Genomic DNA, 56,292 nt, shown 5'->3' with positions numbered 1-56,292 from the left:
TCCCGAGGCTGGTGGCGCCGGTGGTGATGCCCAACGGGTTGTTCCGGACTCCGGACATCAACCGGTGACCCTGCCGTCGCAGACGGCGGCGGCCTTCCAGGCCCAACCCTCCGGCAGCGCGAGAAATACGGTGCGAGATCCCGTCGACGAGGAAAAGCAACGCCGCGAGAGGGTCTCCTGGGCCGATTCATCGGAACGGCGCAGAGGCCTGAGCTGCGAAGTCGTCGCCGCGCTCTGCGGTCTCCTCCTGATCTCCTACGGAGCCTACCGAGGTGACCTCTTACCCAAGATCTCAAGCTCCTCGCCCCTGAATTTGCTCAACTCCATTACGGGGCAAGTCGTCGCGGGATTCATCGTCTACGAATGCGGTCGGCGGTATCGCAAGACGCAGCGGAAGATTCACAATGACCGGTTCTGGCTGGCGGACGCTCGACAGGAACTGGATCGGGCGGAGGCGGCCGTGGATCAAGCCAATGGCCTTCGGCTTCCTGTTCTGTGGGACGTGACGGAGAAGCGGCTCGCCTACTATCACAGGATCGTGACCAAGCAGGCGGAACAGAGCTTCCGCAACGGGCAAGTAGCCATGAGCGCCGGGTTCGTCGTCCTCATTCTGGGTGCGTCTCTCGCCCTTACCGCCGACACTACGGCCAAGACCGTCGTCGCCGGCACCCTCAGTGCGATCGGCGCCGCGATTGCCGCCTATATCGGTCGTACCTTCGTACGGTCTCAGGAAAGCGCCTCGCAACACCTCTTGATGTATTTTAGGCAACCCCTCGAACTCTCCCGATCCCTCGCGGCAGAGCGCCTTCTCTCGGAAATGGAACGGGCGACACGCAGCACTGCCGCCCAGCGACTCATGGAATCGATCCTGTCGTCCGGACCAGAGGGCGGTTCGTCCCCGCAGCGGTCCGAGTCCGCACCGACCGACACCAGCGAGCCGGGGCGGCAGCCTCAGAGCTGATCGCTCGCCATCGGCTGAGCAAGGCTCACCACGCCGGAGCCCGTGCGCTCGGCAGTCCGCGCAGTCCCCACGTACCAGGATCCGTGGCGCAAGGGTGTTCCGGCGGGCCGTTAAAATCGGCTCCCTGATGACTGCCACTCTCGTCGCCAAGAATCTCACCGCCGGACACGGCGACCGCGCGCTCTTCGCCGGACTCGACCTCGTCGTCGCGCCCGGCGATGTGATCGGGCTCGTCGGCGCCAACGGCGCGGGCAAGTCCACGCTGCTGCGGCTCCTCGCCGGCCTCCTCACCCCGGAACAGGGCGAGCTGCGGCTCTCCCCGCCCTCCGCGACCGTGGGGCACCTGCCCCAGGAGCCGGAGCGCCGGGAGGGCGAGACCGTACGGGACTTCCTCGCCCGCCGGACGGGCGTCGACGAGGCCCAGCGGGTGATGGACGCGGCGACGCAGGCCCTCGTCGACGGGGCGCCCGGCGCGGACGACGCGTACGCGAACAGCCTGGAGCGCTGGCTCGACCTCGGCGGCGCCGACCTGGACGAACGCGCCGAGGAGGTCGCCGACTCCCTGGGGCTCGGCGTCGGTCTCGACCAGCCGATGACATCCCTGTCCGGCGGCCAGGCGGCCCGGGCCGGACTCGCCTCCCTGCTGCTCTCGCGCTACGACGTCTTCCTGCTCGACGAGCCCACCAACGACCTCGACCTGGACGGTCTGGAGCGCCTCGAGCGCTTCGTCTCCGGTCTGCGCGCCGGGACCGTCGTCGTCAGCCACGACCGCGAGTTCCTCACCCGCACGGTCACCAAGGTCCTCGAACTCGACCTGGCCCAGCAGCAGATCACGTTGTACGGCGGCGGCTACGAGGCGTACCTCGAAGAGCGCGACACCGCCCGCCGGCACGCGCGCGAGGACTTCGAGGAGTACTCCGACAAGCGCTCCGCCCTCGAAGGCCGCGCCCAGATGCAGCGGGGCTGGATGGACAAGGGCGTCAAGAACGCCCGGCGCAAGGCGAACAACGACAACGACAAGATCGGCCGCAAGTTCCGCAGCGAGGCCAGCGAGAAGCAGGCCGCGAAGGCCCGGCAGACACAGCGCATGATCGAGCGGCTGGACGTCGTCGACGAGCCCCGCAAGGAGTGGGAGCTGCGCATGGAGATCGCGGCGGCCCCGCGGTCGGGCGCGGTGGTCGCCACGCTGCGGGACGCCGAGGTACGGCGTGGGGACTTCACCTTCGGCCCGGCGACCCTCCAGATCGACTGGGCGGACCGGGTGGCCGTCACCGGCGCGAACGGCGCGGGCAAGTCGACCCTGCTGGGCGCGCTGCTCGGCCGGGTGCCGCTGTCCTCCGGACACGCCACGCTCGGCTCGGGTGTGGTCGTCGGCGAGGTGGACCAGGCCCGCAAGCTCTTCCACGGCTCCGAGTCGCTGCTGGACGCGTTCGGCGCGGCCGTCCCGGATACGGAGCCCGCCGAGGTCCGCACGCTGCTGGCCAAGTTCGGCCTGAAGGCGGACCACGTCATGCGCCCGGCGGCCACGCTCTCGCCGGGCGAGCGCACCCGCTCGGCGCTGGCCCTCCTCCAGGGCCGGGGCGTCAACCTGCTGGTCCTGGACGAGCCGACGAACCACCTCGACCTGCCGGCCATCGAGCAGCTCGAATCGGCCCTGGACTCCTACGAGGGCACGCTCCTGCTGGTCACCCACGACCGCCGCATGCTGGAGGCGGTCCACACGACCCGCCGCCTGGAGGTGGCAGCCGGCAAGGTGACAGAACGCTGACCCTCGCGAACCCTGGGCCCTGCGGCCTGCCGGCCTCCGGCCACGGGCTCCCAGGCCTGCCGGCCTCCGGCCTCGCGGCCTCCGGCCTCGCGGCCTCGCGGCCTCCCGGCCTCCCGGCCTCCCGGCCTCCCGGCCTTCGGGCTCCCAGGTCTGCCGGCCTTGTGGACGCCCGGCGTCGGGCTTCCGGCCCCCGGGCCTTGCGGCCTCCGGCCACGGGCTCCCGGCCCCGGCCATCAGCCACCCGGTCGTCCGGGCGCCCATGCGGCCGCCGGCCACCCAGCCACAGCCATCGGCGGATTCCGGCCCCGGCCCCGGGTCTTCCGGCCCCCGGGGCTCCGGCCTCCCGGGTCTCCCGGCCTTCGGCTGTTCCGGTCTGCCCGGTGCGGAAGTGGAAGGGGCGGCCGCCGAATCGGCAGCCGCCCCTTCCGTGTGTCAGCCCGGTGTCACTTCCGGCCCCGCTCGGGGCCGCTCAGACCCGCGCGGCGCAGGGCGTCGGCCATGGCGCTGTTCGCCGGCGGCGGAGCCTGCCGGGAGCCGCCCCCGGCGCCACCGCCTGAGCCACCGCCCGTGCCACCGCCCGCACCGCCGCCGCGGCCCTGCCGCTGCTGGCCGCGCTGCTGGGGCGGCCGTCCGCCCCGCTGGGACCGGCCGCCGCCGCCCTCGGCCTCCGGAGCCGCCGCCTCGTCGTCCAGCCGCAGCGTCAGCGAGATCCGCTTGCGCGGGATGTCGATCTCCAGGACCTTCACCCTGACAATGTCGCCGGACTTCACGACGTCCCGCGGGTCCTTGACGAAGGTCTTGGACATCGCGGAGACGTGCACGAGCCCGTCCTGGTGGACGCCGATGTCCACGAACGCGCCGAACGCGGCCACGTTCGTGACGACGCCCTCCAGGACCATCCCGGCCACCACGTCGGAGATCTTCTCCACGCCCTCCTTGAAGGTGGCCGTCTTGAAGGCGGGACGCGGGTCGCGACCCGGCTTCTCCAGCTCCCTGAGGATGTCCGTGACGGTCGGCAGACCGAAGGTCTCGTCGACGAATTCGGCCGGCTTCAGCGAGCGCAGCACGCTCGTGTTGCCGATCAGCGACGCGACCTCGCTGCCCGCCGTCTTCACCATCCGCCGCACCACGGGGTACGCCTCGGGGTGCACGCTGGACGCGTCCAGCGGGTCGCTGCCGCCCTGGATCCGCAGGAAGCCCGCGCACTGCTCGTACGCCTTCGGACCGAGCCGGGCCACGCCCTTGAGGGCCGTACGGGAGGTGAAGGGGCCGTTGGCGTCGCGGTGCGCGACGATGTTCTCCGCGAGGCCGGAGGTGATGCCGGAGACCCGCGCCAGCAGCGGGGCGGAGGCGGTGTTCACGTCCACGCCCACGCCGTTCACACAGTCCTCGACCACCGCGTCGAGCGAGCGCGACAGCTTCACCTCGGACAGGTCGTGCTGGTACTGCCCGACACCGATCGACTTCGGGTCGATCTTCACCAGTTCGGCCAGCGGGTCCTGGAGCCGGCGCGCGATGGAGACGGCGCCGCGCAGCGACACGTCCATGTCGGGCAGCTCCTGCGAGGCGAACGCGGACGCGGAGTACACCGAGGCGCCCGCCTCCGACACCATCACCTTGGTGAGCTTCAGCTCCGGGTGCTTCGTGATCAGCTCACCGGCGAGCTTGTCGGTCTCGCGCGACGCCGTGCCGTTGCCGATCGCGACCAGGTCGACCGCGTGCTCCTTGGAGAGCCGGGCGAGCTTGGCGATGGCCTCGTCCCACCGGTTGGCCGGGACATGCGGGTGGATGACGTCCGTGGCGACGACCTTGCCGGTCGCGTCGACGACGGCGACCTTCACGCCCGTACGGAAACCGGGGTCCAGGCCCAGCGTCGCGCGCGTGCCCGCCGGGGCCGCGAGCAGCAGGTCCCGCAGGTTCGCCGCGAAGACGTCCACCGCCTCGTCCTCGGCGGCGGTGCGCAGCCGCAGGCGCATGTCGATGCCGAGGTGCACCAGGATGCGGGTGCGCCAGGCCCAGCGGGCGGTGTCCGTCAGCCACTTGTCGCCGGGGCGGCCGCGGTCGGCGATCCCGAAGCGGTGGGCGACGATCCCCTCGTACGAGGACGGTCCCTCGGTGGACTCCTCCGGCTCCAGGACGAGATCGAGGACGTCCTCCTTCTCGCCGCGCAGCATGGCGAGGATCCGGTGCGAGGGCAGCGCCTTGAACGGCTCGGCGAAGTCGAAGTAGTCGGCGAACTTGGCGCCGGCCTCCTCCTTGCCCTCACGCACCTTGGCGGCGAGCCGTCCGCGCACCCACATGCGCTCGCGCAGCTCGCCGATCAGGTCGGCGTCCTCGGAGAACCGCTCGGTGAGGATCGACCGGGCGCCGTCCAGGGCGGCCTGCGGGTCGGCGACGCCCTTGTCGGCGTCGACGAAGGCCGCCGCCGCGGCGAGCGGGTCGACCGACGGGTCGCCGAGCAGCCCTTCGGCCAGCGGCTCCAGACCCGCCTCGCGCGCGATCTGCGCCTTGGTGCGCCGCTTGGGCTTGAACGGCAGATAGATGTCCTCGAGCCGCGCCTTGGTCTCGGCGCCCCGGATCTGCGCCTCCAGCTCGGCGCTGAGCTTGCCCTGCTCGCGCACCGAGTCGAGGATCGCGGACCGCCGGTCCTCCAGCTCCCGCAGATAGCGCAGCCGCTCCTCGAGGGTGCGCAGTTGCGCATCGTCGAGCATCTCGGTCGCTTCCTTGCGGTAGCGGGCGATGAAGGGCACCGTCGAACCGCCGTCGAGCAAGTCGACGGCCGCCTTGACCTGCCGCTCCCGTACGCCGAGTTCTTCGGCGATCCTGCCTTCGATGGACCCTACGAGGGGTGTCGTCACGATCCCGTACCGCCTTCTCCACTGAGGTTGCGCGGCAATTGTGGCAGGTGACGCCGACATCGGGGGCCCAGGGCGACACTCGGAGCGACCGCGCGCCGCGCCCGGACCCGGTCCACGCCCGGCACATCCGCCCCGGCGCCGCCCGTCAGCCCTTGCCGATCATTCCCTCCGGGAACGCGCCGGCGGCGAAGGCGGTCATCAGCAGGCCCTTCGCGATCTCGGTGAGCCGTTCGACCCCGGCGGCGCCCAGGTGCTCGTAGGGAGCCCGGTCGAGGCGGTCCGTCCGGGCCTCGATGTCCCGGCGCAGCTCCGCGCCGGCCGGAGTCAGCTCGCCGTCCGCGTCGAGCAGCCCGCGCTCGCGCAGCCGCCCGGACGCGGCCTCCCAGTCCTGCCGGGACCAGCCGCGTGTGCCGAGCACCCACCGGGGCGCCATGCCCTTGCCGGTCGCGGTGTGGCTCACCAGGGCCTCCACCGGGTCGAGCTCGGCGTCGAGCAGCACCGCGAGGTGACCGTCGCCCCGGTACTCGCGCAGCAGGGTGGCCGCGTGCCAGAGCGCCAGGTGCGGCTCCGCGGGCACGGGCAGGTCCGCGTGAGCGGCGTACAGCGGGCGGGAGGCGCGGGTGCAGGCCTCGGCCGCGCGCAGGGCGAGCTTCGCCGCCTCGGCCATCTCCCCGGACGCGATGACGTCCTCGCCGAGCAGCCGCCGGAGCGTCGCGTCCACGGCGCGCAGACGAGCCGCGAGCACCGTCTCCGGGGAGGCGGCCCGCCACACCGCGGGCACGTGTCCGGCGACGAGTTCGTGCCGGAAGTTGAAGAACGTCGCCGTCACCGTGCCCGCGCCGACCGCGCCCATCGCGGCGGCCCGCACCGCGAAGTAGGCGCTGCGCTCGTTCTCGACGCCGACCGCGGCCAGCTCACGGCCCAGATCGGGCGAGAAGTAGTGCGTCGAGTGCAGCGGATTGAGGACGTTGTGGCAGCGCCGGCCGGCGCGCTCCGGCAGTGAAGGGGTCATACCCCGCACATTACCGACTGGTTGGTATGTCGTGAACTCCCCGACTCCCGATGGCAGGAAAGGTGGGGTCCTCGTCATTGCGGCCATCCGCGCACCGGCCGACAATCGGGACATGCGAACGGTCCTGATCGTCCTCTTCGACGGCGTGCAGAGCCTTGACGTCACCGGCCCCCTGGAGGTGTTCGCGGGCGCCGAGAGCTACCGCGGCGGCTCGTACGGCATCCGCACGGCCTCCCTGGACGGCACCCGGGTCCGCTCCTCCAGCGGCCTCGTCCTGGTCCCGGACCAGGCGCTGGCCGACGCGCCGGACCCGCACACCCTGCTGGTTCCCGGCGGCAGCGGTACCCGGCGTCCGGATCCCCGGCTGATCGACTGGCTGCGCGCCCACGGGCCGCGCGCCGAGCGCCTGGTCTCGGTGTGCACCGGCGCCGGACTGCTCGCGGCGGCGGGCCTGCTCGACGGCCGCCGGGCGACGACCCACTGGGCCCACTGCGACCGGCTCGCCCGCGACCATCCGGCGGTCACGGTCGATCCCGACCCCATCTACGTGCGCGACGGCAACGTCGCCACGTCGGCGGGCGTCACCTCCGGCATCGACCTGGCCCTCGCCCTCGTGGAGGACGACCTGGGCCGTGACGCCGCCCTCACCATCGCCCGCCATCTCGTCGTCTTCCTCCGCAGGCCCGGCAACCAGGCCCAGTTCAGCGCCCAGCTCGCCGCCCAGACCGCGCGACGCGAACCGCTGCGCGAGGTCCAGCACTGGATCTCCGAGCACCCGGGCGACGACCTGAGCGTCGAGTCGCTCGCGGTCCGCGCCCGTCTCTCGCCCCGGCACTTCGCGCGGGCCTTCCGGACGGAGACGGGCACGACACCCGGCCGGTACGTGGAGCGCGTACGGCTCGAACACGCCCGCCGTCTCCTGGAGGACACCGCCGACGGCATCGAGGAGGTCTCCCGGGCGTCCGGCTACGGCACGCCCGAAGCCATGCGCCGCGCCTTCCTGAAATTCCTCGGCTCGGCCCCCGCGGAGTACCGCCGCCGCTTCCACCCGGTCTCCACCGCCTGACACCCCACCGCTCCGCGCGGCCGACACTCTCGCCGCTCCGCCCGGCGCCATGCCCCCACGCGAAAGGATTCCGATGCAGATCGCCATCGTCCTCTACGACCGTTTCACCGCCCTGGACGCCGTGGGCCCCTACGAGACGCTCGGCCGGCTGCCCGACGCGGACACCGTCTTCGTCGCGGAACGCACCGGCCCGGTCCGCTCCGACACGGGCCGGCTCGCGCTGACCGCGGACAAGAGCCTCGCGGAGGTCCCGCACCCGGACATCGTGGTCGTACCGGGAGGGCCGGGCCAGAGCGGCCAGATGGACAACCCGGTCCTGCTCGACTGGCTGCGGGCGGCCGACGCCACCAGCCTCTGGACGACCTCGGTGTGCACCGGGTCCCTGCTGCTCGCCGCGGCGGGGCTCCTGAAGGGACGCCGGGCCACCTCCCACTGGCTGGCACTCGACCAGCTCGAGCGCTTCGGCGCGAAGCCCACGGGGGAGCGGGTCGTGTTCGACGGCGGGTATGTGACCTCGGCCGGTGTCTCCTCCGGCATCGACATGGGGCTGACCCTGCTCGGCCGGATCGCCGGGGACGAACACGCCCAGGCCGTTCAGCTCCTCACCGAGTACGACCCGCAGCCGCCCTACGACGCCGGGTCCCCGGAGAAGGCGCCCGCGCACCTCGTCGAGGAGTTCCGCGGCAGGAGCCGGTTCCTCCTGACGTAGAGCGGGCGGCTCCCGGTACCGCGCCCCGCGCCCCGCGCCCCGGGCGAGCCCTCAGGGAGCCCACGTGAACTGCGGCTGCCTGCGTTCGAGGAAGGCGGCGACCCCCTCCGCGGTGTCGCCGCCGGCGCGCGCCTGCCGCGTCCAGTGGGCGTCACGGTCGGTGCGCCCGTTCACGAACTCCTTCGCCGCCGCCTGCGTCAGCAGCGAGCGCGCCGCCAGGACGCGGGTGAACTCCGCTACCCGCTTCTCGAGTTCGCCCTCGGGCAGTACCTCGTCCACGAGACCGGTGCGCAGCGCGCGCTCGGTGTCGATCAACTCGCCGGAGAAGAGCAGGTACTTGGCGGCGGACGGCCCCACCAGTGCCGCGAGCCTCCGTGTGGAGGAAGCCGGGTAGACGATGCCGAGCTTCGCCGGAGTCACCCCGAACAGCGAGCCCTCCTGCGCGAATCGCAGATCGCAGGCGGCCGCGAGCTGGGACCCGCCGCCCACGCAGTAGCCGCGGATCGCGGCCAGCGTCGGCTTGGGGAACGCGGCGAGGGCCTCCTCGGCGAGCACGGCGAGGCCCTGGGCCTCGTCCGGCGATTCCCGCAGCGTGGAGATGTCCGCCCCGGCGCAGAACGTGCCGCCCTCGCCGGTGAGCACGAGCGCGTGCACGTCGGCGCGCGCGCTCAGCGCGTCCAGCAGCGGCGGCAGCGCTCGCCACATGGGCGTCGTCATGGCGTTCCGCTTGGCGGGGTGATGGATGACGACGGTGGCGACCCCGTCGCCGACGTGGTGCAACAGCTGCGGCTCCATACGCCGGATGCTATCCGGAGCGTCCGGCCGGACTCCGATCATGGTCCCGGACGGCACAGCGGGCGGTGGAGCGGCGCGGAACGAATCGGGTCAGCCGGGGGTCAAACCCGTACAACCCGAAAAGTTTCGGAAGTCGATACAGAAGTGACAATTCTTGTCATAGGACTGGCTTTATCTGGCATTGATGATCAGAAATCGGCGATAATTGCTGACTTCTGTTCAGTCAACCGGTACGGACCGGCGCATTACCAACACTCGACTGTGTGGTGACAATCGAGCGTAAGGGTGGCGACCGGACGATGGAGAACCTCGGGCGCGGGTCCGACCCGAGCCCCGAAGGCGGAGTCGCGACTCCCGACGTCAGATCGCCCGGACCGCTGCCGTACGAGGGGGTGTGGCGGTTCACCGCCGCCGCCGTCGAAGCCTCGGTGCCGCAGGCGCGGCACGCCGTCCGTGATCTGCTGGTCCGCCAGGGGGTTCCGGTCTCGGACGATGTCGTTCAGGGACTGCTGTTGATCGTCTCCGAACTGGTCACGAACGCCGTCAAGCACGCGGCACTTCTGTCGCCGATGCTCGCGGTGGAGGTCGCGGTCGGGGCCGACTGGGTGCGGGTGTCCGTCGAGGACGACCACCCCTACCGTCCGACCGCCCTGGAAGCCGACTACGGGCAGACCGGCGGCCGGGGCCTGCTGCTGGTGCGTGAGGTGACCCGGGAGTTCGGCGGAGGCTGCGACGTCGAGTACACCGCGGGCGGCGGCAAGGTGATCTGGGCCGCCCTGCCGCTAGGGTCTGTCTGACGATTCCCGTCTGCCGGGCGACGGCGGGAATCGTCAGACAGACCCTGGCGCCGGACGTCCGAACGTCCGGCGGACCGGCTACCAGTCCGCCGACGGACCCGTCAGTTCCCGCATCGCCGGACGGGCCGCGTCCAGCACCGTCATGAACCACGCCGAGAAGGGGTCCTTCGCGTGCCGCTCCGCCAGCTCGGCGGCGGTCACGAAGGCCGTCGAGCCGACCTCCTCCGGGTCGGGCCGCGGTGCCGACTGCACCATCCCGACGAACAGATGGTTGTACTCCTGCTCCACCAGGCCCGAGTCCGGGTCCGGGTGGTTGTAACGCACTGTGCCCGCCTCGGCGAGCAGCGTCGGCGACACGCCGAGCTCCTCGTACGTCCGCCGGGCCGCCGCCGCGAAGGGTGCCTCGTCCGGGTAGGGGTGGCCGCAGCAGGTGTTCGACCAGACGCCGGGGGAGTGGTACTTGCCGAGCGCGCGCTGCTGCAGCAGCAGCCGGCCCTGCTCGTCGAAGAGGAACACCGAGAACGCCCTGTGGAGCTGTCCCGGGGGCTGATGGGCCGCGAGCTTCTCCGCCGTACCGATCGTGTTGCCGTCCTCGTCGACCAGTTCCAGCAAGATCGCTTCAGCGGTGCCGTTCGACGAACTGTGCGTCGCGGTGGCAGGTGTGATCGGCATACCCATCCTTCGCATCGGTTTTTCAGGGCCAAGTCTGCCGTACGAATCCGGCACTCCCGGCACTTCGCGACTCTCCGCATGTCCCGCCCCGGGGTCCCGGGGCGGGACACGCGGCCCACGTCGGTCAGACGCCGAACGCGGCCGGATACCTGATCGTGCCCGGTGCCACCGGCACGGAATCGTCGAGGACGAGGGCCATCAGGTGTTCGGGCGGCACGTCGAAACCGGGCCGGATGCCGTGGCCGGCGGCGGGCCCGAAGCCGAACCTCGGGTAGTACCCGGGATGCCCGAGCACGAGGACGAGCCGCTCGCCCCGCGCGCGTGCCGCTTCCAGCACCGCCCGTACGACGGCCGATCCGGCGCCTCGGCGGTGCAGGTCGGGACGGACGGCGACCGGCGCCAGCGCGGCCGCCGGGACATCGTCGACATGACAGCGGGTGATCAGGGCGTACGCCGCGATCGTGCCGTCCGGGGCCTCGGCGACGTACGACAGGCCGGGCAGCCACGCTCCGGGATCGGCGCGCAGCGCGTCGACCAGATCGGCTTCCTCCGCCCGGCCGAAGGCGGCGGCGGTCACGGCGTGCACCTCGGCGACGTCCGCGGAGATCTCCCGGCGAGTACGCCAGGCGGTACCGCCGTGGGCTGTGAGGCCGGTCGTGGGATCAGGCAGGGGATCGGTCATGGGGAACCCTTGGATGAGGGGCCCGGCCGACGCGTCGGTGGACGGCGGGTCAGCCCCGGGCCCGGAAGACGGGGACGGCGAGGTCGCTGCGCGTGGCAGCGCCGGACACGGCCGTCATCAACCCACCTCCTGGGACCGTCGGCCACGCTAGCAGCGCCCGCCCCGCGCCGCCTCCGGATTTCCCGGTGCCGGATCCGCCCGTCGCGGGGGCGGGGGCGTGCCGCGCGACCGTCAGTGGCAGAGCTTCGCCTCGTGCTCCGCGTGTCCGCTCGGTTCGAGCTGGAACGTGCAGTGCTCGACGTCGAAGTGGACGCCCAGACAGCCCTGGAGCTCGTGCAGCATCTTCTCGTGGCCGATCGCGTTCAGGACGTCGGAGCTGACGACCACGTGCGCGGAGAGCACCGGCATGCCGGAGGTGATGGTCCAGGCGTGCAGGTCGTGGATGTCCTCGACCCCGTCCAGGGCCAGGATGTGAGCGCGCACCTCCGCCACGTCGACCCCCTTGGGCGCCGCCTCCAGGAGCACGTCGAGTGTCTCCTGGAGCAGCTTCCAGGTGCGCGGGACGATCATCAGCGCGATGGCGATCGAGGCGATCGGGTCCGCCGCCTGCCAGCCGGTGGTCATGATCACGACGGCGGCGACGATGACCGCCACCGAGCCCAGGGCGTCCGCGGCGACCTCCAGGAAGGCGCCGCGCACGTTCAGGCTGTCCTTCTGCCCGCGCATCAGCAGCGTCAGCGAGACCGTGTTGGCGACCAGGCCGAACACACCGAACGCGATCGTCAGCCCGCCGTGGGTGTCCGCGGGTGTGATGAAGCGCTGGATCGCCTCGACGAGCACATAGCCGCCGACGACGAGCAGCAGCAGACAGTTGGCGAGCGCGGCGAGGATCTCGGCCCGCGCGTAGCCGAAGGTGCGTTTCTCGCTCGGCGGGCGCGCGGCGAACTGGATCGCGAGAAGGGCCATGCCCAGCCCGAGCGCGTCGGTCGCCATGTGTGCCGCGTCCGCGACGAGCGCGAGCGAATCGGCGAGGAGACCGCCGACGATCTCGGCGACCATGACGGTGAGCGTGATCGCCAGCGCGACGCGCAGCCTCCCCCGGTAAGCGGCCGTCGCCGTGCCGGCCGGGGGAGCGCCGTGCGCGTGCCCGTGGTCGTGCCCAGCCCCCATGAACGCCGCCTCCTGTTTTCCGCTCGGGTGTCTTCCGCTCGGTCGTGACAGTCAACTACGGGCGGGGGGTATCGGGCAACGCGGCACTGAACACCGTTGTCATATGCTCTGACCTGCGGAAATGATCAGCAGGTCAGAGCACCGGCGCGATCAGGTCCCGGTGGTCCCGGGGTGGTGCAGCAGCCAGCCCCGCCAGGCCGACTCCACCATCTCGCGGACCCCTCGGCGCGCGCTCCAGTCCAGCTCGTCGGCGGCCAGAGCGGCCGAGGCGACCGCCCGGGGGGCGTCGCCGGGGCGGCGCGGTTCGACGAGGGGCGCCACGGGGTTCCCGGTGACCTCGGCGATGAGCGTCACGAGCTCCCGTACGGAGACCCCCTCGCCCCGGCCGATGTTCACCGTCAGATCACCGCTCGCCCCGTCCGTCAGCCGCCGGGCCGCCGCGAGATGCGCCTCGGCGAGGTCGGCGACATGGATGTAGTCGCGTACGCAGGTGCCGTCCGGCGTCGGGTAGTCGTCGCCGAAGATCCGCGGGGCCTCGCCGCGGGTGAGGCGGTCGAACACCATCGGGACGATGTTGAAGATCCCGGTGTCGGCGAGCTCCGGCGAGGCCGCGCCCGCCACGTTGAAGTAGCGAAGGCACACCGTGGCGATGCCGTGCGCCCGGCCCGCCGCCCGCACCAGCCACTCTCCCGCGAGCTTCGTCTCGCCGTAGGGGCTCATCGGCGCGCAGGGGGTGCCCTCCGTGATGAGGTCCACATCGGGGTTGCCGTAGACGGCCGCCGACGAGGAGAACACGAACCGCTCGACGCCCGCCCCGGCCACCGCCTCCAGCAGCGTCGCGAGGCCGCCCACGTTCTCCTGGTAGTAGCGCGTCGGCTGGGCCACGGACTCGCCGACCTGCTTGCGCGCGGCCAGGTGCACCACACCCGTGATCCGGTGCTCCGTCAGGACGCGCTTGAGCAGATCACCGTCCAGCGACGACCCCTGGACCAGGGGGATGCTCTCCGGAAGCCGGTTCGGGACCCCCGACGACAGGTCGTCGAGGGCGACGACGCGCTCCCCGGCCTCCGCCATCGCCCGCGCCACATGTGCCCCGATGTATCCGGCTCCGCCTGTGATCAGCCATGTCATGGACGACCACCCTATGCGGGTCCGGCGCCCTGTCCGCTCTGCCCCGCTTCGAGGGGCGCGGGGTGCCGTACGTCACGCCGGGAATGTTCCGGTCCCCCTGCCGGGAATGTTCCGGTGCGCGCCATCGCGCTTGTGACCCCGGCCCGGGATCGCCGATGATGATCTCGGCGCCGGCGGGACAAAATCGGTTGATCGGGCCGTGAACGGGTGGTGAACGCCTGCTTCCATTCATCCGATAGCCTCTGCCGACATGCCGCCGGGGCCGCCGCCGTGGACCGGGGGCCATCCCATCACGCACACGCCGGACGCCAGGTCGCGCCGGCACCCAGGGAGTGAGTTCGCTGCCGACCGCCATCCTCACCGGCCAGCCGGTCCCCGGATCGTCGCTCGAGGGCGATCTGCGGTCGCTCGGCTTCGACGTGCGTTCCGCGTCGGGCGCGGCCGAGACCGAGACCCTGCTCGCCGCCGCGCCGGCGAACGAGCGGGTCGCCGTCGTGGACGCCCGCTTCGTCGGGCATGTACACGCCCTGCGTCTCGGCCTGACCGACCCCCGCTTCGCGGCCTCCGCCATCCCCGGCGCCGTGTCCGTGCAGCCCGAGGCCCGGCGGGCCCTGACCCGCGCCGTGACCCGCGAGACCGTGGCCGCAGGCAACGCCGCCGCGGCCCCGGACAACCTCGTCGAGCGCCTCGGCGAGGCACTCGAGGCGGACGACCTCTCCGTGTACCGCCCGGAACTCGGCACGCTCGTCGCCGCGGTCCCCGCCGATCCGCAGGAGCGCAACGGCGTCCGGCAGGCAGTCCTGGCCGTCGACGACGAGGCCGTACGGCTGCGCAGTGCCGTCAAGGCCCGTGACGGGTTCTTCACCACATACTGCATCAGCCCGTACTCGCGCTACATCGCCCGCTGGTGCGCCCGCCGCGGCCTGACCCCGAACCAGGTCACCACCGCGTCGCTGATAACCGCGCTGATCGCCGCGGGCTGCGCCGCCACCGGCACCCGCGCCGGCTTCGTGGCGGCCGGTCTGCTGCTGCTGTTCTCCTTCGTCCTCGACTGCACGGACGGACAGCTCGCCCGCTACTCCCTGCAGTACTCGACCCTCGGCGCCTGGCTGGACGCGACCTTCGACCGCGCCAAGGAGTACGCCTACTACGCGGGACTCGCGCTCGGCGCGGCCCGCGGCGGCGACGACGTGTGGGCGCTCGCGCTCGGCGCGATGATCCTCCAGACCTGCCGGCACGTCGTGGACTTCTCGTTCAACGAGGCGAACCACGACGCCACCGCCAACACCAGCCCCACCGCCGCCCTCTCGGACAAGCTCGACAGCGTCGGCTGGACGGTCTGGGTGCGCCGGATGATAGTCCTGCCCATCGGCGAACGATGGGCGATGATCGCCGTCCTGACGGCGCTGACGACCCCCCGCATCACCTTCTACGCCCTGCTCGCCGGCTGCGCCTTCGCGGCCACCTACACCACGGCGGGCCGGGTCCTGCGCTCGCTCACCCGCAAGGCGAGCCGCACGGACCGCGCCGCCGGGGCCCTGGTGGACCTCACCGACTCCGGCGCGCTCGCCGAGTATCTGACCCGTCACGCGGGCCGCCTCCCGCGCATCGCCCCGGCCGTGGTCGCCCTCGTCGCCGGAGCCGTCGTCGTGACATGCGCCGCACTCGCCCCGTACGGGAACTGGCTCCCCGTCCTGGGCGCCGTCGTGTACGTCCTGCTGTCGCCCGCCGCCCTGCTCAGGCCCCTCAAGGGCGCCCTCGACTGGCTGGTCCCGCCGTTCTTCCGCGCGGCCGAGTACCTGACCGTTCTGGCACTGGCGGTCAACGCCGACGTGAACGGAGCGCTTCCGGCGGCTTTCGGCCTGGTGGCCGCGGTCGCCTACCATCACTACGACACGGTGTACCGCATTCGCGGAAACGCCGGAGCCCCCCCGCACTGGCTGGTGCGGGCGATCGGCGGGCACGAAGGCAGGACGCTGCTGGTCACCGTCCTGGCCGCGCTGCTCACCGCCGCACAGTTCAAGGTCGCGCTCACGGCGCTCGCCGTGGCCGTGGCGCTGCTGGTGCTCGTCGAGAGCATCCGCTTCTGGGTGTCCTCCGGGGCGCCCGCCGTACACGATGAAGGAGAACCCGCATGATCGGCCTCGTGCTGGCGGCCGGCGCCGGACGGCGTCTGCGCCCCTACACCGACAGCCTCCCGAAGGCTCTCGTGCCGGTGGGCCCCGCGGGCATAGAGGACTCCATCACGGTCCTGGACCTGACTCTCGGCAACTTCGCCGAGATCGGCCTGACCGAGGTCGGCATCATCGTCGGCTACCGCAAGGAAGCCGTCTACGACCGCAAGGCCGCCCTCGAGGAGAAGTACGGCCTCAAGATCACCCTCATCGACAACGACAAGGCCGAGGAGTGGAACAACGCCTACTCCCTGTGGTGCGGACGTGACGCCCTCAAGGACGGCGTGATCCTCGCCAACGGCGACACCGTGCACCCGGTCTCCGTCGAGAGGACGCTGCTCGCCGCGCGCGGCGACGGCAAGAAGATCATCCTCGCCCTCGACACGGTGAAGAAGCTCGCCGACGAGGAGATGAAGGTCGTCGTGGACCCCGACAAGGGCGTCCAGAAGATCACCAAGCTCATGGAGCCGTCCGAGGCCACCGGCGAGTACATCGGGGTGACCCTCATCGAGGGCGCCGCCGCCGCGGAGCTCGCCGACGCCCTGAAGACGGTGTGGGAGACCGACCCGCAGCAGTTCTACGAGCACGGCTACCAGGAGCTCGTCAACCGCGGCTTCCAGATCGACGTCGCGCCGATCGGCGAGGTCAAGTGGGTCGAGATCGACAACCACGACGACCTCGCCAAGGGACGGGAGATCGCGTGCCTGTACTGACGAGGCTCATCCCCTCGCCGGTCGTCGTCGACATCCGTCCCGGTGCCCTGGACGACCTGGCGAGCGTGCTGAGCGACCAGCGCATCTCGCACTCGGGCAAGCTGGCCATCGCGGTCAGCAACGGCTCGGGCGCCCGGCTGCGCGACCGCATCGCTCCGGCCCTGCCCGGAGCGAGCTGGTACGAGGTCGGCGGCGGGACGCTCGACGACGCCATCCGGCTGGCCGGCGACATAAAGGCCGGCCACTACGACGCGGTCGTGGGCCTGGGCGGCGGCAAGATCATCGACTGTGCCAAGTTCGCCGCGGCGCGGGTCGGGCTGCCGCTCGTCGCGGTGCCCACGAACCTCGCGCACGACGGACTGTGCTCGCCGGTCGCCACCCTCGACAACGACGCGGGCCGCGGCTCCTACGGTGTGCCGAACCCGATCGCCGTGGTCATCGACCTCGACGTGATCCGTGAGGCGCCGGTCCGGTTCGTCCGGGCGGGCATCGGGGACGCCGTCTCCAACATCAACGCGATCGCGGACTGGGAGCTGTCCAACCGCGTCACGGGCGAGAAGATCGACGGACTGGCCGCCGCCATGGCGCGCCAGGCGGGCGAGGCCGTGCTCCGGCATCCCGGAGGTGTCGGTGACAACGACTTCCTCCAGGTTCTCGCCGAGGCGCTCGTCCTCACCGGCATCGCGATGTCGATCTCGGGCGACTCCCGGCCGGCCTCCGGCTCCTGCCACGAGATCAACCACGCCTTCGACCTTCTCTTCCCCAGGCGGGCGGCGAGCCACGGCGAGCAGTGCGGCCTGGGCGCGGCCTTCGCGATGTACCTGCGCGGTGCCCACGAGGACGCGGCGTACATGGCCGAGGTGCTGCGGCGGCACGGACTGCCGGTGCTGCCCGAGGAGATCGGCTTCACCGTGGACGAGTTCGTGCAGGTCGTGGAGTTCGCTCCGCAGACCCGGCCCGGCCGCTACACGATCCTCGAACATCTCGACCTGAAAACCCACCAGATCAAGGACATCTACTCCGACTATGCCAAGGCCATCGGTAGCTGAACTCCGTCCCGTCGTTCATCCCCCCGGGGTGAAGGACCGGCGCAGCGGTGAGCACTGGGCGGGACGCCTGTACATGCGAGAGATCTCGCTGCGCTGCGACCGCTACCTGGTGAACACCAGGATCACGCCCAACCAGCTCACGTACCTGATGACCCTCTGCGGCGTGCTCGCGGCCCCCGCCCTGCTGGTGCCGGGGATCGCGGGCGCGGTGCTGGGCGTGGTGATGGTCCAGCTCTATCTGCTGCTCGACTGCGTCGACGGCGAGATCGCGCGCTGGAAGAAGCAGTACTCGCTCGGCGGGGTCTACCTCGACCGCGTCGGCGCCTATCTCACGGACGCGGCCGTCCTCGTGGGCCTCGGCCTGCGCGCCGCGGACCTGTGGGGGACCGGACGCGTCGACTGGCTGTGGGCCTTCCTCGGCACCCTGGCCGCCCTCGGCGCGATCCTGATCAAGGCGGAGACCGACCTCGTCGGCGTCGCCCGGCACCAGGGCGGGCTGCCGCCGGTCAAGGAGTCCGCCGCCGAGCCGCGATCCTCGGGCGTGGCGCTGGCCCGCAGGGCCGCCGCGGCGCTCAAGTTCCACCGGCTGATCCTCGGCATCGAGGCGACCCTGCTGATCCTGGTCCTCGCGATCGCGGACCAGATCAGGGGCGACCTGTTCTTCACCCGGCTCGGCACCGCCGTGCTCGCCGGCATCGCGCTGCTGCAGACCGTGCTGCACCTGGTGTCCATCCTCGCGTCGAGCAGGCTCAAGTGAGTACCGCGACCAGGGTCGGCGCGGTGATCATCACCATGGGCAACCGCCCCGACGAGCTCAGGGCCCTGCTCGACTCCGTCGCCAAGCAGGACGGCGACCGCGTCGAGGTGGTGGTGGTCGGCAACGGCTCACCCGTTCCGGACGTCCCCGCGGGGGTGCGGACGGTCGAGCTGCCCGAGAACCTCGGCATCCCCGGCGGCCGCAACGTGGGCATCGAGGCCTTCGGCCCCGGCGGCACCGACGTGGACATCCTGCTCTTCCTGGACGACGACGGCCTGCTGGCCCACCACGACACGGCCGAACTGTGCCGCCGGGCCTTCGCTGATGACCCCGAGCTCGGGATCATCAGCTTCCGCATCGCCGACCCCGAGACAGGTGTGACCCAGCGCCGCCACGTCCCGAGGCTGCGCGCCGCCGACCCGATGCGCTCCTCGCGCGTCACCACGTTCCTCGGCGGCGCCAACGCGGTCCGTACGAAGGTCCTCGCCGAGGTCGGCGGGCTCCCGGACGCCTTCTTCTACGCCCACGAGGAGACCGACCTGGCCTGGCGGGCCCTCGACGCCGGCTGGATGATCGACTACCGCTCCGACATGGTGCTGTACCACCCGACGACCGCCCCCTCGCGGCACGCGGTGTACCACCGGATGGTGGCCCGCAACCGCGTCTGGCTCGCACGCCGAAACCTTCCCGCGCCTCTCGTCCCGGTCTACCTCGGCGTCTGGATGCTCCTGACGCTGCTGCGCCGCCCCTCGCGGGCCGCTCTGCGGGCCTGGTTCGGCGGATTCCGGGAAGGCTGGAGGAGTCCGTGCGGACCGAGGCGTCCCATGAGGTGGCGCACCGTGTGGCGGCTGACCCGACTGGGCCGGCCTCCGGTCATCTGACAAGCTCGATCCTGAGAGCACCCGGGCCCTACCCGGTTCCCCGGCTGATGCCCACGTCCGAACCGGCTGTGCGCATCTTGAAGACGAAAGTTCCCCTTGTGAGTGAGACCACCCATGACGGCGGAGTCGCGGTGAGCGACCGGCCGTCGCCCGATGACGGGCTTTCCGCGGCCGAGCTGGCCGCCAAGTACGGCCTCGCGGTCAGCGGCGCCCGGCCCGGGCTGGCCCAGTACGTTCGTCAGCTCTGGGGCCGGCGGCACTTCATCCTCGCGTTCTCGCAGGCGAAGCTCACCGCCCAGTACAGCCAGGCCAAGCTGGGCCAGCTCTGGCAGGTGGCGACGCCGCTGCTCAACGCGGCCGTCTACTACTTCATCTTCGGCCTGATCCTGAAGGCCGACCGCGGGATGTCGCACGACGTGTACATCCCGTTCCTGGTGACCGGCGTCTTCGTCTTCACCTTCACCCAGAGCTCGATCATGGCGGGTGTCCGGGCGATCTCGGGCAACCTGGGACTGGTGCGCGCGCTGCACTTCCCGCGGGCCTCGCTGCCCGTGTCGTTCGCCCTCCAGCAGCTCCAGCAACTGCTCTTCTCGATGATCGTGCTGTTCGTCGTGGCGATCGGCTTCGGCAGCTACCCGGGCCTGTCCTGGCTGCTGATCGTCCCGGTGCTGTTCCTCCAGTTCCTCTTCAACACCGGCCTCGCGCTGATCGTGGCGCGGATGGGCGCCAAGACGCCCGATCTCGCCCAGCTCATGCCGTTCCTCCTGCGCACCTGGATGTACGCCTCCGGTGTCATGTTCTCCATCAGCACCATGCTCGCCGGCCGCCCCGAGTGGATCGCCCGGGTGCTCCAGGCGAACCCGGCCGCCGTCTACATGGACCTGATGCGCTTCGCGCTCATCGACGGCTACGGAGCCTCCAACCTGCCCCCGCACGTGTGGGCCATCGCCGTCTTCTGGGCCGTGGTCACGGCCGTCGGCGGTTTCGTCTACTTCTGGAAGGCTGAAGAGAGGTACGGCCGTGGCTGAGCTCGACAAGACGTCGCACATTCCGACCGTCATCGCGGACGAGCTGCACATCGTCTACCGCGTGAACGGCGCCAAGACCGGCAAGGGCAGCGCCACCGCCGCCCTCAGCCGCATATTCAAGCGCGGCGAGGAACGCGGTGTGCGTAAGGTGCACGCCGTCAGGGGTGTCTCCTTCACCGCCTACCGAGGCGAGGCCATCGGCCTGATCGGCTCGAACGGCTCCGGCAAGTCCACCCTCCTGCGGGCCATCGCCGGACTGCTGCCCGCGGAGAAGGGCAAGGTCTACACCGACGGCCAGCCCTCGCTGCTCGGCGTGAACGCGGCCCTGATGAACGACCTGACCGGTGAGCGGAACGTCATCCTGGGCGGTCTCGCCATGGGCATGTCCCGCGAGCAGGTCAAGGAGCGCTACGAGGAGATCGTCGACTTCTCCGGGATCAACGAGAAGGGCGACTTCATCACGCTGCCGATGCGGACGTATTCCTCCGGCATGGCGGCGCGGCTGCGGTTCTCCATCGCGGCGGCCAAGGACCACGACGTCCTGATGATCGACGAGGCCCTCGCGACCGGTGACCGCTCCTTCCAGAAGCGGTCCGAGGCGCGCATCCGCGAGCTGCGCAAGAGCGCGGGCACGGTGTTCCTGGTCAGCCACAACAACAAGTCGATCCGCGACACCTGCGACCGCGTGCTGTGGCTGGAGCGCGGCGAGCTGCGCATGGACGGGGCGACCGAGGACGTCCTCAAGGAGTACGAGAAGTTCACGGGCAAGTAGCCCGATTCGCCCAGGGCCCCGCCGGAACTCTCCGGCGGGGCCCTGCGTCTGCAAGGGAAACGCCAACTCCCGTCGGCACAGGGAATCTTGACGCCAATCGGTGTGTTGTTGTGATGTGCAGGACACCCCGGCGGAGTGTGCCGCGTTGTACAACGTAAGCTGTACCGGTGCTGAATCGCGTCAAGTAGGGCGATAATACGCGACACCCGGCACCGTCACGCTGAGCGGATCTCCGGGCGGCGTGTCCGAAATGGGCAGTGTTGGGTCGGCAGTGTAGAACGGGAGATGTGACGGCAATGGCTACGGTGACTCTCCAGCTCCGCGATGCGTGTGCCGTCCTCGCGCCGGGCGGCGAGCGGTGACCCAAGCCGGGACGGCCCGCACCGGCGATCCGGAGCGCGGCACCCTCGACAAAGCCGCGGACGAGAACTTCCCCGTGGCCCCGTTCTTCCTGCCCAGGGCCTGGCGCGACGACCTCATGGCCGTCTACGGCTTCGCCCGTCTCGTGGACGACATCGGTGACGGCGATCTGGCCCCCGGCGGTGCCGACGCCCGCCTCCTCGGCGTGCCGGCCGCGGACGCCGACGACCGCCTGGTCCTGCTCGACGCACTCGAAGCCGATCTTCACCGCGTGTTCGACTCGACCCCGCGCCACCCCCTGATGCGCGGACTTCAGCCCACGGTCCGCCGCGCGGGTCTGACCCCCGAGCCCTTTCTCGGCCTGATCGCGGCCAACCGCCAGGACCAGCTCGTCACGCGCTACGAGACCTACGACGATCTGCTCGCCTACTGTGAACTCTCCGCGAACCCCGTCGGCCGCCTGGTCCTCTCCGTCACCGGAACCTCCACGCCCGAGCGTGTTCGCCGCTCCGACGCGGTGTGCACGGGGCTCCAGATCGTCGAGCACCTCCAGGACGTGGCCGAGGACCTCGGCCGCGACCGCGTCTACCTGCCCGCCGAGGACATGAAGCGCTTTCACGTGGTCGAATCCGATCTCGCCGCCCCCACAGCAGGCGCATCGGTGCGAGCACTGGTTGCATACGAAGCAGAACGCGCCTTGAACCTCCTGAATGAAGGCACCCCCCTCGTGGGTAGCGTCCACGGCAGGCTGAAACTGCTGCTCGCGGGGTTCGTCGCGGGGGGGAAGGCGGCGGTCCGTGCGATCGCCGCCGCCGAATACGACGTACTTCCCGGCCCGCCCAAGCCCGGCAAGCTCCAGTTGCTGCGCGAGGTGGGAGTGACTCTGCGAGGAGAGGGGTGATCCGGACCGTGGAGTCGGAACAGCACGTGTCCGCACCGGTACTCGCCGCGTACAGCTACTGCGAGGCGGTGACCGGTCAGCAGGCCCGTAATTTCGCGTACGGCATCAGGCTTCTGCCGACGTCCAAGCGCCGTGCGATGTCGGCGCTCTACGCGTTCTCGCGGCGCGTCGACGACATCGGCGACGGCACGCTGGCGCCGGACGTGAAGGCGACGCGCCTGGAGGAGACCCGGGCGCTGCTCGCCCGCGTGCGCGCGGGTGCCGTCGAGGAGGACGACACCGACCCGGTCGCGGTCGCCCTCAGCCACACCGCCGCGTACTTCCCGGTGCCCCTCGGGGGCCTGGACGAGCTCATCGACGGCGTACTGATGGACGTACGCGGTGAGACGTACGAGACCTGGGACGACCTGAAGGTCTACTGCCGCTGCGTGGCCGGTGCGATCGGGCGGCTCTCGCTCGGGGTCTTCGGCACCGAACCCGGGGCGCGTGGCGCCGAGCGCGCGCCGGAGTACGCCGACACGCTCGGGCTCGCGCTCCAGCTCACCAACATCCTTCGGGACGTCCGCGAGGACGCCGAGGGCGGGCGCACCTATCTGCCCGCCGACGACCTGGCCAAGTTCGGCTGCTCGGCCGGGTTCGACGGGCCGACCCCACCGGAGGGCTCCGACTTCGCGGGCCTCGTGCACTTCGAGGTGCGGCGGGCGCGCGCCCTGTTCGCGGAGGGCTACCGGCTGCTGCCCATGCTGGACCGGCGCAGCGGCGCCTGCGTCGCGGCCATGGCGGGCATCTACCGGCGGCTCCTCGACCGCATCGAGCGCGAGCCGGAGGCCGTGCTGCGCGGCCGGGTGTCCCTGCCCGGACGTGAGAAGGCGTACGTCGCCGTGCGCGGCCTCTCCGGCCTCGACGCCCGGCACGTCTCCCGCCGCACGGTCCGGAGGCGCGTCTGATGGACATCACGGGTCGAGGCGGACACGTCCTGGGCGACGCGGCCGGTGAAAAGCGGCAGGCAACCCTCCGGTGCCGGGTGGCGTCCCTGACTGAGACGGCGTGCCGTGGAGCGTTCGACGGCCACGGCTCGGCCGCGGGGGAGGGTGCGTGATGAGCGAGGTCGAGTCTTCGGACGACTCCGGCCGGGCCACTGCCGTGGTGATCGGCGGCGGGCTCGCCGGTATCACCGCCGCGCTCGCGCTGGCCGACGCCGGGCTCCGGGTGACGCTGCTGGAGGGCCGGCCGCGCCTCGGTGGTCTCGCGTTCTCCTTCCAGCGCGGCGAGCTCACCGTGGACAACGGACAGCACGTCTTCCTGCGCTGCTGCACCGCCTACCGCTGGTTCCTCGACCGCGTCGACGCGACCCCGCTCGCACCTCTGCAGGATCGTCTCGACGTGCCCGTTCTCGACCTGGAGGCACCTCCGGGACGACGGCTCGGCAGGATCGGCCGCGCCGCGCTGCCCGTACCGCTGCACCTGGCGCGCAGCCTCGCGACCTATCAGCACCTCTCGCTCGCCGAACGCGCGAAGGTCGGCCGTGCCGCGCTCGCGCTCAAGGGCCTGGACCTCAGCGATCCGGCACTCGACGCGCAGAACTTCGGCGACTGGCTCGCCGGGCACGGTCAGTCGCGACGTGCCGTCGAGGCACTGTGGGACCTCGTGGGGGTCGCCACCCTCAACGCGGTGGCCCAGGACTCCTCGCTCGGGCTCGCCGCGATGGTGTTCAAGACGGGTCTGCTGTCCGACCCGGGCGCGGCCGACATCGGCTGGGCTCGCGTCCCGCTGGGCGAACTGCATGACACCCTGGCCCGCAAGGCGCTCGACTCCGCGGGCGTACGTACCGAGATCCGTACACGCGTCACCTCCGTCTCCCCTTACGAGAACGGACGTTGGAGCGTTCAGGTTCCCGGCGAGCGCATCGAGGCCGACGCCGTCGTGCTCGCCGTACCCCAGCGCGAGGCCCACGATCTGCTGCCCGAGGGGGCGCTCGACGCCCCCGAGCGGCTTCTGGAGATCGGCACCGCGCCGATCCTCAACGTCCACGTCGTCTACGACCGCACGGTCCTCACCGCGCCGTTCTTCGCGGCCCTCGGCTCCCCGGTGCAGTGGGTCTTCGACCGCACCGAGGCCTCGGGGCTCCGGGAGGGCCAGTACCTCGCGCTGTCGCAGTCGGCCGCGCAGGACGAGATCGACGAGCCCGTCGCCGTGCTCCGGGAGCGGTATCTGCCGGAGCTGGAGCGGCTGCTGCCCGGTGCGCGCGGCGCCGGGATCAAGGACTTCTTCGTGACCCGGGAGCGCACCGCGACGTTCGCCCCCGCACCGGGCGTCGGGCGGCTGCGGCCCGGTGCCCGGACCAAGGCTCCCGGCCTGTACCTGGCCGGAGCGTGGACCGCCACAGGGTGGCCCGCGACCATGGAGAGTGCGGTTCGCAGTGGAGTCGGTGCGGCGGACGCCGCGCTGGGCGCCCTGGGCCGGCCCCGCGACCATCTCCTCGGACTCTTCGAGGAGGCGGCATGACGCTCGACCGGAGCATGGCAGGTCCCCGCACCCCCGGTTCCGTAACAAGAGGAGAGATTGTGCCCACTGTGCCCCCGGCCGAAGCGGCTGCCGACGCGGTGGACGTGACCGCGCTCCTGGAGCGCGGCCGGACCCTGGCCACACCGGTGCTCAAGGCGGCCGTCGACCGTCTCGCGCCGCCCATGGACACCGTCGCCGCCTACCACTTCGGCTGGATCGACGCGGCGGGCAACCCCGCGGACGGCGACGGCGGCAAGGCGGTGCGCCCCGCGCTCGCCGTGCTCTCCGCGCAGGCCGCCGGCGCGGCCCCCGAGGTGGGTGTCCCCGGCGCGGTCGCCGTCGAGCTGGTGCACAACTTCTCGCTGCTGCACGACGACCTGATGGACGGCGACGAACAGCGCCGCCACCGCGACACCGTCTGGAAGGTGCACGGCCCCGCCCAGGCGATCCTGGTCGGCGACGCCCTGTTCGCGCTGGCCAACGAGGTCCTGCTGGAGCTCGGCACCGTCGAGGCGGGCCGGGCCACCCGGCGCCTGACCACCGCCACCCGGGCCCTGATCGACGGTCAGGCCCAGGACATCTCCTACGAGCACCGCGACCGCGTCAGCGTCGAGGAGTGCCTGGAGATGGAGGGCAACAAGACCGGCGCCCTGCTCGCCTGCGCCTGTTCCATCGGCGCGGTCCTCGGCGGCGCCGACGACCTCACCGCCGACACGCTGGAGCGCTACGGCTACCACCTCGGCCTGGCCTTCCAGGCCGTCGACGACCTCCTCGGCATCTGGGGCGACCCGGAGGCCACCGGAAAGCAGACCTGGAGCGATCTGCGCCAGCGCAAGAAGTCCCTGCCGGTCGTGGCCGCGCTCGCCGCGGGCGGACCGGCCTCCGCCCAGCTGGGCGAGCTGCTGGCCGCCGACGCCAAGAGCAACGACTTCGACAGCTTCTCCGAGGAGGAGTTCGCCGTGCGGGCCGCGCTCATCGAGGAGGCGGGCGGCCGCGAGTGGACCGCCGACGAGGCGCGCCGACAGCACGCGATCGCCATCGAGGCGCTGGACGCCGTACCGATGCCCGAGCAGGTCCGCGCCCAGCTCGTGGCGCTGGCCGACTTCGTCGTCGTGCGGAAGAGATGATCGTTATCGGTCGAATAAACCTCGCGTAGTCGCCGGCCGGTGCGTTCCCCAAGCTTCGAACCTCGTTCGAGCGGGGGGATATCCATCCGAACGAACGCACCGGCCGACGGCGGACCCACAGCAGAGACACACCACTGCACGAAGGGGAAGCCATGACAGCGACGACCGACGGAAGCACCGGGGCCCTGCCGCCCCGCGCTGCCTCGGCCAGCGAAGACCAGGACCAGACGACTCCCGAGGCGGCCGGGACAGTCGAGACCCGAGACGTCGCCACGCGCGCCGTGGAGCGCGCCACGGACTTCCTGCTCGCGCGGCAGGACGCCCAGGGCTGGTGGAAGGGCGACCTCGAGACGAACGTCACCATGGACGCCGAGGATCTCCTGCTCCGCCAGTTCCTGGGCATCCGCGACGAGCCGACCACCCGCGGCGCGGCGCTGTTCATCCGCGGCGAGCAGCGCGAGGACGGCACCTGGGCCTCGTTCTACGGCGGTCCGGGCGAGATCTCCACCACCATCGAGGCGTACGTCGCCCTGCGGATGGCCGGGGACGACCCTCAGGCCGCGCACATGGCGCAGGCCGCCGCGTGGATCCGCGAGCACGGCGGCATCGCCGCGGCCCGTGTCTTCACCCGGATCTGGCTCGCCCTCTTCGGCTGGTGGAAGTGGGACGACCTGCCCGAACTCCCGCCGGAGCTCATCTACTTCCCCAAGTGGATGCCGCTGAACATCTACGACTTCGGGTGCTGGGCGCGGCAGACCATCGTGCCGCTCACCATCGTCTCGGCGAAGCGTCCGGTGCGGCCCGCGCCGTTCCCGCTCGACGAGCTGCACGCCGACGCCGACCGCCCCAACCCGGCCAGGCCCCTTGCCCCGGTGACCAGTTGGGACGGCGTCTTCCAGCGCCTCGACAAGGCCCTGCACCAGTACCGCAAGGTCGCGCCGCGCGCGCTGCGCGGAGCGGCGATGAACACGGCCGGCCGCTGGATCATCGAGCGCCAGGAGAACGACGGCTGCTGGGGAGGCATCCAGCCGCCCGCGGTCTACTCGGTCATCGCGCTGCATCTGCTCGGCTACGACCTCGAACACCCGGTGATGCGCGAGGGGCTGGCCTCGCTGGACCGTTTCGCCGTGTGGCGCGACGACGGCGCCCGGATGATCGAGGCCTGTCAGTCGCCGGTGTGGGACACGTGCCTCGCCACCATCGCGCTGGCCGACGCGGGAGTGCCCGCCGACCACCCGCAACTCGTCAAGGCCGTGGACTGGATGCTCGGCGAGGAGATCGTCCGGCCCGGCGACTGGTCGGTGAAGCGGCCCCAACTGCCGCCGGGCGGCTGGGCGTTCGAGTTCCACAACGACAACTACCCCGACATCGACGACACCGCGGAGGTCGTCCTCGCACTGCGCCGCGTCCGGCACCACGACCCGGACCGCGTCGAGAACGCCATCGGACGCGGGGTCCGCTGGAATCTCGGCATGCAGTCCAAGGACGGCGGCTGGGGCGCGTTCGACGTCGACAACACCAGCGCCTTCCCCAACAGGCTGCCGTTCTGCGACTTCGGGGAGGTGATCGACCCGCCCTCTGCGGACGTGACGGCACACGTGGTGGAGATGCTGGCCGTCGAAGGGCTCACCCACGACCCGCGCACCCGCCGGGGTATCGAGTGGCTGCTCTCCCATCAGGAGCCGAACGGCTCCTGGTTCGGGCGCTGGGGCGTCAACTACATCTACGGAACAGGGTCGGTGGTCCCGGCGCTCGTGGCGGCGGGACTGCCCGGCTCGCACCCGGCGATCCGCCGGGCGGTGGCCTGGCTGGAGTCCGTGCAGAACGACGACGGAGGCTGGGGCGAGGACCTGCGCTCCTACGACGACAACGCCGGATGGGGCGGCCGCGGCGCCTCGACCGCCTCGCAGACCGGCTGGGCGCTGCTCGCCCTGCTCGCGGCGGGGGAGGGCGAGTCCAAGGCCACCGAACGGGGGGTGGTCTGGCTCGCCGAGACACAGCTTCCCGACGGCACCTGGGACGAGCCGTATTTCACGGGGACCGGCTTCCCGTGGGACTTCTCGATCAACTACCACCTCTACCGCCATGTCTTCCCCCTCACCGCGCTCGGCCGCTACGTCCACGGAGAGCCCTTCTCCGCTGCCGAGGGGGGCTGATGGTCATGACGTCCGCCCCGGCCCCGCTGCTGATCGCCTGCGCGCTCGGCATCGAGCACCTCGCCCTGCGCAGCGGAGACCGGAGCGGCGCCGGCGGGCCGGTCACCGTACTGCGCACCGGCATGGGGCCCAGGGCCGCCGACCGGTCGGTCACCCGGGTGCTCGCCGACCCGGCACTGTCCGGAGCGGCCGTGCTCGCGACCGGCTTCTGCGCGGGGCTCGCCCCGGGCATGCACCCCGGTGACCTGGTCGTCGCCGAGGAGACCCGGGACCCGGGCGGCACCACGCCGTGCGTGGGCACGGATCTGCTGGTCAAGGAACTCGCCCGCGCCGTGCCGGGCCGCACCGTCCACACCGGGCCGCTCACCGGCTCCGATCATGTGGTCCGGGGTCACGAGCGGGCCGATCTGCTCGCCACCGGCGCCATCGCCGTCGACATGGAGTCGGCGGCGACCCTGCTCGGCGCGGTCCGCTCGGGGATCCGTCCCGTTGCGGCCGTCCGGGTGGTCGTGGATGCTCCAGAACATGAACTCGTCCGAATCGGCACGTTTCGCGGTGGAATATCAGCCTTCCGCGTTCTTCGTACCGTGCTTCCCGCTTTTTTCGAATGGCACCGTTCTTTGTCGCTCCCTCGGAGGTGAGCCGTATGGCCATGCCGCTTCGGCAGTCCATGAAGGTCGCTGCGTACCTGTTTGAACAGAAGCTCCGGAAGCGGGACAAGTTCGCCCTGCTCGTCGAACTGGAGCCGCTCTTCGCGTGCAACCTCGCGTGCGAGGGCTGCGGCAAGATCCAGCACCCCGCCGGTGTGCTCAAGCAGCGCATGCCGGTCGCCCAGGCGGTGGGCGCGGTCCTCGAATCCGGTGCGCCGATGGTGTCCATCGCCGGCGGCGAGCCGCTGATGCACCCTCAGATCGACGAGATCGTGCGGCAGTTGGTGGCGAAGAAGAAGTTCGTCTTCCTCTGCACCAACGCCATGCTGATGCGCAAGAAGATGGACAAGTTCAAGCCCTCGCCGTACTTCGCCTGGGCCGTCCACATCGACGGGCTGCGGGAGCGGCACGACGAGTCCGTGGCGAAGGAAGGCGTCTTCGACGAGGCCGTCGAGGCCATCAAGGAGGCCAAGCGCCGCGGCTTCCGGGTCACGACGAACTCGACCTTCTTCAACACCGACACCCCGCAGACCGTCATCGAGGTGCTGAACTACCTCAACGACGACCTCAAGGTCGACGAGATGATGCTCTCGCCCGCCTACGCCTACGAGAAGGCGCCCGACCAGGAGCACTTCCTCGGTGTCCAGCAGACCCGGGAGCTGTTCAAGAAGGCCTTCGCGGGCGGCAACCGGCGCCGCTGGAGGCTCAACCAGAGCCCGCTCTTCCTGGACTTCCTGGAGGGCAAGGTCGACTTCCCGTGCACCGCGTGGGCGATCCCCAGCTACTCGCTCTTCGGCTGGCAGCGGCCCTGCTACCTGATGAGCGACGGCTACGTGCAGACGTACAAGCAGCTCCTGGAGGAGACCGACTGGGACTCCTACGGGCGCGGCAAGGACGAGAGGTGCGCCAACTGCATGGCCCACTGCGGCTACGAGCCCACCGCCGTCCTCGCCACCATGGGCTCCCTCAAGGAATCCATCCGGGCCGCCCGCGAGACCTTCACGGAAAGCCGCGGGTGACCTCATGACCGCCGTTTCCCTGGGCCTCCCCGAGGTACCGGTCCGGCCGATCGCGGAGCGCCGTGTGTCGCGGCGCATCCAGGTCGGACCGGTGGCGGTCGGCGGCGGGGCGCCCGTGTCCGTCCAGTCGATGACCACGACCCGGACGTCGGACATCGGCGCCACACTTCAGCAGATCGCGGAACTGACCGCGTCCGGCTGCCAGATCGTCCGGGTCGCCTGCCCCACGCAGGACGACGCGGACGCCCTCGCGACCATCGCCGCGAAGTCGCAGATCCCGGTGATCGCGGACATCCACTTCCAGCCGAAGTACGTGTTCGCCGCGATCGACGCCGGCTGCGCGGCCGTCCGCGTCAACCCCGGCAACATCAAGCAGTTCGACGACAAGGTGAAGGAGATCGCGCGGGCCGCGAGCGACGCCCGGATCCCGATCCGCATCGGGGTCAACGCGGGCTCCCTCGACAAGCGGCTGCTCCAGAAGTACGGCAGGGCGACGCCCGAGGCGCTCGTCGAGTCCGCGCTGTGGGAGGCGTCCCTCTTCGAGGAGCACGGCTTCCGTGACATCAAGATCTCGGTCAAGCACAACGACCCGGTCGTCATGGTCAACGCCTACCGCCGGCTCGCCGCCGCCTGCGACTACCCGCTGCACCTCGGCGTCACCGAGGCGGGGCCGGCGTTCCAGGGCACCATCAAGTCGGCCGTGGCGTTCGGCGCGCTGCTCTCCGAGGGCATCGGCGACACCATCCGGGTCTCGCTGAGCGCGCCGCCCGCCGAGGAGTGCAAGGTCGGCATCCAGATCCTGGAGTCGCTCGGACTGCGGCAGCGGCGCCTGGAGATCGTCTCCTGCCCGTCCTGCGGGCGCGCCCAGGTCGACGTGTACAAGCTGGCCGACGAGGTCACCGCCGGTCTGGAGGGCATGGAGGTCCCGCTCCGCGTCGCGGTCATGGGCTGCGTCGTCAACGGTCCCGGCGAGGCGCGGGAGGCGGATCTGGGGGTCGCCTCCGGCAACGGCAAGGGGCAGATCTTCGTCAGGGGCGAGGTCATCAAGACCGTCCCCGAGTCGAAGATCGTGGAGACCCTGATCGAAGAGGCGATGAAGCTCGCCGAGCAGATGGAGAACGACGGCGTCGCGTCCGGGGAACCGGCCGTCACCGTGAGCTGATCAGCACGGACCGAGAGGGGGCCCGACGTGACGATTCTGGAGAACATCCGGGGACCACGCGACCTGAAGGCGCTGTCCGAGGCGGAAATCGGCGAACTGGCCGAAGAGGTGAGGGAGTTCCTGGTACACGCGGTCGCCAGGACCGGAGGTCACCTCGGACCCAATCTGGGAGTGGTGGAGCTGTCCATCGCCCTCCACCGGGTCTTCGAGTCGCCCTTGGACCGCATCCTGTGGGACACCGGCCATCAGAGCTACGTACACAAACTTCTGACCGGACGTCAGGACTTCTCCAAGCTGCGCGGCAAGGGCGGCCTCTCCGGCTATCCCTCCCGCGAGGAGTCCGAGCACGACGTCATCGAGAACAGCCACGCCTCCACGGCGCTCGGCTGGGCGGACGGGCTCGCCAAGGCCCGCCAGGTGCAGGGCGAGAAGGGCCACGTCGTCGCGGTCATCGGCGACGGCGCGCTGACCGGCGGAATGGCGTGGGAGGCGCTGAACAACATCGCCGCGGCCAAGGACCGGCCCCTGATCATCGTCGTCAACGACAACGAACGCTCGTACGCGCCCACCATCGGCGGCCTCGCGAACCACCTCGCGACCCTGCGCACCACCGACAGCTACGAGCAGGTCCTCGCCTGGGGCAAGCAGGTCCTGCTGCGCACCCCCCTGGTCGGCAACACCATCTACGAGTCGCTGCACGGCGCGAAGAAGGGCTTCAAGGACGCCTTCGCGCCGCAGGGCATGTTCGAGGACCTCGGGCTCAAGTACGTCGGACCCATCGACGGTCACGACGTGGGAGCGGTGGAGTCCGCCCTGCGCCGGGCCAAACGCTTCCACGGGCCCGTGCTCATCCACTGTCTGACGGAGAAGGGGCGCGGCTACGAACCCGCGCTCGCGCACGAGGAGGACCACTTCCACACCGTCGGAGTGATGAACCCCCTCACCTGCGAGCCCCTCGCACCGTCCAACGGCCCTTCCTGGACCTCCGTGTTCGGCGACGAGATCGTCCGGATCGGCGAGGAGCGCGCGGACGTCGTGGCCATCACGGCGGCCATGCTGCATCCGGTCGGGCTCGGGAAGTTCGCCGAGAGATTCCCCGACCGGGTGTGGGACGTCGGCATCGCCGAGCAGCACGCCACGGTGTCGGCGGCCGGACTCGCGACCGGCGGCCTGCATCCCGTCGTCGCCGTGTACGCCACCTTCCTCAACCGGGCCTTCGACCAGCTCCTCATGGACGTCGCGCTGCACCGCTGCGGTGTGACGTTCGTCCTCGACCGGGCGGGGATCACCGGCGTCGACGGCGCCTCGCACAACGGCATGTGGGACATGTCGATCCTCCAGGTCGTCCCCGGTCTCAGGATCGCCGCGCCGCGCGACGCCGACCAGCTCAAGGCCCAGCTCAGGGAGGCGGTGGCGGTGGACGACGCGCCGACCCTGATCCGCTTCCCGAAGGAGTCCGTCGGTCCGGTCGTTCCCGCCGTGGACCGGGTGGGCGGGCTCGACGTCCTGCACCGGGGCGAGCGCCCCGAGGTCCTGCTCGTCGCGGTCGGCGTCATGGCCCCGGTCTGCCTCCAGACCGCCGACCTGCTGGAGTCCCGCGGCATCGGCTGCACCGTCGTCGACCCGCGCTGGGTCAAGCCCGTCGACCCGGAGTTGCCCGGCCTCGCCGCCGCCCATCGGCTCGTCGCCATCGTCGAGGACAACAGCCGGGCCTCGGGCGTCGGCGCCGCCGTCGCGCTGGCCCTCGGGGACGCCGAAGTCGACGTGCCCGTACGGCGGTTCGGCATCCCCGAGCAGTTCCTCGCGCATGCCAAACGGGCCGAGGTGCTGGCCGACATCGGGCTCACGCCCGTGGAGATCGCCGGACGGATCAGCGCCGGGCTGGCCATCAGGGACGAGCGGGCCAAGGCCGCGTACGAGCTGACGGAGGCCGCCGACAGGCCGGCCGAGGAAGAGTCGCCCAAGGAGAAACAGGAATGACCGACCCTGCCCAGAAGGGGGAGTTCGACCTCGGCGCACTCCTGGCCGAGCGCGGAGCCGAGCGCTACGAACTGCACACGAAGTACCTGAACCACCAGCTCCCGCGCATGCTGCACACCATCGGCTTCGACAAGGTCTACGAACGGGCCGAGGGCGCGCACTTCTGGGACGCCGAAGGCGACGACTACCTCGACATGCTCGCCGGCTTCGGGGTGATGGGCCTCGGCCGCCATCACCCCGTCGTCCGGCAGGCGCTCCACGACGTCCTCGACGCCTCGCTCGCCGACCTCACCCGCTTCGACTGCCAGCCGCTGCCGGGCCTGCTCGCGGAGCGGCTGCTCACCCACAGCCCGCACCTGGACCGGGTGTTCTTCGGCAACAGCGGTACGGAGGCCGTCGAGACCGCGCTGAAGTTCGCCCGGTACGCGACCGGCAGGCCGAGGATCCTGTACTGCGCGCACGCCTTCCACGGGCTGACCACCGGTTCCCTGTCGGTGAACGGCGAGGACGGCTTCCGCGACGGCTTCGCGCCGCTGCTGCCCGACACGGCCGTCCCGCTCGGCGATCTCGACGCCCTGGCCGGGGAGCTGAAGAAGGGCGATGTCGCCGCGCTCATCGTGGAGCCGATCCAGGGCAAGGGCGTCCACGAGTCCCCGCCGGGATATCTGCGCGCCGCCCAGGAACTGCTGCACCGGCAGAAGGCGCTGCTCATCGCGGACGAGGTGCAGACCGGCCTCGGCCGGACCGGGGACTTCTACGCCTACCAGCACGAGGAGGGGGTCGAACCGGACCTGGTGTGTGTCGCCAAGGCGCTCTCCGGCGGCTATGTGCCGGTGGGCGCGACCCTCGGAAAGGACTGGATCTTCAAGAAGGTCTACTCCTCCATGGACCGGGTCCTCGTGCACTCCGCGAGCTTCGGCTCCAACGCGCAGGCCATGGCGGCGGGTCTCGCGGTGCTCTCCGTGATGGAGAACGAACAGATCGTCGCGAACGCGCGCGTCACCGGAGAGCTGCTGAAATCCCGGCTGGCGGCCCTGGTCGACCGCTACGAACTGCTCAGCGAGGTGCGCGGGCGGGGTCTGATGATCGGCATCGAGTTCGGGCGGCCCGCGTCGCTCAAGCTGCGCAGCCGCTGGACCATGCTGCAGGCCGCGCGCAAGGGGCTGTTCGCGCAGATGGTCGTCGTACCGCTGCTCCAGCGGCACCGCATCCTCACCCAGGTCTCCGGCGACCACCTGGAGGTGATCAAACTGATCCCGCCGCTGGTCATCGACGAGCGGGATGTCGACCGGTTCGTAGAGGCCTTCACCGCGGTGATGGAGGACGCGCACAACGGCGGCGGGCTGATGTGGGACTTCGGGAAGACGCTGGTGAAGCAGGCGGTGGCGAACCGCTGAGACCCGGCCGGACCGACGGCCCGCCGCGGGCGGTGCGGGTGCGGCCGGCAGCCGGCGAGGCGGTGCGGGTGCGGCCGGCGACCGGCGGGGATGCGGCCGGGCGAGATGGATCGTGTCCGGCGAGGCTTTTGCCTCTGGGGCAATAATATTGCCCCAGAGGCAATTGTTTGGCTCAATGGTTCCATGAGCACTGCCGATCCAGGGACGGCCGAAGAGCCGTCCGCCGAGCTGCACGCCGTGGCGCCCCGGCTCCGCGCCCTGCGCCGCGGCGCGTCTCTCACGCTGGAGGCCGCCGCCCGCGCCGCCGGACTCTCGCCCGCCCATCTGTCCCGGCTGGAGACCGGGCAGCGCCAGCCCTCGCTGCCGATGCTGCTCACGCTGGCCCGTGTCTACAGTACGACGGTTTCCGAACTGCTCGGCGAGACGGTCCCCGACCGTGACGCGGTCGTACGGGCCGCCGAAATGGAGCCGGCCCCGGCGGGCGGCTGGACCTACTGGCAGGCGGGCTCCGCGGGCCGCGGCATGCAGGCCCTGCGTGTGCACGTCCCCTACGGTTCCCAGGGCGACATCGTGCGCGTCCACCCGGGCGAGGAGTGGCTGTACGTCCTCAAGGGGCGGCTCAGTCTGCGCCTCGGGGACACCGCGCACATCCTCGCGCCGGGAGACAGCGCCCACTTCGACTCGCTGACCCCGCACCGCATCGCCGCCGCCGAGCGCGACGGAGCCGATCTCCTCTTCGTACACACCCTGCTGCAGAGCCCCGTCGCCGCGCTGTGCCTCGGCCCGGCGACGGGCCACCCCACCCCGGGAGAGACGTCATGACCGAACCCACGGAACGCCGCCGGTCCATGGAGGACAAGTTCCCTCGCGCCCTGTGGGTGCGGCTGATCATCTACGTCGCCGTCGGCCACCTGTTCGCGGCCTTCATCTACCTGCTCTTCACGCTGGGCGCGCAGAACCAGTAGCGCCCGGGTCGGGGAGCGTGGCTTCGGCTCAGTCCAGGAGCCGCGCGCGAAGGCGCTCCCGGAGCTCCGGCGTGAGCCCCAGCCCCTGTTCCAGGTAGGCCTCGACGCTGCCCCAGTTCTCCTCGATCGTCTCGAAGGCGGCTGTCAGGTACTCGGCGCGCGCGTCGAACAGCGGGCTGAGCAGTTCCATGACCTCGGGGGAGTAGGTGCCGGCCGAGGAGCCGCTGCGGTGGACCTTGTAGCGGCGGTGGGCGGCGTTCGACTCCAGGTAGTCGGTCACGATCGCCTCGCGCTCGACGCCGAGGGCGAGCAGGGTGACCGCGATGGACAGCCCGGCGCGGTCCTTGCCCGCCGCGCAGTGCATCAGCGCGGGCACGCTGTCGTCGGCCAGGGCGTGCAGCACCTGCGCGTGCTCGGCCGTGCGTTCCCTGATGATCGTGCGGTAGGAGTTGATCATCCGGTTGGCGCCCTTGCCGTCGCCGAGGAGCCCGCGAAGCTGGTCGATGTCGCCGTCGCGGACCATCTTCCAGAACTCGCTGCCGTCCGCCGGGTCGCTCAGCGGGAGGTTCACGTTCCGCACGCCCGGCAGTTCGACGTCCGGGCCCTCCAGCTTCTGGTCCGCGGCGTTGCGGAAGTCGAAGATCGTGTGGAGACCCAGGGAGGCGAGGAACGCGGCGTCCTCCTCCGTGGCGTGCGCGAGGTGGCCGCTGCGGAACAGATGCCCGTAGCGCACTCGCCGGCCGTCCGCGGTGGGCAGTCCGCCCACGTCGCGGAAGTTCCGCACTCCGCCGAGCTCGGGCTCGGTCGACGGGACCTGCTGCGTCACGGGGGCTCCTCCCATTCGGCCGTCGGCGTCGCCGGGCTGGACTCGGCGCCGCTCGTCGGCAGTTGTACCGGCTTGCGCTGTCGACGATACGACATAGGTTCCTCGGGCAATGAGTTGTCCACAGGCGGCCTTCTCGCGTACGGAAAGCCCTGGAAGCGGTGCTCCACAGCTCACTGGATCGAATGCCCGTTCGATAAATGTGCGAGGCCGACCGTCGGGCTGGTCGCACCCTTCTCGTCGCGTGAGGCCTGCAGGGCAATTGCTATGAAATGCGGCATTGCGAGTGTGCCGTTTTGCGTGCCGCCTCATACAGAGATCCGGATGTGCCGGATATCCGCCTGCGTCGCATCTGACCTTTCTGTCCGAATAGGCACCTTCGTTACAACTGGCCCTGGAATAGGGCACCCTGGGGCGAGTCGCGTGAGGAGCGTCATATTCGTGACGATGCGTTGCCGTCCTCATTTCTCAACCCGCCAGGATTCACGGGCGGGTTGAGAGGTCCGGAAGATCGTCACTCCACGGAGGGTGACGACGATTTCCGCATGGATCAAGAAAGGCGAGCGCACAGAAACCGCCCATAGTTGTCGACGCGCTCTCATCTCGCTTACGTTCTGCCTCAATCCGGACGGACGCCCAATCCTGCCGCCGCCCGGAATCCGCACACTCACCCGTACACGGCAGGAGCGGGGGACCCACAGGTTCCGTGCCTGGTCCGGTCTCCGGAACAGGCTAGGGGTACAGCCGCGCAGCAGCGGCCGGGCATCTCCAGCCCGCACCCGACAGCTCACCCCGCAGGCGCCGGAGAGGAATTCGTCATGCCCGCGAAGGGTAAGCACCGCCGTCCCAAGTCCCTGCGTTTCACCCGCTCGATAGCCGTGGCCGGAACCGGTGGCGCCGCACTCGCGCTGCCCCTGATGGGAGCGTCGGGCGCCCAGGCCGCGACCCCCGCCACCGCCGTCGCGCACCATGTCGAGAAGGCCGCGACCGCCGCCCCCGCCGAGAAGTCCGCCAAGACCGCCGCGGTCAAGACGTACGCGGTGAAGCGCGGTGACTACCTCTCGAAGATCGCCGACGAGCAGAACGTCGGCGGCGGCTGGAAGAAGATCTACGCGGACAACCGCTCCGCGATCGGCAGCGACCCGTCGCTGATCCACCCCGGTCTGAAGCTGTCGCTCGGCAAGAAGGCCGCCTCCGCCGCCCACTCGGCGACGCAGTCGGCCACTCGGACGACCACCTCGGCGAAGCCCGCCCAGGCGACCCCGGCCGACGACACGACCGCGTCCGACACGGCCTCCACCAACAGCTCCTCCGGCTACACCCTGCCGGTCGACAGCAGCAGCGTCGGCACCGGTTACAAGGTGGCGGGCAGCATGTGGTCCAGCGGCTACCACACGGGCGTGGACTTCGTGGTCCCGACCGGCACCACGCTCAAGTCCATCGCGGCGGGCACCGTCGTCTCCGCGGGCTGGGGCGGCGCCTACGGCAACCAGGTCGTCATCCAGCACGCCGACGGCAAGTACTCCCAGTACGCCCACATGTCGTCGCTGTCCGTCTCGGCGGGGCAGACCGTGACCGAGGGGCAGCAGATCGGCCTCTCCGGCGCGACCGGCAACGTGACCGGACCGCACCTGCACTTCGAGATCCGCACCACGCCGGACTACGGCTCCGACATCGACCCGGTCGCGTACCTGCGCTCGCACGGTGTCGCCGTGGGCTGACGCCCCTTTTCCTCCTGCTCCTGACGGCAGGAAGATCTCCGAAGGCCGGACCCCATGATCCCCTGGGTCCGGCCTTCGGTGTTCCCGTGGCGCGGCCCCGAGTCGATCGCTGCCTCAACATCCTTGACGCGGGCCTTATTCCAGAGTTGACCAATGCTTGGCGAGTGGCTTATCTCACCGTCCGTCAACCCTTCCCTACGGTCGCGTAGCTCACATCAATAGGTGAATCATGCTTGATGTGGCAGACGATTCGAAGAGTGACAAGAGATCAGTGATCGGGTCGTACGTGGCGGTGGGGGACAGCTTCACCGAGGGCGTCGGCGACCCCGGGCCCGACGGAGCTTTCGTCGGCTGGGCCGACCGGTTCGCGGTACTTCTCGCGGACCGCAGGCCCGAGGGCGATTTCGACTACACCAATCTCGCCGTGCGCGGCAAACTGCTCGACCAGATCGTCGAGTCCCAGCTCCAGAGGGCGAAGGAACTCGGCCCGGACCTGGTCTCGTTCTGCGCCGGCGGCAACGACATCATCCGCCCCGGCACCGACCCCGACGAGGTCGCGGAGCGCTTCGAGCGCGCGATCGCCGACCTCACCTCCGCCGTCGGCACCGTCATGGTGACGACCGGCTTCGACACCCGTGACGTTCCCGTGCTCAAGCATCTGCGCGGCAAGATCGCCACCTACAACGGACATGTGCGGGCCATCGCGGACCGCTACGGCTGTCCCGTCCTCGACCTCTGGTCCCTGAAGACGGTCCAGGACCGCCGGGCCTGGGACGGCGACCGGCTGCACCTCTCGCCCGAGGGGCACACCCGGGTGGCGCTCCGTGCCGGACAGGTACTCGGCCTCGAGGTCCCGGCCGACCCGGACCAGCCCTGGCCGCCCCTGCCGCCGCGCGGCACGCTGGAGGTGCGCCGCGACAACATCCAGTGGGCGCGCGAGTATCTGGTCCCGTGGATCGGACGGCGACTGCGCGGGGAGTCCTCGGGCGATCACGTCTCGGCCAAGGGGGCCCTGTCCCCGGACGACATCAAGCTGCGCATCGAGTCGGTGGCCTGAGCCGCTACCGGCCCTGCCGACGGTCCCGGTTGGGCGGGCGTCACCGACTCTGGCGGCGGGACCGGCTTTGGCCGGCGAGCCCGGCTTGGCCGACGGGACCGGCACGGTCGGCGAGCCCGGCTGCGGTGGCGGTCCCGGCTTGACCGGGCCGGACCGCCTTGGCCGGTGGACCAGTTCGGCCGGCGGACCAGCACGGCCTGCAGGATTCCTCAGCCGGCGGGACCGGCTCGGTCGGCGGGGCCGGGCCGACCGGCCGACTGGCACCTCGTCCGGGACCGGTCCGACCGGCCGGGACCGAGTGCCCGTAGCGCGGCCGCACCCGCCCAGGGCGTTCAGGAGCGCCACTCGCTTCCGGCGGCTCCGGGACGATCGCCGTCGCCACGGTCCGAACAGTGGAGTCGGGTGAGGCGCGATACGCGGGAGGAGCCGGGCCGGGGTCGGGGCCGTGATCCGAGGTCGGGTTGGGGGCCGGGTCGGGGTAGTGACCCGAGGCCAGGTCGGGATCCGGGGCGGAGTAGTGACCCGAGGCCGGGTTGGGATCCGGGTCGGGCTCGTGACCCGAGGTCGGGCCGGGATCCGGGGCGGGTTCGTGACCCGAGGTCGGGTCGAGGTCGGGACCCGAGGCCAGGTCGGGGTCCGAGTTCGGGTCGGGGGCCGGGGCCAGATTGCGATCCGAGGCCGTTCGACGCACCCCGCCTCTGCCTCGCCCCCGCGCGAGGGTCAGCGCACCGCTGCCATCAACGCCGCGCGTTCCAGGCCCAGTTCGCGGGCGAGGGCCTCGTCGGCCCATTCCTGGGTGCGTGCCCGCGACACCGCTCCGGAGTACGCGGTCATCTGGACCGCCAAGCCGTCCAGCAGCGCCGTGAGTCTGAGGACCGCGCTCGCGGGGTCCGGGCAGCGGAACTCGCCGGCGGCCACACCCTCCGCGATCACCTCGGTCATGGCGGCCTTCCACTGCCGGTCGAGGCCGCGGGTGACCTCACACAGCGCGGGCTCCCGCAGGGCGACCGCCCAGCCCTCGATCCACAGCCGCCAGCCCTTGGCCTGTCCGGTCGGGGCGTACCAGCGCACGGCGGCACGAAGGCGGCGCAGCGCTGTCGTGCGACGGCCGAGCAGCTTGCGCAGATGGGCGAGGTCGTCCTCGGCGGCGTGGGTGAACGCGGCGGCGACCAGCTTCTCCTTCGTCGAGAAGTGGTACAGCACCAGCGCGTTGCTCACGCCGAGAACCGAGGCCACGTCGGCGATCCGTACCGCCGCGACGCCCCGCGCCTCGATCTGCTCGACGGCGGCCCGCAGCAACTCCTCACGCCGCTCCGCCACACTCAACCGGACTCTCGCCACGCGGCAACCCTACACAGCCCATTCGCCGGAAGCCCTGCGGGAGCGGCGGCGTCCCGGAGCGGCTCCCGCGGACTCCGGCCGGCCCCGCCCGCCGTCGGTCGGCGAACTGGTGGTCCGCCTTGATGCGGCCCTCCTCGTGGGCACGGGTCACGATCCTCGTGAGTACGCGTCAAGCGCGCGTGCGGCTGGTCGTGACCGGGTCCTCAGCGGTACCAGCCGAACCGCTCCGCGATGACCGGGAGCCGGTCGGTGACGATGGCGTGGGCGGCGGCCCGCGGGGTCGTGCCGTCGGCCTCCGCGCGCGCGAGCGTCCGGTCGATCAGGGCGCGCATGGAAAGCCGGGTGTGGGCGAACGCCTCGTCCGCGTCGGCGCCGATGTCGCCGAACAGGGTCCACCACCACCACGCGTTCGTGCCGGAGTTGACCACGACGTCCGGCAGGACGGTGATCCCGCGTGCGGCGAGCAGTTGCTCCGCGTCCGCGAGAACGGGCATGTTGGCCGCCTCGACGATCCAACGGGCCTTGATCTCCCGCTGGTTCGCCGTGTCGATCGCGTACGAGACCGCGGCGGGCACCAGCACCTCGGCATCGGCGGACAGCCAGGCGTCACCGGGGAGTTCGCGGTCGGCCGGGCGCAGCACCGCGCGGTCGACCGTCCCGTACAAGTCCCGCGCCGCGAGCAATGCCTCGACGTCGAGGCCGTCCGGGTTCGCGATGGTTCCCTTGACGTCGGCGACGGCCACGACCTTGAGTCCCGCGCGCGCGAGGAAGCGCGCGGTGGCCCCGCCCATGGTGCCGAGTCCCTGCACGGCGACACGCGTTCCCGCGTACGGGGTGCCGGCCCGGTCCAGCGCGGCGAGCGCCGACTCGGCGACCCCGCAGCCGCCGACCAGTTCGTCGAGGCCGATGCCGTCCACCTCGACCGCGAAGGCGTCCGCGAGGCGCCGCCGGGCCGCCACCTCGTCGTCGAGCAGCGGGTACACGGCCTGGATGGACGAGACGAGGCCCGCCTCCCCGGCGGCCCGGTCGACCAGGTCCTGGCTGAGCCCGAGATCCTCGCCGGTGGTCCAGAAGCTCTCGATGTAGGGCCGCATGGCGCGCAGGTAGCGCACCAGCAGTCCGTACGCCGCCGGGTCCTGGGGATCGCAGTCGATCCCGCCCTTGGCGCCGCCCAGCGGGATGTACCGGCCCTCGGGGTTGTAGTGCAGCGCCTCTTTCATGGTCATGCCGCGGGCGAGCCCGGTGACCTCCTCCAGCGTGCAGCCGGGCCGCATCCGCAGACCGCCGCTGGAGACGCCCCGCACGAGCCGGTCGACGACGAGGAACCCCGGACGGCCGGTGACATGGTCCGTCCAGGTGAGCGTCATCAGGGGGGCGGCGGTCATCGGGTCTCCTCGGGGACGGCGATCAGGGTGGGGCCGGGGGTGCGCAGCGCCTCGGCGAGCGCGGCGCCCAGCTCGTCCGGGGTGTACGCGTGCGTGCCCTGTCCTCCGTAGGCGCGGGCCAGGACGGGCAGGTCGACCGGAGCGAGGTCGACGGCCGTGGGCGTGTCGCCCCGGGCGGCCATCTCGTCGCGGATCTCCCCGTAGCCGCCGTTGTCGAAGACCACGACGGGCAGCGGGAGGCGGAGCTGTGCCGCGGTCGCCAGTTCCTGCACGGTGAACTGGAGGCCGCCGTCCCCGCTGAGCGCCACGACCTCGCGGCCGGGGCACGCGGCCTTGGCTCCGATCGCCGCGGGCAGAGCGTAGCCGAGGGTGCCGTAGCCGGTCGGGTGAAGATAGCGGCCCGCGGGGCCGAGCGGGAGGTGGGGGAGTGCTCCGTAGTAGCAGCACTGGGCGCTGTCCGAGGTGATCACGGCGTCTTCGGGGAGGACGGAACGGATCGCCCGCAGGTACGGGATCCAGCGGGCGTCGCGCCCGGCGGTCTCGGCGTTCCGCGCGGCCCGCAGTGCCGCCGCCCGCCGGACGGGGTCCTCGTCGGGCACACGCGCGTGCGGGTGTCCGCCACGGGGTCCCTCGACGGCGCCGGGCACGCGCGCGTGCCGGTGCGTACCGCCTGGTTCCCGCGTACCGCCTGGTTCCCCGAGAGCGGCGAGCAGCGCCGTCAGGGACGGCAGCGCGTCGCCCACGACCGCGACGTCCGCGGCCGGACCCGCGTACATCTGGTCCGGGTCGATGTCCACGCGGATCAGCGTGCCGTTCAGGGCGGGCGGCGCGGACCAGAAGTCGGACTCGGCGAGCTCGGTGCCCACGGCGAGTACGGCGTCGCGCTCCGCGAGCCAGTCCCGGACCGCGGGGCTGTGCAGCGACACGCCGACGGCCAGCGGATGGGTCTCCGCGACGATGCCCTTGCCGTTGGCCGTGGTGAGGACGGGAGCGCCGAGCCTCTCGGCGAGGGCCAGGCCAGGGGCGGCCGCGCCGCGCGCTCCGCCGCCGAGCACGAGCGCCGGACGGCGTGCCTCGCGCAGCGCCTCGGCGGCCCGCTCCACGGAGAGGGGCGCCGGAGCGAGGGGAAGGACGGGAGGGGCGATGCGCGCGGGAGCCGCTTCCTCGGCGGCCTCCAGCAGATCGAGCGGGATCTCGATGTGCGCGGGGCGCGGCCGGCCGGTGCGGAACAGGGTGAAGGCGCGTGCCACCGCCGCGTCGATCTCGGCGACCGAGGACACGCGGTGGCTGAACGCGGCCACGCCCCGCAGGGCCTCCGTCTGGCTGCGCGTCTCGTGCAGCAGGCCGGTCGCGAGCCGGGGGTGACGCAGGGGCATCCCGGGGGAGACGACGAGCAGCGGCACGCTGTCGGAATAGGCCTGGCCGACGGCGGCCGCCGCGTTCAGCAGGGCGGGTCCGGTCGTGGTGATCACGACGCCGGGACGCCCGGTCACGCGCGCGTAGCCGTCGGCGGCGTATCCGGCGCCCTGTTCGTGACGCGTCAGAACGTGCCGGACGCCGTAAGCGGACAGGTGGCGGTAGATCTCCAGGTTGTGCGTACCGGGAATGCCGAAGGCGCGGGTCACGCCGTGTCCGGACAGGGCGCGGACGAGGGCCTCGCCGCCGGTGAGCATCTCGCCCATCACACGCTCCGCGCGACGGCGACGGCGACGGCACACCCGGCGGCGTACGAGGCGCCCTCGGCCCTGGCCGGTTCGGCGGGGAGGTCGGACACGGTGTCTCCAGACGTGGACGGGCCGGTGCGGCTCCCGGGCCACCGGGGCGCGTGGTCTCTACTGAATCATGAGTCAGTATCGGAAGGCGTGCCGGGTCGTGTCAACGCGCGGTACCGGCGTCGCCACGGGCACGACGGCGCCCAGAACGCTTCACCGGGGCGGAAGAAGCGGGGGTGCGGCGGGGTTGGCACCTACGGAACCAGGGCCACGGACTTCGCGTTGTGACCGGGTGACCCGGCGCTGTCAGAGGCGACGGCCATAATGAAAGTCTGACCGACTCCATCTGGAGGTATCCGTGACCGGTTTCCGTACCCTGAGCTCCGGGCTTCGCGCGCTGCGGCCCGCCGCCTTCGGCGCGGATCCGGCTGGTGCGCGCATGCGGCGCATCCGCAACTCGCCGAACTTCGCGGACGGAGTGTTCCAGAACCCGGAGACCGCCCGTACCCGCCCCGACGGCTCCATGGTGGAGTTCGCGAAGGTCTACTTCCGCAGCGAGGAGCGCGCCCACCGTTCCCCGGCCGGGACCGTGCCCGTGCACGCGACGACACTCGCCGACCTGGCCAGGCCCGCCGCGACCGGACTGCGGCTCACCTGGATGGGGCACTCCAGCGTCCTCGCCGAGATCGACGGCCACCGCGTGCTGTTCGACCCGGTCTGGGGCGACCGCTGTTCCCCCTTCCCCTTCGCCGGCCCCAAGCGGCTGCACCCGGTTCCGCTGCCGCTCGCCGCGCTCGGCCCGGTCGACGTCGTGGTGATCTCGCACGACCACTACGACCATCTCGACATGCCCACGATCAAGGCGCTGGGCGGCACGGACACGGTGTTCGCCGTGCCGCTGGGCGTCGGGGCCCACCTGGAGCACTGGGGCATCGCGGCCGAGCGGATCCGTGAGCTGGACTGGCACGAGTCGACCAGGGTCGGCGGGATCACCCTGACGGCGACACCGGCGCGCCACTTCTGCGGGCGCGGCCTGCGCAACACCCAGCACACCCTGTGGGCCTCGTGGGTCGCCGAGGGCGACGAACACCGGATCTACCACAGCGGCGACACCGGCTACTTCCAGGGCTTCAAGGACATCGGCGCCACCCACGGCCCGTTCGACGCCACGATGATCCAGATCGGCGCGTACAGCGACTTCTGGCCCGACATCCACATGACGCCCCAGGAGGGGATGCGCTCCCACCTGGACCTCCAGGGCGGGGTGCCCTCCGGAGTGATGCTGCCGATCCACTGGGGGACGTTCAACCTCTCCACCCACGCCTGGGCCGACCCGGGCGAGGGCACGCTGGCCGCCGCCCGCGCGGTCGGAGCGCGGGTCGCGCTGCCCCGCCCCGGAGAGCCCTTCGAACCCACCGCCGAGACCGTCCCCTCCGAGCCGTGGTGGCGTGGTGTGGCACGTGCGCCGAAGGGCGGCTGGCCGGCCGTCGAGGAAACCGTGATCGATACGCCGGGTGACATCGCCGACGACTCGACGGAAGGCACCGGGGAGCCCGAAACGGTGCCCGCGGGCTGATCCACCGATCGGATGCGAGGGCCGGGGAGCACAACGCTCCCCGGCCCTCGCTGTTTGCTTGCGACCGCTTCCGACCAGCTCTGATCGGATCCAGGGCCCGGTGTGAACGCGTGTCCGACGGGGTTATCGGTCAGTCGTACGAGGCCTCATACCAGAGCGGGACGCTACCTGACGGAGTTTGTCAACAGCCCACCGCACATGATGCGTTGGCGACTACTGTCAGTTGCCGACGGGCGACGCAGGGCCGAATTTTTCGGCTCTCTCGACCGGCACCGCGATGGCACACGCCCGAGTCGCGGAACCGCGGGAGCTCCACGCCCCCGACGCATCCAGTACGAGGACGCCGATGTCTCACCTCCGCGCACCGGCCGCACGCGCAGACCGCCGCGAGGGCGGGCGGCACGGCCGTCCGGCCGCCCGCGCCACCCTCGCGCCGCCCGAGACGCACCTGCGGCACCAGCTCCTGCGCCTCGCGGTCCTGCCGCCGACCGCCGTGGCCCTCAGCGCGTGCGCCGCCGTCCTGTTCACCGTCCGCTCCACCGGCGCCCGGCCCGGCCCCGTCCTGTGGGCCGTCCTCGCCGGAGCGGTGGGCGTCGCCCTGGCCGGCATCCTGATCGCCGCCGTGGCCGCCGACCGCGCCGCCACGTCCGTACGGGAACGCATAGGAGCCCTCCGCCGCACGAGCGCCCGCACCGAATCCGACCTGCGCGACGTCGTGGAGGGGCTGCGCCGCGGCGAGGACCCGCCCGCGCGCAAGAAGCGCCGCCGCCCGCCCGCGGACGCCGACGACTTCGAGCTGCTCGCCGCCGACCTCTCGCGCGCCCACGACGGCGCCGTCGCGGCCGTCGTGCAGGCCGCGCAGCTCTCCAGCAGGGCGGGCAGCGACCAGAAGGTCGAGGTCTTCGTCAATCTGGCCCGGCGCCTGCAGTCCCTCGTGCACCGCGAGATCTCCATCCTCGACGAGCTGGAGAACGAGATCGAGGACCCGGACCTCCTCAAGGGGCTCTTCCACGTCGACCACCTGGCCACCCGGATCCGACGCCACGCCGAGAACCTGGCCGTGCTCGGCGGCGCCGTCTCACGCCGTCAGTGGAGCAACCCCGTCTCCATGACCGAGGTGCTGCGCTCCGCGATCGCCGAGGTCGAGCAGTACTCGCGGGTCAAGCTCGTGCCCCCGATCGACGGCACCCTGCGCGGCCACGCCGTCGCCGACGTGATCCACCTGCTCGCCGAACTCGTCGAGAACGCCACCGTGTTCTCCGCCCCGCACACCCAGGTGCTGCTGCGGGTCGACCTCGTCACCTCGGGCCTGGCCATCGAGGTGGAGGACCGCGGCCTCGGCATGCAGGCCGCCGAGCAGGACAGGATGAACGCCCTGCTCGCCGACCCCGACCAGGTCAATGTCGCGGGCCTTCTCCAGGACGGGCGCATCGGCCTGTTCGTCGTCTCGCAGCTCGCCCGCCGGCACGGCATCCACGTACGGCTCCAGAGCAACATCTACGGCGGTGTCCAGGCCGTCCTCGTGGTCCCGCAGGGCCTGCTGGGATCGGCGCCGGACGCCGCCGAGGACGCGGGCCTGACCCAGGCGCCGCCGGCCGGGACGAACGGCGGGCACCGGCCGGCCCTCGGAACCGGGCCCGCCCACACGCCGTCCGCGCAGCTCCCGGCGCTTCCCGGCGGCCGCCCGGCGGCTCCCGTGGTGCCCCGGCAGTCGCCGCGCGAGCTGTCACGGGAGGCCCCGGCCGAGCCCGTACGACGGGAACGGACACCGGAGCGGGGCGCGGACGCGGCGGCCGGGGCGCGCGCTGCCGGAGCGCTTCCGGTGCGCGGCGCCCGTGCCGAACGGCCCAATCCCGCCGAGGCCCTGCCCGGCATCCGCCCCGAGGACCGCCTCACCGCCGCCGAGAACGCGGCCCTGCCGCCCACCCCGCGCGCCGGTGTCGTCCGCGGCACCATGGGCAAGCCCAGCCTGCCCAAGCGGCGCGCCCAGGAGCACCTCGTTCCGCAACTGCGCGAAGGGCAGGCGCCCCGCCCGGACACCCAGCACCACGTCGGGCACGACCCGGGGCTCATGGCGGCCTTCCAGCGCGGGATCGGGCTCGCGGAGACCGCACACGCGGAGCCGGTGGACCAGCAAGGGCCGGAGCAGTCCCGGGTCCCCTCCGCCACGGCCCGGCCGGGCGCACCGGCCTCCTTCCCCGACCGGACGCGCTCGGAGGCCCCCGGCGACGACAGCGCCAGCCGGGCCCGAGGGGACCTGACCACGGGCCACCCCGCGGACGGCCGCGACCCCCTGGACGTACCCCTGGCGGACGGCACACCGCCGGCCCGCCGGGGCGTGGCGCGCGCGACACACGCACCGGCACCGCAAGGAGCCCACGACCTCGCGTCCCGCCACGACCCCACCACCACCCGGCACGACGGGAGCGCACCGGCCGGATGACCACCCCCGCACCCACCCCCACCGCTCCCGCAGACCTTCGTACCTCAAGGAGTCGATCCCCCATGGCGAGCGATGCGCCCACCGGCCACGTGTCCGACCTCGACTGGCTGATGAGCGGCCTTGTCCAGCGCGTACCCCACACCACCAGCGCGGTACTGCTCTCCAGCGACGGGCTCGTGAAGTCCGTCCACGGCCTCGACCCGGACAGCGCCGACCACATGGCGGCCCTCGCCTGTGGCCTCTACGCCCTCGGACGCAGCGCGGGCGTACGTTTCGGCGACGGCGGCGAGGTGCGCCAGGTCGTGGTCGAACTCGACTCGACCCTGCTGTTCGTCTCCACGGCGGGCTCCGGAACCTGTCTCGCCGTGCTCGCGGGCCGGGAGGCCGACGCGGCCGTCCTCGGCTACGAGATGGCGATGCTGGTCAAGAGCGTCCGCCCCTATCTGGTCACCGCGCCCCGGCAGCACGCCGTCGAACCGTCGGCGATGAGGTCTTGAGCGCGGCCGCGGCCGGCGACGGGCCCTGGCTCGATGACGCGGCGGGACGCCTCGTGCGCCCCTACACCGTCAGCGACGGCCGGACCCGGCCGAGCACCGCGCTCGACCTCCTCTCCCAGGTCATGGCCACCGGAGCCACTCCCCTCGGCTACCTCGGCCCCGAGCACAGCCAGGCGCTCGAACGCTGCCGGGCACCCGTCTCGGTCGCGGAGGTCGCCGCCCATCTGAAGCTGCCGGCGGCGGTCACCAAAGTGCTGCTGTCGGACCTCGTCGACTGCGGGGCGCTGACCACCAAGCCCCCTCAGTTCCACCACAACCCCACTGACCGGTCCCTTCTGGAGGCAGTGCTCGATGGACTACGACGACAGCTCTGACCCCTTCCCCACCGCGCTCAAGATCCTCGTGGCGGGAGGGTTCGGGGTCGGCAAGACGACGTTCGTCGGCGCGGTGAGCGAGATCGCGCCGCTCAGTACGGAGGAACTGCTGACCACGGTCGGTGCCTCGACCGACCGGCTCGACGGGATCGAGAACAAGGTCGAGACGACCGTCGCGATGGACTTCGGCCGCATAACCCTGGATCCGGACCATGTGCTCTATCTGTTCGGCACACCCGGGCAGGAGCGGTTCTGGTTCATGTGGGACGAGCTCTCCGACGGCGCGCTCGGCGCGGTCGTCCTCGCCGACACCCGGCGCCTGGAGGACTGCTTCGCCGCCGTCGACTTCTTCGAACAGCGCGGTCTCGCGTTCATCGTCGCGGTCAACGAGTTCGACGGCTCGTACCGCTACGACCCGGCCGAGGTGCGCGCGGCCATCGACCTCGACCCCGGGATCCCGGTCGTGTGCTGCGACGCCCGCATCTCCAGCTCGGGTGTGCAGACCCTGCTCACCCTGGTCCGGCACCTCCTCGCCCACGCGCCCGCCCACATTCCGAGCCATGGAGCCCGTACATGAGGTACGACTCGCCGGGTCCGGGCGGTCGTCTGCTGCTGACGCCGCCGGACAAGGACGCCCCCGCCCGGGTGCGAAGGCTGCGCCGGCTGGGCCTCGGGGAGTGCTCCGAGCCCGCCCTCGACGCCTTCGCGGACCGCCTCGCGCAGGTCGCCGCCGCGCCGTACTCGATGGTCAACTTCATCGACGAGCAACAGCAGTTCTTCGCTGGTCTGCACACCCCGGACGGCGGAGCCCGGGGCGGCAGGCTCCCGGTCGCCCTGGACGGCAGCGAGCTCGAACTGGGCCGCTACATGGCCCGGGACCACGGCTTCTGCCCTCATGTCGTGGTGCGCCGCAAGGCACTCGTGCTGGAGGACGTCTGCGACTATCCGCGCTTCGCCGGAAATCCGGTCGTCGACGAGTTCGGCGTCCGCTCCTACCTCGGTGCCCCGCTGCTCGACCGCAGCGGCATCGCCCTCGGCACGATCTGTGTCGTGGACGTCGAGCCGCGCCCCTGGGGAAGGACGGGCCTGGAGACCATCAAGGCGATGGCGGCCGAGCTGACCGGGCAGCTCGAACGGCGGGGAGAGGCTCACGGGATCTGACGACGCGCCGGGGCGCGGGTCCGGCCCTGTCGGCCGCCCGGGACCCATCCTGTGACGTATGCCGGGACTCATCCCTGATGTCCGTGACGAACCCCCGTGGAACGGGGGTGTCACATGTCGACGTAGCCGTGCCTGACGCCACCGTCCCCCACTTCGCCTCCTCGCCCCCACGCCGCTCCGGCGGCCCGGCGACCGGCCCCCGGACGGGCCGGGAGAACGCGGGCGTGAAGGAAAGCTGGGGCCGCGCTTAAGAAATCCTCGATGGACCCAGGGCACCGTCGTACGGCAGATTCCTGGGTGAACTCACCCCTCTCCCCGGTGCGGGCCGCTTCGGCGTGCCCTTTCCCGGGACCTCACGCACAGGAGCCGTACGAGTGAAGGCGCTGGTCAAGGAGAAGGCGGAGCCCGGACTCTGGCTCACGGACGTCCCGGAGCCGCAGGCCGGCCCCGGCGAGGTACTGATCAAGGTCCTCAGGACCGGGATCTGCGGCACCGACCTGCACATCCGCAACTGGGACGGCTGGGCGCAGCAGACCATCACGACGCCCCTCGTGCTCGGCCACGAGTTCGCGGGCGAGGTCGTCGAGACCGGCCGCGACGTCACCGACATCAACATCGGCGACCGCGTCAGCGGCGAGGGCCACCTGGTCTGCGGCAAGTGCCGCAACTGTCTCGCCGGACGCCGCCACCTCTGCCGTGCCACCGTCGGCCTCGGTGTCGGCCGTGACGGCGCGTTCGCCGAGTACGTCGTGCTTCCCGCCACCAACGTGTGGGTGCACCGCGTCCCGGTCGACCTCGACGTCGCCGCGATCTTCGACCCGTTCGGCAACGCCGTGCACACCGCGCTGTCCTTCCCGCTCGTCGGCGAGGACGTCCTGATCACCGGCGCCGGCCCGATCGGCCTGATGGCCGCCGCCGTGGCCCGCCACGCGGGCGCCCGCAACGTCGTCATCACCGACGTCAGCGAGGAGCGCCTGGAACTGGCCCGCAAGATCGGCGTCAGCCTCGCCCTCAACGTCGCGGGCTCGACCATCGCCGACGGACAGCGCACCCTCGGCCTGCGCGAGGGCTTCGACATCGGCCTGGAGATGTCCGGCCGCCCCGAGGCGATGCGCGACATGATCGCCAACATGACCCACGGCGGACGGATCGCCATGCTGGGTCTGCCGTCCGCGGAGTTCCCGGTCGACTGGGCCCGGATCGTCACCTCCATGATCACGATCAAGGGCATCTACGGCCGCGAGATGTTCGAGACCTGGTACGCGATGTCCGTCCTCCTGGAGAGCGGCCTCGACCTCATGCCCGTGATCACCGGCCGTTACGGATTCCGGGACTTCGAGGCGGCGTTCGACGACGCGGCAGGCGGCCGCGGCGGCAAGGTCATTCTCGACTGGACTCTCTGAGGACTCTAAGGAACTGATGATGTTCGACTCCGTCCGTGACGACCTGCGCACCACCCTCGACGAGATCCGCGCCGCCGGGCTGCACAAGCCCGAGCGGGTCATCGGCAGCCCGCAGTCCGCGACCGTGACCGTCACCGCGGGCGGCCGCCCCGGTGAGGTCCTCAACTTCTGCGCGAACAACTATCTCGGTCTCGCCGACCACCCCGAGGTCGTCGCCGCCGCCCACGCGGCGCTCGACCGCTGGGGCTACGGCATGGCCTCCGTGCGCTTCATCTGCGGTACGCAGGAGGTGCACAAGGAGCTGGAGGCGCGGCTGTCCGCGTTCCTCGGCCAGGAGGACACGGTCCTCTACTCCTCCTGCTTCGACGCCAACGGCGGTGTCTTCGAGACCCTCCTCGGCGCCGAGGACGCGGTCATCTCCGACGCCCTCAACCACGCCTCGATCATCGACGGCATCCGGCTGTCCAAGGCGCGCCGCTTCCGGTACGCCAACCGCGACATGGCCGACCTGGAGGCCCAGCTCAAGGAGGCCTCCGGCGCGCGCCGCCGGCTGATCGTCACCGACGGCGTCTTCTCGATGGACGGATACGTCGCCCCGCTCCAGGAGATCTGCGACCTCGCCGACCGTTACGACGCGATGGTCATGGTCGACGACTCGCACGCGGTCGGCTTCGTCGGTCCCGGCGGCCGGGGCACCCCCGAGCTGCACGGCGTCATGGACCGCGTCGACATCATCACCGGCACCCTGGGCAAGGCCCTCGGCGGCGCTTCCGGCGGCTACGTCGCCGCCCGCGCCGAGATCGTCGCCCTGCTGCGCCAGCGGTCCCGCCCGTACCTCTTCTCGAACACGCTCGCCCCGGTGATCGCCGCGGCCTCCCTGAAGGTCCTCGACCTGCTGGAGTCCGCCGACGACCTGCGCGTCCGGCTCGCGGAGAACACCGCGCTGTTCCGCTCCCGGATGACCGCGGAGGGCTTCGACATCCTCCCCGGCGACCACGCGATCGCCCCCGTCATGATCGGTGACGCGTCCGTCGCCGGCCGGATGGCGGAGCTCCTCCTGGAGCGTGGCGTGTACGTGATCGGCTTCTCGTACCCGGTCGTCCCGCAGGGCAAGGCCCGTATCCGGGTGCAGCTCTCCGCGGGGCACTCCACCGAGGACGTGAACCGGGCCGTGGACGCCTTCGTGGCGGCGCGGGCCGAGCTCGACGCCTGACGGCGGACGCGCCCCGCGCCGGGGCGCACACCGGTCCGATGGCCGGAAAAGGCGTGTGACCTGAGAGAATCGGTCGCATGATCGAAGCGCGGCGGCTCCACATCCTCCGTGCGGTGGCCGACCACCGCACGGTGACGGCGGCTGCCGCCGCGCTGTATCTCACGCCCTCGGCGGTCTCGCAGCAGCTCACCGCCCTGGAGCAGGAGACGGGCCACCGGCTCGTCGAGCGTGGCGCCAAGGGCGTACGGCTCACACCCGCCGGCGAGATCCTGCTCGGCCACACCAACGCCGTGCTGGCTCAACTGGAGCGCGCGGAGGCCGAGTTGGCCGCGTACAGCGCGGGCTCCGCCGGCACGGTCACCGTGGCCTCCTTCGCCACCGGCATCGGCCTGGTCGTGGCCCCCGCCCTGGCCCGCCTCGCCGTCACCTCGCCCGGCATCCTCGTCCGCGTCCAGGACGCCGAGGGCGACGCCAGCCTGCCGATGGTGCTGGACCGGCAGGTCGACATCGCGGTGGCCGTCGAGTACCGCGGCGCCCCGGACGCGGACGATCCACGCCTGACCCACGTCCCGCTCTACGCCGAACCCTTCGACGCGGTCGTGCCGGTGACCCACCGCCTGGCCGACTCCGCGGAAGTGCCGCTCGCCGAGCTGGCCAAGGACCCCTGGATCGGCCCGTACCCCGGCAACCCCTGCCATGACGTGGTCGTCCTGGCCTGCGAGAACGCCGGATTCCAGCCGCGCCTCGAACATTCCTCGGACGACTTCCGCGCCGTCGTCGCCCTCGCCTCCGCCGACGCGGGCGTCGCCCTGGTACCGCGCTCGGCACTGCGGGGCATGGACCTCACGGGTGTGGTCGTACGCCCGGTGGACGGTGTCGCCCCCACCCGCCGCGTCTTCGCCGCCGTGCGCCGGGGCGCCGAGGACCATCCGTTGATCCGGCCCGTCCTGGAGGCTCTGACGCGGGCGGCCACGGAGGACTGAGCCCGCCGATCCCGTCGATCTCGCCGATCCCGTCGAGCGGCCCGTCGAATCCGCCGGTCCCAGGGGTCCATCGACGCCTTCCCCTGATTCCCGAATATGGGATAACGTCCCGGATATGGGAATCGAGGGCGATAGTGAGGTCGACGTCCGGCTCGGCGCGCGCCTGGCCGAGCTGAGGGCCGAACGGGGCTGGACCCTGGGCGAGTTGGCGGAGCGCAGCGGGATCAGCAGATCGACCCTCTCCCGTGCGGAGCGTGCCGAGATCAGCCCCACGGCCTCCCTCCTCAACCGTCTCTGCCATGTGTACGGGCGGACGATGTCGCACCTGCTCAGCGAGGTCGAACGGGAATCCGCGCTCCTGGTCCGCGCCGCCGACCAGACGGTCTGGACCGACCGGGCCTCCGGATTCGTCCGGCGATCGGTGTCGCCGCCGCACGCCGGACTGCGCGGCGAACTGGTCGAGGGACTGCTCACGGCCGGCGCGGACATCGCGTACGACAGGCCTCCCGTGCCCGGCCTCGAGCAGCACGTCTGGGTCCTCGACGGAAGGCTCGACGTGACCGTGCGGGACGTCGAGCACCGCCTCGACGCCGGTGACTGCCTCCGGTTGCGGGTGTGGGGGCCGACACGCTTCCACTGCCCCGGCCCCGCGGACGTGCGGTACGCGCTGGCGGTGGTGCTGCCGTGATCACCGTCACGCGCCTGACCGCGGCCGAACTCCTCGCCGGAGCCGATGAGTTGGCGGGACTGCTCACCGACACCGTGGAGGGCGGCGCCTCGATCGGATTCCTCGCCCCGTTCGGCCGCGCGGCGGCGGTCGCCTGGTGGCGCGAGCGCGCGGACGCGGTCTCGGCCGGCCACCACGCGGTCTGGGTGGCCCGCGCCGACGGCCGGCTGCTCGGCACCGTCGCCCTCGCCTTCCCGGACAAGCCCAACAGCCGCCACCGCGCCGAACTCGTCAAGCTGATGGTCCACCGCGACGGCCGCGGCCAGGGTGTGGGCCGTACCCTCCTCGCCACCGCGGAGACGGCGGCGGCCGCCGCCGGAATCACCCTCCTCCATCTGGACACCGAGACCGGCAGCCCCGCCGAGTCGCTGTACCTGTCGGCGGGCTGGACCCGGATCGGGGCGATACCGGACTACGCGGCGGCACCGTCGGGCGAACTGCGCCCGACGACGATCTTCTACAAGCGGCCCGGAGCGCACACCGACGGCACCTGACGTCGTGCTTCCCCGCGTCCTTCGCCGCGTCGATGTCAGTGGCATTGGCTACGGTGCCTCCCATGCCGGATGCAGAAGACGTTCGCCGTATCGCCCTTTCCCTGCCGGACACGACGGAGAAGATCGCCTGGAGCATGCCCACCTTCCGGGTCGCGGGAAAGATGTTCGCCACGCTGCCCGAGGCGGAGACCTCCATCGCCGTGCGCTGTCCGAAGGAGGAGCGCGACGAACTGGTCCTGGCCGAGCCGGGGAAGTTCTGGATCGCCGGCCACGAAGCCGGCTTCGCCTGGGTCCGTGCCCGGCTCGCCGCCCTGGAGGACGACGACGAACTCCGCGCCATCCTCGCCGACTCCTGGCGCCAGGCGGCCCCGCCCCGACTGATCGACGCCCACCCCGAGTTGGGCCTGCCGTCCGCCGACTGAAACGGCCCCTGCGCCGCCGGTGCCCCGTGGCATGATCCGCATCGGGAGTGATCCGGGGACGGACACGATCCGGAAGCGGGAACGAGGCGTGGGACGGGCGGCTTCGTGGGGGAGCCGCCAGGGGGCGGGGGGAGGGACGCGCACGGGATGACCACGACGTCATCGGGCCGGGAGCCGCAGGACGGGGTGCCGTGCGAGCGGCCGGGCTCGGGCCGGGCCCGCGGCGGTCCGCTCGACGAACGGCCGAGCCGGTCGGTCTGGTCGCGGGACTTCGCCCTGTTCTTCGTCGCGCGGGCCCTCGCCCGGCTCGGGGAGACCATGCTCCCGGTGGCGCTCGCCGCCGGACTGCTGCGGTACGGGTACGGAGTCGGTGCCGTCGGCCTCGCCATGGCAGCCTCCGCCGCACCCTTCGCCGCACTGGTCGTGTTCGGCGGAGTGATCGCCGACCGGTTCAGCACCCGCAGACTGATGATCGGCGCCGACCTCGTACGGCTCGTCGCCCAGTCGATCGCCGCCGCCCTCTTCTTCGCCGGCCACGTGGTCCTCTGGCAGGTCTGCGTGATCGGCGCGGTCAACGGCGTGGCCGGCGCCGTCTTCCAGCCCGGCGTCGCCAGCACCGTGCCACGCCTGGCCGCCGACATCCAGGGAGCCAACGGCGCCATCCGGATCGCCGAGTCCGCCGCCCAGCTCGCCGGCCCCGCCCTCGCGGGGCTGCTGGTCGCGTTCGCCTCCGCCGGAGGGGTCTTCGTGGCCCACGCCGGCACCTACGCGCTGAGCGCCCTGTGCCTGCTCCTGCTCCGCCTGCCCCCGGCCGCCCCCGGAAGCCGCCCCCACAGCGCCGGCTTCACGGCCGATCTCGCCGAAGGCTGGCGGGAGTTCCGGTCCCGTACGTGGCTCTGGGGCGTCATCGTCATCTGGTGCGTCTACATGATCTCCGTCTGGGGCCCGACCGTCCCCCTGGTGGCGACCGAGGTGGTGCGGGCGCACGGCCCGCGCGCCTACGGCCTGATCAACTCCGCCCTCGGCGCGGGCACGGTCGTCGGCGGACTCGTCGCCCTGCGCCTGCGTCCGCGCCGCATGCTGCGCGCCGGTTCCTTCGCCCTCCTGGCCTTCGCCTGCTTCCCCGCGTCCGTGGGGGCGGGGTTCGGTGTGGCCGCCATCTCCGGGTGCGCCGTGATCGCCGGAGCGGGCATCTCGCTCTGGGGCGTGATGTGGGCGACGAGCGTGCAGACGCAGGTCGCCCCCGACGTCCTCAACCGCATCCACGCCTACGACGTCGCGGGCTCCCTGGCGATGATGCCCGTCGGCCAGGCACTCGCGGGACCCGCCGCCGCGGCCCTCGGCGCCCACAACGTCCTGCTCGTGGCCGGCGTCATGTCCCTCGTCGTCTGCGTGGCCCTGCTCTCGGTGCCCGCGATCCGGGACCTCGTACGGGTGGACGGCCCCGTGTCCCGGTCACCGAACAGCACCCCGGTACCGCGCGAACACGCCGCTGGGCCGTCCGGCCCGCGCGAAACGGGTGCGCGACCACCGGCGTGAGTGCGGTATTGTTTCCGTGCGCGTCCAGCCAGGGGAAACCCCAGGTCAGACGGGCATCGGGACGTGGCGCAGCTTGGTAGCGCACTTGACTGGGGGTCAAGGGGTCGCAGGTTCAAATCCTGTCGTCCCGACTGGAGTCTTCTCCGTAGTCGCAGGTGGGGGTGGGGGGAGCGGCGGCCAGTCGGGGTGGGCGGGGACAGAATG

51 protein-coding genes, 1 tRNA gene and 1 riboswitch (1 of these 53 running past the window's edge) are annotated in these 56,292 nt (G+C 71.6%); of the genes, 41 read left to right on the top strand and 11 right to left on the bottom strand.

Features of this window, described 5'->3' with window-relative positions; genetic code table 11:
• Both ACFXGX_RS20785 and ACFXGX_RS20780 read left to right on the top strand, forming a co-directional pair.
• A protein-coding gene (locus ACFXGX_RS20785; protein WP_384793139.1) for a hypothetical protein crosses the window boundary here: on the top strand, positions 1-961 show its 3' portion. 14 nt of this gene lie to the left of the window's left edge; the window shows 961 of its 975 coding nt (coding positions 15-975); its start codon lies off the left edge, out of view; the stop codon is at positions 959-961.
• Between the two features lie 127 nt (positions 962-1,088).
• On the top strand, positions 1,089-2,729 hold the full coding sequence (locus ACFXGX_RS20780; protein ID WP_384793136.1) for an ABC-F family ATP-binding cassette domain-containing protein: 1,641 nt from the start codon (positions 1,089-1,091) through the stop codon (positions 2,727-2,729).
• 443 nt (positions 2,730-3,172) lie between these two features.
• Here ACFXGX_RS20780 and ACFXGX_RS20775 read toward each other — a convergent pair whose 3' ends face one another.
• Both ACFXGX_RS20775 and ACFXGX_RS20770 read right to left on the bottom strand, forming a co-directional pair.
• Entirely contained in the window at positions 3,173-5,587 is a 2,415-nt protein-coding gene (locus ACFXGX_RS20775; protein ID WP_384793133.1) for a Tex family protein, read from the bottom strand.
• Positions 5,588-5,732: 145 nt separating this feature from the next.
• A complete protein-coding gene (locus ACFXGX_RS20770) occupies positions 5,733-6,599 on the bottom strand; it encodes a hypothetical protein (protein WP_384793130.1) in 867 nt (288 codons plus the stop codon).
• A gap of 112 nt (positions 6,600-6,711) precedes the next feature.
• On the opposite strand from ACFXGX_RS20770, the gene ACFXGX_RS20765 reads away from it, so the two are divergent.
• Positions 6,712-7,665: a GlxA family transcriptional regulator gene (locus ACFXGX_RS20765; RefSeq protein ID WP_384793127.1), complete on the top strand. Its 954-nt coding sequence runs from the start codon at positions 6,712-6,714 to the stop codon at positions 7,663-7,665.
• Between the two features lie 73 nt (positions 7,666-7,738).
• Positions 7,739-8,374 (top strand): DJ-1/PfpI family protein, encoded by a 636-nt coding sequence (locus ACFXGX_RS20760; protein ID WP_384793124.1) that lies wholly within the window; start codon positions 7,739-7,741, stop codon positions 8,372-8,374.
• Positions 8,375-8,425: 51 nt separating this feature from the next.
• On the opposite strand, the gene ACFXGX_RS20755 is transcribed toward ACFXGX_RS20760, so the two are convergent.
• Positions 8,426-9,169, bottom strand: coding sequence for an enoyl-CoA hydratase/isomerase family protein (locus ACFXGX_RS20755; protein WP_384793121.1), 744 nt, complete (start codon positions 9,167-9,169; stop codon positions 8,426-8,428).
• 299 nt (positions 9,170-9,468) lie between these two features.
• Here ACFXGX_RS20755 and ACFXGX_RS20750 point away from each other — a divergent pair, with 299 nt between their 5' ends.
• Positions 9,469-9,966 (top strand): ATP-binding protein, encoded by a 498-nt coding sequence (locus ACFXGX_RS20750; protein WP_355765699.1) that lies wholly within the window; start codon positions 9,469-9,471, stop codon positions 9,964-9,966.
• A gap of 78 nt (positions 9,967-10,044) precedes the next feature.
• Here the strand turns inward: ACFXGX_RS20750 and idi are convergent, their stop codons facing one another.
• The 4 genes from idi to galE form a co-directional block, all read right to left on the bottom strand.
• Entirely contained in the window at positions 10,045-10,638 is a 594-nt protein-coding gene (gene idi, locus ACFXGX_RS20745) for an isopentenyl-diphosphate Delta-isomerase (RefSeq protein ID WP_384793118.1), read from the bottom strand.
• Between the two features lie 124 nt (positions 10,639-10,762).
• A complete protein-coding gene (locus ACFXGX_RS20740; RefSeq protein WP_384793115.1) occupies positions 10,763-11,320 on the bottom strand; it encodes a GNAT family N-acetyltransferase in 558 nt (185 codons plus the stop codon).
• Between the two features lie 231 nt (positions 11,321-11,551).
• On the bottom strand, positions 11,552-12,490 hold the full coding sequence (locus ACFXGX_RS20735) for a cation diffusion facilitator family transporter (RefSeq protein WP_384793112.1): 939 nt from the start codon (positions 12,488-12,490) through the stop codon (positions 11,552-11,554).
• Between the two features lie 150 nt (positions 12,491-12,640).
• Positions 12,641-13,621 carry a UDP-glucose 4-epimerase GalE gene (gene galE / locus ACFXGX_RS20730; protein ID WP_384793109.1) on the bottom strand — a complete coding sequence of 327 codons (981 nt, stop codon included), beginning with the start codon at positions 13,619-13,621 and terminating at the stop codon, positions 12,641-12,643.
• A gap of 341 nt (positions 13,622-13,962) precedes the next feature.
• Here galE and ACFXGX_RS20725 point away from each other — a divergent pair, with 341 nt between their 5' ends.
• The 20 genes from ACFXGX_RS20725 to ACFXGX_RS20630 all read left to right on the top strand — a co-directional run bounded on the left by ACFXGX_RS20725 (position 13,963) and on the right by ACFXGX_RS20630 (position 35,217).
• Positions 13,963-15,759, top strand: a complete 1,797-nt coding sequence (locus ACFXGX_RS20725) for a DUF5941 domain-containing protein (RefSeq protein ID WP_384793174.1) — start codon at positions 13,963-13,965, stop codon at positions 15,757-15,759.
• The gene (locus ACFXGX_RS20720; RefSeq protein WP_384793106.1) at positions 15,756-16,508 is read left to right on the top strand and encodes a sugar phosphate nucleotidyltransferase; all 753 of its coding nucleotides are present in this window, start codon (positions 15,756-15,758) and stop codon (positions 16,506-16,508) included. Before ACFXGX_RS20725 ends, ACFXGX_RS20720 begins: the two co-directional genes overlap by 4 nt.
• Complete coding sequence (locus tag ACFXGX_RS20715) at positions 16,496-17,557, top strand: iron-containing alcohol dehydrogenase family protein (protein WP_384793103.1); 1,062 nt, start codon at positions 16,496-16,498, stop codon at positions 17,555-17,557. The genes ACFXGX_RS20720 and ACFXGX_RS20715 overlap by 13 nt, the downstream gene beginning before the upstream one ends.
• A complete protein-coding gene (locus tag ACFXGX_RS20710; RefSeq protein WP_384793100.1) occupies positions 17,535-18,314 on the top strand; it encodes a CDP-alcohol phosphatidyltransferase family protein in 780 nt (259 codons plus the stop codon). The genes ACFXGX_RS20715 and ACFXGX_RS20710 overlap by 23 nt, the downstream gene beginning before the upstream one ends.
• Before the next feature lie 35 nt (positions 18,315-18,349).
• Positions 18,350-19,195 (top strand): glycosyltransferase family 2 protein, encoded by an 846-nt coding sequence (locus ACFXGX_RS20705; RefSeq protein ID WP_384793171.1) that lies wholly within the window; start codon positions 18,350-18,352, stop codon positions 19,193-19,195.
• A gap of 98 nt (positions 19,196-19,293) precedes the next feature.
• Positions 19,294-20,223 carry an ABC transporter permease gene (locus ACFXGX_RS20700; protein ID WP_384793097.1) on the top strand — a complete coding sequence of 310 codons (930 nt, stop codon included), beginning with the start codon at positions 19,294-19,296 and terminating at the stop codon, positions 20,221-20,223.
• Positions 20,216-20,995, top strand: coding sequence for an ABC transporter ATP-binding protein (locus tag ACFXGX_RS20695; RefSeq protein WP_384793094.1), 780 nt, complete (start codon positions 20,216-20,218; stop codon positions 20,993-20,995). The genes ACFXGX_RS20700 and ACFXGX_RS20695 overlap by 8 nt, the downstream gene beginning before the upstream one ends.
• A gap of 358 nt (positions 20,996-21,353) precedes the next feature.
• Complete coding sequence (hpnC, locus tag ACFXGX_RS20690) at positions 21,354-22,256, top strand: squalene synthase HpnC (RefSeq protein ID WP_384793091.1); 903 nt, start codon at positions 21,354-21,356, stop codon at positions 22,254-22,256.
• Entirely contained in the window at positions 22,253-23,203 is a 951-nt protein-coding gene (hpnD, locus tag ACFXGX_RS20685; RefSeq protein WP_384793088.1) for a presqualene diphosphate synthase HpnD, read from the top strand. The genes hpnC and hpnD overlap by 4 nt, the downstream gene beginning before the upstream one ends.
• Positions 23,203-23,355 carry a DUF6380 family protein gene (locus tag ACFXGX_RS20680; RefSeq protein WP_384793085.1) on the top strand — a complete coding sequence of 51 codons (153 nt, stop codon included), beginning with the start codon at positions 23,203-23,205 and terminating at the stop codon, positions 23,353-23,355. The genes hpnD and ACFXGX_RS20680 overlap by 1 nt, the downstream gene beginning before the upstream one ends.
• On the top strand, positions 23,355-24,761 hold the full coding sequence (hpnE, locus tag ACFXGX_RS20675) for a hydroxysqualene dehydroxylase HpnE (protein WP_384793082.1): 1,407 nt from the start codon (positions 23,355-23,357) through the stop codon (positions 24,759-24,761). Before ACFXGX_RS20680 ends, hpnE begins: the two co-directional genes overlap by 1 nt.
• Positions 24,758-25,888 carry a polyprenyl synthetase family protein gene (locus tag ACFXGX_RS20670; RefSeq protein ID WP_384793079.1) on the top strand — a complete coding sequence of 377 codons (1,131 nt, stop codon included), beginning with the start codon at positions 24,758-24,760 and terminating at the stop codon, positions 25,886-25,888. The genes hpnE and ACFXGX_RS20670 overlap by 4 nt, the downstream gene beginning before the upstream one ends.
• Positions 25,889-26,040: 152 nt before the next feature.
• Positions 26,041-28,044 carry a squalene--hopene cyclase gene (gene shc / locus ACFXGX_RS20665; protein ID WP_384793076.1) on the top strand — a complete coding sequence of 668 codons (2,004 nt, stop codon included), beginning with the start codon at positions 26,041-26,043 and terminating at the stop codon, positions 28,042-28,044.
• Positions 28,044-28,685, top strand: coding sequence for a 1-hydroxy-2-methyl-2-butenyl 4-diphosphate reductase (locus ACFXGX_RS20660; RefSeq protein WP_384793073.1), 642 nt, complete (start codon positions 28,044-28,046; stop codon positions 28,683-28,685). The genes shc and ACFXGX_RS20660 overlap by 1 nt, the downstream gene beginning before the upstream one ends.
• Before the next feature lie 5 nt (positions 28,686-28,690).
• Positions 28,691-29,713: an adenosyl-hopene transferase HpnH gene (gene hpnH / locus ACFXGX_RS20655; RefSeq protein ID WP_384793070.1), complete on the top strand. Its 1,023-nt coding sequence runs from the start codon at positions 28,691-28,693 to the stop codon at positions 29,711-29,713.
• Positions 29,714-29,717: 4 nt separating this feature from the next.
• Positions 29,718-30,875, top strand: coding sequence for a flavodoxin-dependent (E)-4-hydroxy-3-methylbut-2-enyl-diphosphate synthase (ispG, locus tag ACFXGX_RS20650; protein WP_384793067.1), 1,158 nt, complete (start codon positions 29,718-29,720; stop codon positions 30,873-30,875).
• A 27-nt stretch (positions 30,876-30,902) separates the two neighbouring features.
• Positions 30,903-32,855, top strand: a complete 1,953-nt coding sequence (gene dxs, locus ACFXGX_RS20645) for a 1-deoxy-D-xylulose-5-phosphate synthase (protein ID WP_384793064.1) — start codon at positions 30,903-30,905, stop codon at positions 32,853-32,855.
• A complete protein-coding gene (locus ACFXGX_RS20640) occupies positions 32,852-34,252 on the top strand; it encodes an aspartate aminotransferase family protein (RefSeq protein ID WP_384793061.1) in 1,401 nt (466 codons plus the stop codon). Before dxs ends, ACFXGX_RS20640 begins: the two co-directional genes overlap by 4 nt.
• Positions 34,253-34,435: 183 nt before the next feature.
• Entirely contained in the window at positions 34,436-35,074 is a 639-nt protein-coding gene (locus tag ACFXGX_RS20635; RefSeq protein WP_384793058.1) for a helix-turn-helix domain-containing protein, read from the top strand.
• 26 nt (positions 35,075-35,100) lie between these two features.
• Positions 35,101-35,217: a DUF6126 family protein gene (locus ACFXGX_RS20630; protein WP_148012225.1), complete on the top strand. Its 117-nt coding sequence runs from the start codon at positions 35,101-35,103 to the stop codon at positions 35,215-35,217.
• A 28-nt stretch (positions 35,218-35,245) separates the two neighbouring features.
• Here ACFXGX_RS20630 and ACFXGX_RS20625 read toward each other — a convergent pair whose 3' ends face one another.
• Complete coding sequence (locus ACFXGX_RS20625) at positions 35,246-36,043, bottom strand: tyrosine-protein phosphatase (protein ID WP_384793055.1); 798 nt, start codon at positions 36,041-36,043, stop codon at positions 35,246-35,248.
• A 655-nt stretch (positions 36,044-36,698) separates the two neighbouring features.
• Positions 36,699-36,854: riboswitch (cyclic di-AMP (ydaO/yuaA leader) on the top strand.
• A gap of 4 nt (positions 36,855-36,858) precedes the next feature.
• Between ACFXGX_RS20625 and ACFXGX_RS20620 the strand changes: the two genes are divergently transcribed.
• A complete protein-coding gene (locus ACFXGX_RS20620; protein WP_384793052.1) occupies positions 36,859-37,761 on the top strand; it encodes a peptidoglycan DD-metalloendopeptidase family protein in 903 nt (300 codons plus the stop codon).
• Between the two features lie 271 nt (positions 37,762-38,032).
• Complete coding sequence (locus ACFXGX_RS20615) at positions 38,033-38,818, top strand: SGNH/GDSL hydrolase family protein (RefSeq protein WP_384793168.1); 786 nt, start codon at positions 38,033-38,035, stop codon at positions 38,816-38,818.
• Positions 38,819-39,538: 720 nt separating this feature from the next.
• On the opposite strand, the gene ACFXGX_RS20610 is transcribed toward ACFXGX_RS20615, so the two are convergent.
• The 3 genes from ACFXGX_RS20610 to ACFXGX_RS20600 all read right to left on the bottom strand — a co-directional run bounded on the left by ACFXGX_RS20610 (position 39,539) and on the right by ACFXGX_RS20600 (position 43,226).
• The gene (locus tag ACFXGX_RS20610) at positions 39,539-40,159 is read right to left on the bottom strand and encodes a TetR/AcrR family transcriptional regulator (protein WP_384793049.1); all 621 of its coding nucleotides are present in this window, start codon (positions 40,157-40,159) and stop codon (positions 39,539-39,541) included.
• 203 nt (positions 40,160-40,362) lie between these two features.
• Complete coding sequence (locus ACFXGX_RS20605) at positions 40,363-41,544, bottom strand: Glu/Leu/Phe/Val dehydrogenase dimerization domain-containing protein (protein WP_384793046.1); 1,182 nt, start codon at positions 41,542-41,544, stop codon at positions 40,363-40,365.
• Entirely contained in the window at positions 41,541-43,226 is a 1,686-nt protein-coding gene (locus tag ACFXGX_RS20600) for a 5-guanidino-2-oxopentanoate decarboxylase (protein WP_384793043.1), read from the bottom strand. Before ACFXGX_RS20600 ends, ACFXGX_RS20605 begins: the two co-directional genes overlap by 4 nt.
• A gap of 388 nt (positions 43,227-43,614) precedes the next feature.
• On the opposite strand from ACFXGX_RS20600, the gene ACFXGX_RS20595 reads away from it, so the two are divergent.
• From ACFXGX_RS20595 to ACFXGX_RS20530, 14 genes are all read left to right on the top strand, one after another.
• The gene (locus ACFXGX_RS20595; RefSeq protein WP_384793040.1) at positions 43,615-44,832 is read left to right on the top strand and encodes an MBL fold metallo-hydrolase; all 1,218 of its coding nucleotides are present in this window, start codon (positions 43,615-43,617) and stop codon (positions 44,830-44,832) included.
• Positions 44,833-45,178: 346 nt separating this feature from the next.
• A complete protein-coding gene (locus tag ACFXGX_RS20590) occupies positions 45,179-47,275 on the top strand; it encodes an ATP-binding protein (RefSeq protein WP_384793037.1) in 2,097 nt (698 codons plus the stop codon).
• Between the two features lie 62 nt (positions 47,276-47,337).
• Entirely contained in the window at positions 47,338-47,772 is a 435-nt protein-coding gene (locus tag ACFXGX_RS20585) for a roadblock/LC7 domain-containing protein (RefSeq protein ID WP_328445767.1), read from the top strand.
• The gene (locus tag ACFXGX_RS20580) at positions 47,769-48,146 is read left to right on the top strand and encodes a DUF742 domain-containing protein (RefSeq protein WP_384793034.1); all 378 of its coding nucleotides are present in this window, start codon (positions 47,769-47,771) and stop codon (positions 48,144-48,146) included. Before ACFXGX_RS20585 ends, ACFXGX_RS20580 begins: the two co-directional genes overlap by 4 nt.
• Positions 48,124-48,723: an ATP/GTP-binding protein gene (locus ACFXGX_RS20575; protein WP_384793031.1), complete on the top strand. Its 600-nt coding sequence runs from the start codon at positions 48,124-48,126 to the stop codon at positions 48,721-48,723. The genes ACFXGX_RS20580 and ACFXGX_RS20575 overlap by 23 nt, the downstream gene beginning before the upstream one ends.
• Entirely contained in the window at positions 48,720-49,307 is a 588-nt protein-coding gene (locus ACFXGX_RS20570) for a GAF domain-containing protein (RefSeq protein WP_384793028.1), read from the top strand. The genes ACFXGX_RS20575 and ACFXGX_RS20570 overlap by 4 nt, the downstream gene beginning before the upstream one ends.
• A 374-nt stretch (positions 49,308-49,681) precedes the next feature.
• Positions 49,682-50,710 (top strand): L-threonine 3-dehydrogenase, encoded by a 1,029-nt coding sequence (gene tdh, locus ACFXGX_RS20565; RefSeq protein WP_384793025.1) that lies wholly within the window; start codon positions 49,682-49,684, stop codon positions 50,708-50,710.
• Positions 50,711-50,729: 19 nt separating this feature from the next.
• Entirely contained in the window at positions 50,730-51,923 is a 1,194-nt protein-coding gene (locus ACFXGX_RS20560; protein WP_384793165.1) for a glycine C-acetyltransferase, read from the top strand.
• A gap of 77 nt (positions 51,924-52,000) precedes the next feature.
• Positions 52,001-52,906, top strand: coding sequence for a LysR family transcriptional regulator (locus tag ACFXGX_RS20555; protein WP_384793022.1), 906 nt, complete (start codon positions 52,001-52,003; stop codon positions 52,904-52,906).
• 115 nt (positions 52,907-53,021) lie between these two features.
• On the top strand, positions 53,022-53,594 hold the full coding sequence (locus tag ACFXGX_RS20550) for a helix-turn-helix domain-containing protein (RefSeq protein ID WP_384793019.1): 573 nt from the start codon (positions 53,022-53,024) through the stop codon (positions 53,592-53,594).
• The gene (locus tag ACFXGX_RS20545) at positions 53,594-54,127 is read left to right on the top strand and encodes a GNAT family N-acetyltransferase (RefSeq protein ID WP_384793162.1); all 534 of its coding nucleotides are present in this window, start codon (positions 53,594-53,596) and stop codon (positions 54,125-54,127) included. Before ACFXGX_RS20550 ends, ACFXGX_RS20545 begins: the two co-directional genes overlap by 1 nt.
• Before the next feature lie 62 nt (positions 54,128-54,189).
• On the top strand, positions 54,190-54,549 hold the full coding sequence (locus ACFXGX_RS20540; protein WP_384793016.1) for an MmcQ/YjbR family DNA-binding protein: 360 nt from the start codon (positions 54,190-54,192) through the stop codon (positions 54,547-54,549).
• 147 nt (positions 54,550-54,696) lie between these two features.
• Positions 54,697-56,088 (top strand): MFS transporter, encoded by a 1,392-nt coding sequence (locus tag ACFXGX_RS20535; protein ID WP_384793012.1) that lies wholly within the window; start codon positions 54,697-54,699, stop codon positions 56,086-56,088.
• Positions 56,089-56,145: 57 nt separating this feature from the next.
• Positions 56,146-56,219: transfer RNA gene (locus ACFXGX_RS20530), tRNA-Pro, on the top strand.
• Positions 56,220-56,292: the final 73 nt, after the last annotated feature.

It is taken from the genome of Streptomyces sp. NPDC059371 (assembly GCF_042751995.1).
In the GTDB taxonomy this organism is placed as follows: Bacteria; Actinomycetota; Actinomycetes; order Streptomycetales; family Streptomycetaceae; genus Streptomyces.
Note: the sequence above shows the minus strand (reverse complement) of the source record. Positions and strands in the feature narration are given on the sequence as shown.

What these genes read in the sequence shown, in the direction of transcription:
- ACFXGX_RS20780 (WP_384793136.1), top strand. Translation starts at nt 1,089, where the DNA reads ATGACTGCCACTCTCGTCGCCAAGAATCTCACCGCCGGACACGGCGAC.
- ACFXGX_RS20770 (WP_384793130.1), bottom strand. Translation starts at nt 6,599, where the DNA reads ATGACCCCTTCACTGCCGGAGCGCGCCGGCCGGCGCTGCCACAACGTC.
- ACFXGX_RS20765 (WP_384793127.1), top strand. Translation starts at nt 6,712, where the DNA reads ATGCGAACGGTCCTGATCGTCCTCTTCGACGGCGTGCAGAGCCTTGAC.
- ACFXGX_RS20760 (WP_384793124.1), top strand. Translation starts at nt 7,739, where the DNA reads ATGCAGATCGCCATCGTCCTCTACGACCGTTTCACCGCCCTGGACGCC.
- ACFXGX_RS20755 (WP_384793121.1), bottom strand. Translation starts at nt 9,169, where the DNA reads ATGGAGCCGCAGCTGTTGCACCACGTCGGCGACGGGGTCGCCACCGTC.
- ACFXGX_RS20750 (WP_355765699.1), top strand. Translation starts at nt 9,469, where the DNA reads ATGGAGAACCTCGGGCGCGGGTCCGACCCGAGCCCCGAAGGCGGAGTC.
- idi (WP_384793118.1), bottom strand. Translation starts at nt 10,638, where the DNA reads ATGCCGATCACACCTGCCACCGCGACGCACAGTTCGTCGAACGGCACC.
- ACFXGX_RS20740 (WP_384793115.1), bottom strand. Translation starts at nt 11,320, where the DNA reads ATGACCGATCCCCTGCCTGATCCCACGACCGGCCTCACAGCCCACGGC.
- ACFXGX_RS20735 (WP_384793112.1), bottom strand. Translation starts at nt 12,490, where the DNA reads ATGGGGGCTGGGCACGACCACGGGCACGCGCACGGCGCTCCCCCGGCC.
- galE (WP_384793109.1), bottom strand. Translation starts at nt 13,621, where the DNA reads ATGACATGGCTGATCACAGGCGGAGCCGGATACATCGGGGCACATGTG.
- ACFXGX_RS20720 (WP_384793106.1), top strand. Translation starts at nt 15,756, where the DNA reads ATGATCGGCCTCGTGCTGGCGGCCGGCGCCGGACGGCGTCTGCGCCCC.
- ACFXGX_RS20710 (WP_384793100.1), top strand. Translation starts at nt 17,535, where the DNA reads ATGCCAAGGCCATCGGTAGCTGAACTCCGTCCCGTCGTTCATCCCCCC.
- ACFXGX_RS20705 (WP_384793171.1), top strand. Translation starts at nt 18,350, where the DNA reads ATGGGCAACCGCCCCGACGAGCTCAGGGCCCTGCTCGACTCCGTCGCC.
- ACFXGX_RS20680 (WP_384793085.1), top strand. Translation starts at nt 23,203, where the DNA reads ATGGACATCACGGGTCGAGGCGGACACGTCCTGGGCGACGCGGCCGGT.
- hpnE (WP_384793082.1), top strand. Translation starts at nt 23,355, where the DNA reads ATGAGCGAGGTCGAGTCTTCGGACGACTCCGGCCGGGCCACTGCCGTG.
- ACFXGX_RS20670 (WP_384793079.1), top strand. Translation starts at nt 24,758, where the DNA reads ATGACGCTCGACCGGAGCATGGCAGGTCCCCGCACCCCCGGTTCCGTA.
- shc (WP_384793076.1), top strand. Translation starts at nt 26,041, where the DNA reads ATGACAGCGACGACCGACGGAAGCACCGGGGCCCTGCCGCCCCGCGCT.
- ACFXGX_RS20660 (WP_384793073.1), top strand. Translation starts at nt 28,044, where the DNA reads ATGGTCATGACGTCCGCCCCGGCCCCGCTGCTGATCGCCTGCGCGCTC.
- hpnH (WP_384793070.1), top strand. Translation starts at nt 28,691, where the DNA reads ATGGCCATGCCGCTTCGGCAGTCCATGAAGGTCGCTGCGTACCTGTTT.
- ispG (WP_384793067.1), top strand. Translation starts at nt 29,718, where the DNA reads ATGACCGCCGTTTCCCTGGGCCTCCCCGAGGTACCGGTCCGGCCGATC.
- ACFXGX_RS20640 (WP_384793061.1), top strand. Translation starts at nt 32,852, where the DNA reads ATGACCGACCCTGCCCAGAAGGGGGAGTTCGACCTCGGCGCACTCCTG.
- ACFXGX_RS20635 (WP_384793058.1), top strand. Translation starts at nt 34,436, where the DNA reads ATGAGCACTGCCGATCCAGGGACGGCCGAAGAGCCGTCCGCCGAGCTG.
- ACFXGX_RS20630 (WP_148012225.1), top strand. Translation starts at nt 35,101, where the DNA reads ATGGAGGACAAGTTCCCTCGCGCCCTGTGGGTGCGGCTGATCATCTAC.
- ACFXGX_RS20620 (WP_384793052.1), top strand. Translation starts at nt 36,859, where the DNA reads ATGCCCGCGAAGGGTAAGCACCGCCGTCCCAAGTCCCTGCGTTTCACC.
- ACFXGX_RS20605 (WP_384793046.1), bottom strand. Translation starts at nt 41,544, where the DNA reads ATGACCGCCGCCCCCCTGATGACGCTCACCTGGACGGACCATGTCACC.
- ACFXGX_RS20600 (WP_384793043.1), bottom strand. Translation starts at nt 43,226, where the DNA reads ATGGGCGAGATGCTCACCGGCGGCGAGGCCCTCGTCCGCGCCCTGTCC.
- ACFXGX_RS20590 (WP_384793037.1), top strand. Translation starts at nt 45,179, where the DNA reads ATGTCTCACCTCCGCGCACCGGCCGCACGCGCAGACCGCCGCGAGGGC.
- ACFXGX_RS20585 (WP_328445767.1), top strand. Translation starts at nt 47,338, where the DNA reads ATGGCGAGCGATGCGCCCACCGGCCACGTGTCCGACCTCGACTGGCTG.
- ACFXGX_RS20575 (WP_384793031.1), top strand. Translation starts at nt 48,124, where the DNA reads ATGGACTACGACGACAGCTCTGACCCCTTCCCCACCGCGCTCAAGATC.
- ACFXGX_RS20570 (WP_384793028.1), top strand. Translation starts at nt 48,720, where the DNA reads ATGAGGTACGACTCGCCGGGTCCGGGCGGTCGTCTGCTGCTGACGCCG.
- ACFXGX_RS20560 (WP_384793165.1), top strand. Translation starts at nt 50,730, where the DNA reads ATGTTCGACTCCGTCCGTGACGACCTGCGCACCACCCTCGACGAGATC.
- ACFXGX_RS20555 (WP_384793022.1), top strand. Translation starts at nt 52,001, where the DNA reads ATGATCGAAGCGCGGCGGCTCCACATCCTCCGTGCGGTGGCCGACCAC.
- ACFXGX_RS20550 (WP_384793019.1), top strand. Translation starts at nt 53,022, where the DNA reads ATGGGAATCGAGGGCGATAGTGAGGTCGACGTCCGGCTCGGCGCGCGC.
- ACFXGX_RS20540 (WP_384793016.1), top strand. Translation starts at nt 54,190, where the DNA reads ATGCCGGATGCAGAAGACGTTCGCCGTATCGCCCTTTCCCTGCCGGAC.
- ACFXGX_RS20535 (WP_384793012.1), top strand. Translation starts at nt 54,697, where the DNA reads ATGACCACGACGTCATCGGGCCGGGAGCCGCAGGACGGGGTGCCGTGC.